Origin of the sequence: Streptomyces sp. ISL-98, from assembly GCF_018614055.1 — a bacterium.
In the GTDB taxonomy this organism is placed as follows: Bacteria; Actinomycetota; Actinomycetes; order Streptomycetales; family Streptomycetaceae; genus Streptomyces; species Streptomyces spiramyceticus.
On sequence record NZ_JAGGPB010000021.1, the window covers coordinates 1 to 57,145 of the forward strand.

The following is a 57,145-nucleotide window of genomic DNA, read 5'->3' on the forward strand; positions in this document are numbered from 1 at the left end:
GGTCGGTGTATCAACATATCTGGCGTTGACTTTTTGCAAGCGGTTGAGTTCTCAAGGAACGGACGCTTCCTTTGTACTCACCCTCGCGGGCTTTCCTCCGGGCTTTCGTTCGGTATTTCGTGTTTCCGACTCTATCAGACTCTTTCGTGTCCGACTTCCTCGGTGCTTTCCAGTTCTTCGCTTTCGCGTTTCCCTTTCCGGCGGTTCCGACTCTATCAGATCCTTTCGGGCCTGACTCCCAGTCAGCGGGTTTTGTCTTTCCGGCTGTTGGGCCGTTCCGACGTCCAGAACTCTAGCGGATTTCCCGGGCGGCTCATAATCGAGCCGATGGAATGAATTCCGGCATGCCGAAAATCGTCCCGGTCGGGAGTTCGTGCTGAGTTTGGGTTGCCGCATTCGCGGCGGGAGTGGTGTCGCAGAACCGTTCCGGCTCCGTGACAACTCGAAGAACTTTACGGAACGTCGGGGTCCGTGTCAACTCGCCCCAGTGGCCGGTTCCGTAGGGCGGTTCAGTCCAGGTCGGTGAGGCGTCCGCCGGCGTCCGGCTGTGCGTCCTCCACCCTGCGCAGCAGGCGGATCAGCATGTCGCCGAGCGAGGCGCGCTCGTCGCCCGACAGGTCCTGGAGCAGGTCTTCCTCGAAGCTCGACGCCATCCGCATCGCTTCGAGCCACTTCGCGCGGCCCTCGTCGGTCAGCTCCACGATCACCCGTACGCGGTTCTTCTCGTCGCGGTCCCGGGTGACCAGGCCGTCGGCCGCCATCCGGTCGATGCGGTGGGTCATGGCGGCCGGGGTGAGGCCGAGGCGCTTCGCGAGTTCGCCGGGGCCCAGGCGGTAGGGGGCGCCGGAGACCACGAGGGTCTTGAGGACTTCCCACTCGGTGTTGCTGATGCCGAGCGCGGCGACCTGGCGGCCGTACGCGACGTTCATCCGGCGGTTGAGGCGACCCAGGGCCGAGACGACCTTCTCGACCTGGGGGTCCAGGTCGCCGTACTCCCGCTGATAGGCGGCGATCTGTTCGTCGAGGCTCGGCTCCTGGAGGCCGGGCGGCTCTGGGGTCTCAGGCATGCCGCGCAGTATGGCACGCCAGCCGTTCGCCATTAAGTCCTTCAGTGTGTACTGTTGAGGATCTAACTTTAGCTTTGAAGTCTTCAGGCTTCAGCTCTTCTCTTCGAAACTTCGAACTTCGAAACAAGGCAGGTGAGTGTGACCAGGGCGATGGGTGCCGCGATGCACCGGATTCAGATGGGGAACGCGCTGAGTGCGTTCGGTGTGGGGTTCACCGTTCCGTATCTGTATGTGTACGTGGCTCAGGTGCGGGATCTCGGTGCGAGTACGGCAGGTGTCGTGCTCGCCGTGTTCGCGGTGGCAGCCCTGATCGTCCTGCCGTTCACCGGGCGGGTCATCGACCGGCGCGGGCCGCTGCCCGTGCTCGTGGCGGCCGCGGTCACCGCCTCCGCGGGTGCCCTGTTCATGGGGCTTTCCGACAGCGTGCCGACGGCTCTGCTGTCCGCCGCCCTGCTGGGTGCCGGTACGGCGGTCATGCAGCCGGCGCTCGCCACGATGATCGTGTGGTCCTCCACGCCCGCCACCCGTACGCGGGCCTTCGCCATGCAGTTCTTCCTCGCGAACCTCGGCCTCGGCATCGGCGGTCTCATCGGCGGTCTGCTCGTCGACGCGAGCCGGCCCGACAGCTTCATGCTGCTCTTCAGCATTGAAGCGGTGATGTTCCTGGTCCTCGCCGCGATCGGTGCGAGCGTCAAGCTGCCGCGCGCGGTGGTCATCCCCGGCGCCATGCCGCAGGACGACGCCGGGCCCAAGGGCGGGCTGCGGGCGCTGCTGAAGCACCGGGCCATGGTGCAGCTGTGCGGGCTCGGGTTCGTGCTGTTCTTCGCCTGCTACGGGCAGTTCGAGTCAGGTCTTGCCGCCTACGGCACCGAGGCGGCCGGGATCCAGCCCTCGACGCTCGGGATCGCGCTGGCGGCCAACACCGCCGTCATCGTGATCGCGCAGTTCGTGGTGCTGCGCCTGGTCGAGCGGCGGCGGCGTTCGCGCGTCATCGCGCTGGTCGGGCTCATCTGGGCCTTCGCCTGGATTGTCGCGGGATACGCGGGCCTTGGGCACGGCAGCCAGACGATGGCCACGGCCGCGTTCATCTCGACGTACGCCCTCTTCGGGCTCGGCGAGGCGATGCTGTCGCCGACCGTCGCGCCGCTGGTCGCCGACCTGGCGCCGGATTCGATGGTCGGGCAGTACAACTCGGCCTTCGCACTGGTCAAGCAGCTCGCGCTGGCCGTCGGCCCTGCGGTGGGCGGGCCGATGGGCGCGTCGCTGCACGCGCCGTACATCCTCACCTTCATCGTCTTCTCGCTGGGCATCAGCGTCCTGGCGCTGCGGCTCGGCAAGCAGCTCACGGCGGCTCAGGACCGGCCGCTGCCCGCGAAGTCGCTGGTCGTCGCTTCGAGCGCGGGCGCGGGCGTGCCCGAGAAGGATCTCGCGCCGACCGGCTGAATCAGGCCGTGGGCAGTGCGAATTCGCACCAGACCGCCTTGCCGCCTCCCGGCGTACGGCGGCTGCCCCAGGACGAGGCGATCGTCGCGACGATCGAGATGCCGCGGCCCGCTTCGTCCACCGGTTCGGCGCGGCGGCGGCGCGGCAGGTGGTCGTCTCCGTCCGTCACCTCGATGATCAGGCGGCGGTCGGTGCGGCGCAGACGCAGGCGCATCGGCGGGGTGCCGTGCTGGAGGGAGTTGGCGACGAGCTCGCTCGCCGCCAGTACGCCCAGGTCGCAGAGCTCCATCGGGAAACGCCAGGAGGCCAGGACTCCCGTCGCGAAAGCGCGGGCCCTGGGTGCCGCCTCGATGCCGCCGAGGAGCTCCAGCGCGGCGTTGTGGAAGAGCTCGGCGTCCTGGCCCGTGCGGGTGGGGTGCTGGAGGACCAGGACGGCTACGTCGTCGTCGTGGTCGGCGGTGACGCCCAGCGCGCGAATGAGGCGGTCGCAGACGACCTGGGGTGTGCCGGTGGCGCCGGACAGGGCCCTCTCCAGCGCGGCGACGCCCTCGTCGATGTCCTCGCGGCGGCGCTCGACGAGGCCGTCCGTATAGAGGACAGCGGTGGAGCCGGGCGGGAGGGCGATCGTGCCCGAGGTGTGGAGCCAGCCTCCCGTGCCGAGCGGGGGGCCCGTGTGGTCCTCGGCGCGGCGGACCGTGCCGTCCTCTTCGCGGACGAGGATCGGGAGGTGGCCGGCCGACGCGTAGACGAGGCGGCCCTCATTGGGGTCGTGGACGGCGTACGCGCAGGTGGCGATCTGGCTGGCGTCGATCTCGGCGGCCAGACCGTCGAGGAGCTGAAGGACTTCGTGGGGCGGGAGGTCCAGGCGGGCATACGCCCGGACCGCTGTGCGGAGTTGGCCCATGACGGCGGCCGCGCGGACGCCGCGGCCCATGACGTCGCCGATGACCAGGGCCGTACGGCCGGCGCCGAGGGTGATGACGTCGTACCAGTCGCCGCCGACCGCCGCATCCGTACCGCCTGGCTGGTATGTGGCTGCGATGCGGAGGTCGTCGGGCTGCTCCAGCTCCTGCGGGAGGAGCGAGCGCTGGAGGGTCACGGCGGTCTCGCGCAGGCGGCGCTCGCTGGCGCGAAGCCGCTCGGCGGCCTCGGCGTGGTCGGTGACGTCGGTGGCGAAGATGAGGACACCGCCCTCGGGCCCGTGGCTCTCGGTTCCGCTGCCTTCGGTTTCGTTGCCTTCGGTTTCGTCTGTTCCGTCGTCTTCGGCGGTGCCCTGCGTTTCGCTGCCCGGGATCTCGATGGGCGTGCACGTGATCGTGTACGAGCCGCCCTTGGGCACCTTGCGGGACTTGACGGTGCGGGGCGTGCCGCTGCGCAGGACCTGGTCCAGGAGCGGGAGCAGGCCCAGTTCTTCGAGCTCGGGGAGGGCGCTCGCGGCGGGGTCGCCCGGCTCGCGGTGGCCGAAGGCTGCGGCGTAGGCGTCGTTGACGTACGCGACACGGTGCTCGGGTCCGTACACGAGAGCGACCAGGGCGGGGACGCTGCCGAGGATCTCGCGGACGGAGAGGCCCGCCAGGGCGGGCAGGGAGCCTTCTCCTGGCGCGTCGGACCCGTGCTCGGGCTGCCTGCCGTACTCACCTCGGGCTGCCGGCACGGAGCCGCGGTCGGTCCGCGCTGCCGCGCGGCGCTGCGTTCCGGGGAGCCGGGCGCTCCAGCGCGTGAAGTTCACTGACTTTCAAGCCTCATGGTGTCGCGTTGCTGTCGCTGTTGGGGCTGTGCTGTCTCTGCTGTCTCGGCTGTCTCGCTTGTGGTGCTTGCAGCGGGTCACTCTGTGCAGGTCTGGGCCCACCTATGGTCACACGTCCAGTGTGACCGACCGCACTGACAGTCGTCAGTTCGTCTTGGGGGGTTCCGCACCCGCCGCCAGTTCGAATTCGGCGCGCGGATGTTCCAGCGAGCCGAGTGAAACGATCTCGCGTTTGAAGAGTCCCGCGAGTGTCCATTCGGCGAGGACCCGGGCCTTCCGGTTGAAGGTCGGCACCCGGCTGAGGTGGTACGTACGGTGCATCAGCCAGGCCGGATAGCCCTTGAGCTTACGGCCGTAGACGTGCGCGACGCCTCTGTGGAGACCGAGCGAGGCGACCGAACCGGCGTATTTGTGCTCGTAGTTCTTGAGCGGCTCGCCGCGCAGTGAGGCCAGGAGGTTGTCGGCGAGGACCTTGGCCTGGCGTACGGCGTGCTGGGCATTGGGCGCGCACTCCTTGCCCGGCTCGTCCGCGGTGAGGTCGGGGACGGCGGCGGCGTCTCCGGCCGCCCAGGCGTGTTCCGTTCCTTCGATCGTGAGCCTGGCGGTGGCCGAGAGGCGGCCGCGGCCGTTCAGGGGGAGGTCGCTCGCGGCGAGGACGGGGTGCGGCTTGACGCCCGCGGTCCACACGACGGTGCGGGTGCGGAAGCGGGAACCGTCGCTGAGGACGGCGATACGGTCGGCGCAGGAGTCGAGGCGGGTTTCCAGGCGTACGTCGATATTGCGGCTGCGCAGCTCACGGATCGCGTACTTGCCCATCTCCTCGCCGACCTCGGGGAGGATGCGGCCGGAGGCCTCGACGAGGATCCACTTCATGTCCTCGGCCTTGATGTTGTGGTAGTAGCGCGAGGCGTAACGGGCCATGTCCTCCAGCTCGCCGAGCGCTTCGACTCCCGCGTATCCGCCGCCGACGAAGACAAAGGTGAGCGCGGCGTCGCGGACGGCCGGGTCGCGGGTGGCGGAGGCGATGTCCATCTGCTCGATGACGTGGTTGCGCAGGCCGATGGCCTCTTCGACGGTCTTGAAACCGATGGCGTAGTCGGCCAGACCGGGGATGGGGAGAGTGCGGGAGATCGAGCCGGGCGCGAGGACGAGTTCGTCGTACGTGATCTCGATGGCGCCGGTGCCCTCTTCCTCGGTGGCGAGGGTGGTCACGGTCGCGGTGCGCTTGGCGTGGTCGATGGACTTGGCCTCGCCGATGACGATCTTGCACTTGTTCAGTACGCGGCGGAGCGGGACGACGACATGGCGGGGCGAGATGGAACCGGCCGCGGCTTCGGGCAGGAACGGCTGGTAGGTCATATAGGGGTCCGGCGACACCACGATGACCTCGGCCTCGCCGCTCCTCAGCTTCCGCTGGAGGTGCAGCGCGGTGTACATCCCGACGTAGCCGCCGCCGACAACGAGAATGCGCGCAGGTTCATTCACTGTCCCATGACGCAACGCCCTCAGGAGTTTGTCCACAGGCCCGGCAAATTGTGTGACCGGAGGTCTTGCGTGGCGCGGGGTGTGGAAATTCCTCGCCACATCGGAAGGTTTGCAGGTCAGGGGGTGAGGACGAGGGGTGGGAAGGGGCCGAATCAGGAAGGTTCTGGCCCATACTCCGTTCGGGCGGACGCTCCGTGCGGAACAACCCCCTTCTGAATCCACCCCCGCTCAACTATGTTCGTATCTCGTCGGGGCGGCCGGGTATGCGGTCCCGGCCGACTGTCAGGGCGGGGAGTCTCCGGGGGGAGACATCATTACCGGGGGAACGCTGATGCACATTCAGGACTCTCATTGGCAAACTGCCGTCGCTTCGGACGGCAACGTGCGCGCGGGGACGGGAGGATCCCGCTCCGCGCCGCTGCGCGTGGATGCACAGCGCAATCTTGAGCATGTACTGCGGGCCGCTCGCGAGGTGTTCGGCGAGCTGGGCTACGGGGCGCCGATGGAAGATGTGGCGCGACGGGCCAGGGTCGGGGTCGGGACGGTCTACCGCCGGTTCCCGAGCAAGGACGTACTGGTGCGCCGTATAGCCGAGGAGGAGACCTCCCGGCTGACCGACCAGGCGCGTACGGCCCTGGGGCAGGAGGACGAGCCGTGGTCGGCGCTGTCCCGTTTCCTGCGTACTTCGGTGGCGTCCGGCGCGGGCCGGCTGCTGCCGCCGCAGGTGCTGCGGGTGGGCGTCGATGTCGACGCTGACGCAGGTGTCGGTGGCGGTGCCAGTGCCGGTATCGGTGCAGACAGGTCGGCTGTCGCGCTGGAAGAGGCCAGGGTGCCGCAGCAGCGGCAGCCGGGCGTTGCGACGGGGCCGGATCTGCGGCTGGTCGAGCAGCGGCCCATGGGCCTCGTGGCGGACAGCGACGAGAGCGACGACGCGGGCGCCGCGGCGCTGCTCGAAGTCGTGGGCCGGCTGGTGGACCGGGCGCGTGCGTCCGGTGAGCTGCGTGGCGATGTGACGGTGGCCGATGTGCTGCTGGTGATAGCCACGGCGGCTCCTTCGCTGCCGGATGCGGCGCAGCAGGCGGCGGCTTCGACGCGGCTGCTGGACATCCTGCTGGAGGGGCTGCGGTCCAGGCCTGCGTAGGGAGTTCGGCTGTTGTCCGTCGGCTCGCTCGTCCGCCTGGTGGTGGGCGGGCGAGCCGTTCGGCTGTGCGGGACTTGCTGAACGGGGGGTGTTGAACTTGTTGAACGTTCCCCGATCGGGTGAGCGCTAGTGCTCTCTTCCGGGAAAACGCCTCGGACGAGTGGTTGCCGGGTCTGACCGGCTGACCCTGTTGGGCTCTGTGGGATTCTTGGCCGTGTTCCGGTCCGAGGGTGCTTACGGGGGCTTCCGCTATGGGTGTTGAAGGGCGGGACGAGCCGTTCGACCGTGCCGGTGCGGAGCCGGAGGCGCTGCCTTCACCGCAGGTGCCGAGCCAGGGTGGGACCGGCCGGACAGATGGTGACGCCGGGGGCGGGACCGTACTGCCGGGGCCGTGGCCGCCTGCCGGTGATGGCGGTGCCGACGGTGATGGCGTGAGCGTCGTGCCCATGCAGCGCACGCCGTCCTCCGACGCCGCTCTGATCCAGCGGATGCGCGGCGGCGACGACAGTGCGTACGAGGAGCTCTACCGGAGGCACTCGGGAGCAGTGCGGCGGTACGCCCGAACCTGCTGCCGGGACGCGCACACCGCCGACGACCTGACGGCCGAAGTCTTCGCGCGCACGCTGCAGGCGGTACGCAGGGGCACGGGCCCGGAGCAGGCCGTACGGGCGTACCTGCTGACGACGGTGCGGCGTGTGGCCGCTGCGTGGACGAAGACGGCCAAGCGTGAGCACTTGGTCGAGGACTTCGCGCTGTTCGCGGCGCAGTCCGCGCGCTCGACGGAGGTCTCGGACGACGACACGCTGGAGCTGGGCGCCGATGTACGGGCCATGCATGAGGCCGAGCAGACGCTGGCCATGCAGGCCTTCCGCAGTCTGCCGGAGCGCTGGCAGGCCGTGCTCTGGCACACCACGGTCGAGGAGGAGTCGCCGAGCGCAGTGGCTCCGCTGTTCGGGCTGACCGCCAATGCCACGGCGGTGCTGGCCAGCAGGGCGCGCGAGGGCCTCAAGCAGGCGTACCTCCAGGCACATGTGAGCACCGCGCTCACGGCGGGCGGGGACTGCGCGCGGTATGCCGACCGGCTGGGCGCGTATGCCCGGGGCGGTTTGCGGATGCGGGCCGAGCGGGGGCTGCGCAAGCATCTGGAGGAGTGCGCGAACTGCCGGGTGGCCGCCGGTGAGCTGAGCGACGTCAACGCCGGGATTCCCGCGCTGCTTCCGGTCGCGGTCATCGGCTGGTTCGCCGGCGGGTACGCGATCAAGGCCGCCGGGCTGGTGGCAGGTGGCGCTGCGGGGGCTGCCGGGGCTGCGGGTGCGGGTGCTGCGGCGGCCGCGAGCGGGGGGAGTTCGGCGGGAGGTGCGGCAGGCGCCGTCGGCGGGGAGGCGCTCGGTGCGCCGGCGAAGGCGGCGATCGCGGCGGCGGTGGCGGTCACGGTGGCCGCCGGGGTGGTGTTCGCCCTCGCGGGCGAGGATGGGAAGCCCAAGCCGAAGCCGCCGGTGGCGAAGCCGTCGGTCGCGCAGCCCGTCGTGCCGCAGAAGCCGAGCCCGGAGCCGCCCGAGCCGCCTGTGCCTCCGGCGCCCGAGCCTGCGCCGCCCGCGCCGCCGGAGCCGTCGCCGCCCCCTACTCCGAAGCCGACGCCGTCCACGGCGGAGCCGAAGCCGCCTGCGCCGAAGCCTCCGCCGCCCAAGCCGAGCCCCACGCCGACGCCGAAGCCCACTCCCAAGCCGCCGCCCCCGCCGCCTCCTGCGCCGGTCGTCTACCAGGTGAACAAGTTGGAGTACGGGACCTTCGGCGACCACACCAAGCCCGAGGTGCGGCTCGGTGGGAGCAGCTGGCTGTGGCAGCGCTGGGGCATGTCGATCGGCGGTGTGCAGTACGGGCACGGGGTGACGGTGCATGCGGAGTCGTCCGTCACCATCGACCTCAACCGGAAGTGCGCGACGTATGACGCGCTGGTCGGTGTCGACGACATGACCATGGGATTTGGGGCGGTGCGCTTCTCTTTGTACGGGGATGGGGCGCTGCTCTGGCAGTCACGGGTGGTGCGGGCGGGGGAGGCGGCTGTGCCGGCTCATGCGGACGTCTCGGGGCGCGAGGCGATTCGGCTTGTCGCCGAGCCGGAGCTTGCGCATGAGTCGATGGCGTTGGCCGACTGGGCGCAGTCGCGGATCAGTTGCGGTGGTGAGTAGCCGCGGGGGCGCGGGTGCGTGTCCGGTGCGGTGCGGGTGCGGGTGCGGTGCGGGCTGCCTGCGGCACTTTCCCCTCCCCGCCCCTTCCCGAAACTGGGGGCAAGCCCCCAGACCCCGGACGCCCTTCGGGCGTGGTCCTCAAACGCCGGACGGGCTGAATTCAGCCCGCTTCGTCAGAGTGCACGCCTCGGCGGCACTCCGCCCGCCACCGCTCGCTGACGTGGGGCCGCCGTGCCCGTCCAGCATGTGCCCCGGCGCGACACCAGGCGGCGCAGCCACAGCTCCGTGGACACCAGGTCCGCCAGGCCGTCCAGCGGGACCGGCTCGCCGTCGGCTGCGGCGCGCAGTGCCTTACGTACGACGCGGGCCTCGACCAGGCCCGCGTCGGCCAGCAGCGGTGCGTCGAACAGTGCGATCAAGTCGCCGACGGCGGCGCGCAGTCCGGCGCGGGCCGCCGCTGCCGAGGAGGCGTGCGACGTGGCTCCCCAGCCGGGCGGCAGGTCCTGGATGCCTGCGCCGGACAGGACCGCGCGCAGGATTGCGGCCCGGGCGCCCGGCTGGACGCGCAGGGATTCGGGGAGGGTGCGGGCCGCCCGTACGACCTGGTTGTCGAGGAACGGGGCGTGCAGTCGCTGGCTGCGCACCTCCGCCGCCTGCTCGAAGACGCGGTGGTCGGCGGCTGCGCGGGCCAGGGCGGCTCGCGCCCGGGCCTCGCCGGGGCGTTGTACGGACGCGGGCCTGAGGGCCGACTCCCGGAGGCGAACCGATACTTCTGCGAGTGCCTCGCCCGTGAGCCAGCGCGCGGCCGGGCCCGGCCGGGTCCACGCGAGGGCGGCCAGCGAGGCGTCCAGTGCGCCGCCTGTGCCGTTGCCTGCGCCCCTTGCGCCGGGCTCGTCGAAGCGGCGTTCCTTCAGGCGGACCGCAGCCTCCTCGATACCCGCGCGGTACGGCGTACGGGCAAGACGGCGCGCGGCGCGGTAGACGGTCAGCGGGATGAAGAGAGAGTGGGCCGAGGGGCCTTCGACCTTCGCCAGGGCGGCCACGGGGCGCAGGAGATCACGCCGTCTGCGGTCCATGAGGAGGTCGGCCAGGCGGGCGGGGTGGGCGTCGAGGACCTGGCGGGCGCCGTTGCCGGTGAAGTGGTCGGCGCTGCCCGCCACGAGGCGGCGGCGGTGGCGCTCGGCCGTGACCAGGGACGGCCCCGGCTCGTCGGTGAGCGGGCCGCTGTCCAGGTCGGCGTACGGGAGGGCCTCTTCGCCGGCTGCGACGACGACGTGGTGCAGGCGCGGGTTGGCGGCGATGGCCCCGGCTCGCTCCAGTTCGGCTTCGCGGCCCGGCCCTTCGGCGGCCAGGTCGTTGAAGGTGACGGCCAGCAGGCGCTCTCCGGCGCCTGTGCCGTGGCCCAGGACGGTCCCCGGCAGGCCGGGCAGGCCCGCCGCGAGGAGGGCGAGTGTGGCGGAGGCGCTGCCGCCGGAGAGGTCGGCGCCGATGCCCGGTACGGGCCCGCCCCGGGCGGCGCGGCGCTCGGCGGGCCCCATGCCGGGCACGGGCCCGGGGTCGGGCGGCACAGTCTCGGGGGCGTGGCGCGGTGCGGTGAGTCTGGCCCGTACGGCTTCGACGAGAGCCTCGCGGACGCCGTCCACGGCGCGCTGCGGGTCGAGTTGGGGGGCGGCGACGGCCAGGGATGCCACTTGCTCGTAACCGGTGATCTCGCGCGAACCCTCGCGCAGTACGAGCGCGTGCCCGGGAGGGATGCGCCGTACTCCGGCGTACGGAGTGCCGTCGCGCAGCGCCTCGGGTACGTCGGGACATGCGAGCAGCGCCGCGAGGTGGCCGATGTCGAGCTGTGCCTCGATGAGGTCGGCGAGCGGGAGCGCGGCGGTGGCGTACGCGGTGCCATTGGCCCAGGGCGTGTAGAAGACGGGGCGGGCTCCTGCCAGGTCACCGACCACGGTGACGCGGCGGCCAGCCTGGACGACGACCGTATAGCTGCCGGCCCAGGCGGTCAGATGCCGCAGTGCGCCGCCGCGCGCCGCGAAGAGGCCGACGCGCAGTTCTTCGTCGGAGGCTCCGCAACAGCCGAGGACGGCGAGGCGGGTGAAGGGGTCGACGCCGATGGTGCGGACCTCGTCGGGGCGCCAGTCGCCGACGGCCCACAGGGGGTCGGGGTCGCCCCACAGGAGCTGGGAGCCGACAGGGTGCACAGTGCGGGACTCTTCGTCCGAACTGCCGGGCGCATACGAACTGCCGGGCGCATGCGTGCCGTTGGCGGCGCCGGCCGAACCGGGCGTGCCGACCGCTCCCACTGTCCCAAAGCTGGCGGCGACACTGCTCCACCCCACCAACCACCGCATCGCCGCCTCCACAGCCTGTGGACAACCAAACGCACGTACCGAAGCAGCTTGAATCAGCTTCGAACCGGCTTCGGGACCATGCTGCCACGACAACGGGCTGCAGGAGGGTCTACGGAGAGCGTGCGGGCAAGTCAATGCGCCCGCTGCGCAAAGGACTTCGGCGTCTCTGGGCGACAGGCACCATTCAGCCATTCTGAGAGTGCACCGAAGCCACGGGTGAACGCACAGTCCGGGAGGCGCTGTTCACCTCCCGGACCGGTCCGCCGCCCGCGGGGATGTAGGCGGCGGTGTCCCCCAGCCCACTGGATCCAGTGCAGCGGGCCGACCCACGCAACTCCCATGGAAGCGCTCCCGTCCCGGCCGGGCGAGAGCGCAGGCCGGGCGCACGGCCACACAGCGGGAGCACGGGAGGTGCCCTGAGCATTTCTGTAACTACAACAATCTCGCCATACGGAACATCCCCTCTTAACGGTCGGGAGGCGGAGAACTACGCTGGGTTTCCTGATGTCCTGCGCGGGGCGCATATACCGGCTGGGCTGGCCGCGTGGTTGTGCGGGCGGGAAAGCCGGGTATGTCCCGCCGGACGGCCGTCTGTGTCGAGGGGTGGCGCATGTCCAGGGAGCAACGCGGGCCGAACGAAAAGCTCGGCACGGTTCTCGCCCTCGCGGGAATCAGCAACGCCGGCCTGGCGAGGCGGGTCAATGATCTCGGGTCGCAGCGCGGCCTGACACTTCGTTACGACAAGACGTCGGTGGCCCGGTGGGTGTCGAAGGGCATGGTGCCGCAGGGCGCCGCGCCCCACCTCATCGCCGCCGCCATCGGCGCCAAGCTCGGCCGTCCCGTGCCGCTGCACGAGATCGGCCTGGCCGACGCCGACCCGGCGCCCGAGGTGGGCCTCGCCTTCCCGCGCGACGTATCGGCGGCGGTGCGGTCGGCGACCGAGCTGTACCGGCTGGATCTGGCGGGCAGGCGGGCCGGCGGCGGGGGCATCTGGCAGTCGCTGGCCGGGTCCTTCGCGGTCAGTGCGTACGCCACGCCCGCGTCCCGCTGGCTCATAACCCCGGCCGACTCGTCCGTCGCGCGCGACTCCACGGCCGACGAGAGCGCGTCGGACGCGACGCCGCTGCGGGTGGGGCACAGCGATGTGGCGAAGCTGCGGGAGGCGGCGGAGGACGCGCGGCGCTGGGACTCCAAGTACGGGGGCGGGGACTGGCGTTCGTCGATGGTCCCCGAGTGCTTACGGGTTGACGCGGCCCCGCTGCTCCTCGGCTCGTACACCGACGACGTCGGCCGCTCCCTCTTCGGCGCCACCTCCGAGCTGACCCGGCTGGCCGGGTGGATGGCCTTCGACACCGGGCAGCAGGAGGCCGCCCAGCGGTACTACATCCAGGCGCTGCGGCTCGCGCGGGCAGCGGCCGATGTGCCGCTGGGCGGGTACATCCTGGCGTCGATGTCGCTCCAGGCGACCTACCGCGGTTTCGCCGACGAGGGCGTCGACCTGGCCCAGGCCGCCCTGGAGCGGAACCGGGGCCTTGCCACCGCCCGCACCATGAGCTTCTTCCGTCTGGTGGAGGCGCGCGCGCACGCGAAGGCGAGCGACGCACAGGCGGCGGGGGCCGCGCTGAAGGCGGCGGAGGGGTGGCTGGAGCGGGCGCGGGAAGGCGACGCGGACCCGTCCTGGCTGGGCTTCTACTCGTACGACCGGTTCGCGGCCGATGCGGCGGAGTGCTACCGCGACCTCAAGGCGCCGCGGCAGGTACGGCGCTTCACGGAGCAGGCGCTGTCGCGGCCGACGGAGGAGTTCGTACGCTCGCACGGGCTGCGCCTGGTGGTGTCGGCCGTGGCCGAACTGGAGTCCGGGAACCTGGACGCGGCGTGCGCGGCGGGTACGCGGGCGGTGGAGGTCGCGGGGCGGATCTCGTCGGCGCGTACGACGGAGTACGTACGGGACCTGCTGCACCGGCTGGAGCCGTACGGGGACGAGCCGCGGGTGGCGGAGCTGCGGGAGCGGGCGCGGCCGCTGCTGGTGGCGCCGGCGTAGCACTCCGGGCTTGGTTCGGTTCTGGGCTCTTGGTCCGGTTCTGCGCCCTTGGTTCGGTTCTGCGCTTGGTTTGAAGGCGTTGTCAGTGGGTCAGTGCATCATCGGGAGTCAGGGGGCGCTCCCTGGAAGACACGGGCCGGCCTGGGTGGGAGGTGAAGCGGCGATGACGAACGCGACGGCGTACGACTGCGATGTCCTGGTGATCGGCGCCGGGATCGTCGGGCTCTCTGCTGCCTATGCGATCACGCGGGCCGCACCCGGGACGCACGTGGTGGTGCTGGAGAAGGAGCGGGGCCCCGCCCTGCACCAGACCGGGCGCAACAGCGGCGTCATCCACAGCGGCATCTACTACCGGCCGGGCTCGCTCAAGGCGCGTTACGCGGTGCGGGGCGCGGCCGAGATGGTGAAGTTCTGCGCGGAGCACGGCATCGCGCACGAGATCACCGGCAAGCTGATCGTCGCGACGGACCGGGCGGAGCTGCCGAGACTGCACGCGCTGGTGCAGCGGGGGCGGGAGAACGGCATTCCGGTGCGCGAGCTCGGCCCTGCGCAGATAGCGGAGTACGAGCCGAATGTGCGGGGCCTGGCCGCGATCCAGGTGGCCACGACCGGCGTCTGCGACTTCGGGACGGTCGCCGCGCAGCTCGCGGAGAACCTGGTCTCGTCGGGCGCGGAGATCCGGTACGGCGCGGAGGTCGAGGTCGTCGACCGGCGGCCCTGGGGCGTCGCGGTGCGGACGGCGGACGGGGCGGTGGTGCGGGCGCGGGTCCTGGTGAACTGCGCGGGGCTGCACTGCGACCGGGTCGCGCGGCTGGCGGGCGACGACCCCGGGATGCGGATCGTTCCGTTCCGGGGTGAGTACTACGAGCTGGGCCGCCCGGAGCTGGTGCGCGGCCTGGTCTATCCGGTGCCGGATCCGGCGTTCCCCTTCCTGGGGGTGCACCTCACCCGGGGCATCGACGGTGGCGTGCACGTCGGGCCGAACGCGGTGCCGGCGCTGGCCAGGGAGGGGTACGCCTGGTCGGCGATCCGGCCGGGGGAGCTGGCGGGGACGCTCGGCTGGCCGGGGTCCTGGCGCATCGCGCGACAGCATTGGCGGTACGGCGCCGGCGAGCTGCACCGCTCGCTGTCGAAGCGGGCCTTCGCGCGGGCGGTACGGCGGCTGCTGCCGGAGGTGACGGAGGCAGACCTGCGGCCCACCCCGGCCGGGGTGCGGGCGCAGGCGGTGCTGCGGGACGGGACGCTGGTCGACGACTTCCTGATCCGGGAGGTGCCGCGCACGATCCACGTCCTGAACGCGCCTTCCCCGGCGGCGACGGCGTCACTCCCGATCGGGAGACAGGTGGCTCGGCGGGCGCTGGGGGTGTTGGGGGCGGTGTAGGTGCAGGTGGGGCGGTGGCGCGGGGCGCAGGTGTGCGGGGCGCAGGGGGTGCGGACACCCGTGCGGGCGTCGCCGGTCCGGTTGCGGAGGCCGTTGCGGGACGCCGGTCCCGGTGCGGAGGTGCCGTGCGGGCTGCCTGCGCCGCTTCCCCCTCCCCGCCCCTTCCCGGCTGTGACATTTTGCAGCTGCCGCCGCAGAGGGCTCCGGCCCGGACCCCGCTCCTCAAACTCCCCCAAGGACTGCGTCCAGGGGGACCCCAGGGGCTGAAAAGTTGCCGCAGGCACCCGCACAGCACCGCACCCCACCGCACCCCCGCCGCGCCGTAGAATCGGGGCATTGTGTCTGAGTCCTCCAGCGTCCGCCCCGCCGCCGCCACCGCCATCGCCGTCTCCCCCTTCCACCGTGCGAAGGGCGAGCCCCGCTTCCCCGGCGGGCCCGCGCCCGACCCCGCCGGGTCTCACCACGAGCGGCGGATCCGCAGTTTCCAGCCGCGGCGCAGCCGGGTGACCACGGGGCAGGCCGACGCCCTGGAGCGGCTGTGGCCCCAGTGGGGTCTCGACATCGACGGGCAGCGCGTCCTCGACCTCGACCAGCTCTTCGGTGGCCGCGGCCTCCCCGTCGTCCTGGAGATCGGGTTCGGGATGGGCGAAGCCACCGCGCAGATGGCCGCCGAAGACCCCCGCACCGGCATCCTCGCCGTCGACGTCCACACCCCCGGCCAGGGCAACCTCCTCGGGCTCGCGGAGCGCAACGGGCTCACCAATATCCGGGTGGCGAACGGCGACGCGATCATCCTGATCCGCGAGATGCTCCCGCCCGCCTCCCTCGCCGGGCTGCGCGTCTACTTCCCCGACCCCTGGCCGAAGAAGCGCCACCACAAGCGGCGCCTCATCCAGCCCGACTTCCTGACCCTCGCCGCACCCCACCTCGCGCCCGGCGCGATCGTGCACTGCGCGACCGACTGGGAGCCGTACGCCGAGCAGATGCTGGAAGTGCTCACCGCGCACCCGGACTTCGAGAACACCGTGCCGGACGGCGGCTACGCGCCCCGGCCGGAGTTCCGGCCGCTGACCCGCTTCGAGGGCCAGGGCCTCGACAAGGGCCATGCGGTGCATGACCTGTTGTTCCGCCGTAAGTAGCCGTAAGAGGCTGAGTGAGCACTTCACTGACAAGTCACTGAGTAGGTAACCCCTTCGCCAGTGTCAGTGGCCCTCGTTAGGGTCATTGGGTGTACGAGTCGCCTCCGCACCTCGGGCAGGACCCGGCGGTCCCGGACTGTGAGCAGCAGCCGCAGTTCCCCGCCGTACCTCCGCGTGCGCACTGGCGCTACAAGCCGCGCCGCGCATGGTGGCGCAGCAAGGCGGTGCGCGCGGGGGCGGTGATCACGCTCCTCGCGCTCTGCGCGCTGGTGATCCTCGCGATCGTCCGGGACGAGACCGGCACCCACGGCTTCCTGGTCGGCCTCGGTCTGGCGGTGCTGCCGGTGCCGCTGCTGACGGCGGCGTTCCGCTGGCTGGACCGGGTGGAGCCGGGCCCCTGGCGGAATCTGATATTCGCCTTCGCCTGGGGCGCGTTCGCCGCCGCCCTAGTCGCGATCATCGCGAACAGTTTCGCGACCCGCTGGATAGCCACGGCCACCGCCGACCCGACGAGCGCCGACACTCTCGGCGCGACAGTGATAGCGCCGGTCGTCGAGGAGAGCGCGAAGGCGGCGGCCGTGCTGCTGATCTTCCTCTTCCGCAGACGGGACTTCACCGGGATCGTCGACGGCGTGGTCGTCGCCGGTTTCACCGCGACCGGCTTCGCGTTCACCGAGAACATCCTCTATCTCGGCAACGCCTTCGGTGAGGACCAGGTCGCGGGCGCCTCCGGCCTCGCGTCCGTGACCGCGGCGACCTTCTTCGTACGCGTAGTGATGTCGCCGTTCGCGCACCCGCTGTTCACGGTGTGCACGGGCATCGGCTTCGGCATCGCCGCGCTCGCGCCGCCACGCTGGGGGCGGGTGCGCCGTGTCGCGCTGCCGCTGCTCGGCCTGGCGTTCGCGATGGGTGTGCACGCCCTGTGGAACGGCTCGGCGGCCTTCGGTCCGTACAGCTTCTACGCGGTGTACGCCCTCTTCATGGTCCCCGCCTTCGCGCTGCTGACCTGGCTGGTGGTGTGGACGCGCCAGCGAGAGCTCCGCACCATATCCGCCGAGCTGCCCGCATACGCGGCCGCCGGCTGGCTGGCCGCCACCGAGCCGCTCGCGCTCTCCTCCATGCGGGCCCGCTCGCTGGCGCGCGACGCGGCCGGCCGTACGCCCGGCGGCCGGGCGGCGGCCCGTGCGGTGGCCGAGTACGAGGCGTTCGCGACGTCCCTTGCCTTCTTGCGCCACCGGGCCCACCGGGGCACCGTGGGCCCGGACTTCGCGGCCCGCGAGCAGGAGCTGCTGCACCATCTGTGGCAGCGCAGGGATGTGGCCAGGCCGGCGCTGGAGTACGCGGCGCGGGCGACGGGCCGAGTGCGCGTGCTGCCGCCGTGGCCGCCGCACCCCGCGCCCTACCGGGACTACACGGCGTACAACCCGTACCGCCAGCAGTAGACGCACAGGACGTACAGCCACAGACGCGCAGCAGTAGGCGCACAGCACAGACCGGCAGCCTTGGCGTCGGGGGGTGTGCGCCGAGGCTGCCGGGGACTGTGGAAACGGCTGTGTGGAAACGGCTAGACGCTGAGGCCCTTGCCGCGCAGCCAGGCTGCCGGGTCGATGCCGTCGCCGCCGGGCGTGTGCACTTCGAGGTGCAGGTGCGCGCCGGTGACATTGCCCGTGGCGCCCACGCGGCCGATGACCTCGCCGGTGGAGACCTTCTGGCCGACGCTGACGCCGATCGAGGACTGGTGGCTGTACGAGACCTCCGTGCCGTCCTCCAGCTCGATCACCGTGTGGTAGCCGTACGAGCCGGACCAGCCGGCCGACTTGACCGTGCCGCCGTGCACGGCCTTGAGCGGCGTGCCCGTCGGGGCGGCGAAGTCGAGGCCCGTGTGGTAGCCGGAGGACCACATCGAACCGGCCTGGCCGAAGGTCGAGCTGATCGTGTACGAGGAGAGCGGCATGGCGTAGCTCGCGGCGAGCTTGGCGAGGCGCTCCGCCTCGGCCTTGGCCGCCGCGGCCTCCTCGGCCTTCCGCTTCTCCTCCGCGGCCTTCGCCTCCGCCTCGCGCTTCTCCTCGGCGGCCTTGTCCTCCGCGGCGCTCTGCTGCTTGGCGGCCTCGGCGGCGGCCTTCTCGGCGGCCTCCCTCTCGGCGGCCTCCTTCGCCTCGGCGTCGGCCGCGTCCTGCTGCTGCTCGGCCTGCTGGAGGATGCGGGCGCGCAGTGCCTCGCCCGCGTCGGTGGTGCCCTGCTGCGCGTCTGCGGTGGTGACGCCGGCGCTGGTGAGCGGGGCTGCGGCCACGACCGCTTCGCCCGCGGTGGCCAGGTCCGCGGTGCCCGAGTCGTCGGACATGAGAGAGCCGACGCCGGGAAGGGACTTGGCGTCGGGCAGTGAGTCGGCTATCGCGTCGGGAAGGGAGATCGAGACCGGCGGCTTGTCCTGCGCGGTGGCGATGCCACCCGCGCCGACAGCGGCGATGACGCCGACGCCGAGAACGGTCGAGCTACGGCCGATTCCGCCGCGCTGCTTGGCGACGCGGTGACGGCCGCGGACGGGCCGGACGGACTCGGCGGTGGGGTTCCACTCTTCCCAGGTCCCCTCCCCGGCGCCGAAAGTATCGGTGTCGTTCGGCACCCCGTAAGGGGGCAGGGTGGCTTCGGGGGCAGGCCTGTTTGACGCCACGGAGGCGTGCTCCTTTCCTTCCTTCTCGCCTACCGGGTTAGCTGACGGGTTCGGAGCAGGAAGGTCTCCTACGAGCCTCTCCGTACGTACGAGACGTACGAAGGCCGGCCCGATTCACCCCAAGGAATGGTTCCCCGGTTCCCTTGCGGAATTCGGCGCGTGCGCACGGTGCCGTCTCTTGCGACGACTGGGACGACCGCGCTGCGTTATCGAACGTTAATAGACAGGGGGGTCCGTTTCCAAGCTGTTCCGGATGATCGTTAACGGCATCGGCCCGCACTAATCGGGACACAACTGGCCACAATCGGGCGAGTTGACCGCCCCTCAGAAAACATCCTTCCCATGACGGTTCGTCAATTGTTATGCGGAGGGGTGTCCTGCGATTACCCAGCGTCGCGAAGCTAGGTTTCGGGACATGGTTGTCAACAGCACGCAATCCGTGGCCGACCGCTACCGCGAGTTCTCCGTGGAGCAGGCGCAAGGGGTATCTCCCGTTTACGCCGAACTCACCGCCCGCATCAGCGAGGACCAGGACCTCTGCGCCCGCATCGCCACCCTGCCACCCGGCAACAAGCAGCAGCCCAACCTCCTCCTCGGCGCCGTCCGCTTCCTCGGCGGCCCCTACGAGCAGTGGGCCCCGTTCCGTGCCTGGACCCTGGACCACTGGGACGACGTACGCGCCGTGATGCTGGAGCGCTTCACCCAGACCAATGAGCCCGCGCGCTGCGCCACCCTGCTCCCCGCCCTCGCCGCGCTCCCCCAGCCCCTCGCCCTGATCGAGGTCGGCGCGTCGGCCGGCCTGTGCCTGCACCCGGACCGCTACGCCTACCGCTACAACGGCGGCGAGCCACTGGGCAGTTCGCCCGTCACCTTCGACTGCCGCACAGAAGGCCCCGTGCCCCTGCCCACCGCACTCCCCAAGGTCGCCTGGCGCGCTGGCATCGACCTCAACCCCCTCGACACCACCGACGAGGAGGACGTCCGCTGGCTCCAGTCACTGATCTGGCCGGGCCGCACGGAGCGCCCCCGCCGGCAGCTCGCCGCCATCGAGGCGGTACGTACGGCGCCCCGCCCCCGTATCGTCCGCGGCGACCTGGTCGACGAGCTCCCCGCGCTGGCCGCCGAGGCCCCGGCGGATGCCACGCTGGTGGTCTTCCACACCGCCGTACTGACGTACCTTCCGCTCGCCCGCCGCGAGGAGTTCGCCGCACTCGTCCGCGGCCTGCCGGGCCACTGGATCTCCAACGAGCACCACACCGTGCTCCCCTGGCTGGACGCCCCGGCCCCGGACGACGAGCACCTGCTCACCCTCGCCGTCGACGAGCGCGCTGTCGCCTTTACGGCACCGCACGGACAGAGCCTGCACTGGCTCGGTGGACCCGCTTGATGATGTCCACCGTCCTGCGGCGGTCCTGCTGCCCCTCCGCGGGCCGCCCGACCGCCAGCAGGGCCATGTCGTCCGTGGCCCCGCCCCCCGTGTGCAGCCGTACGTCGTCGATGATCGCGTCGAGCAGGTCGCCGGGGCCCGGGAAGAGGCGCCCGCGCAGCCGGGCGGCCGGATCGTAGAAGACGCCCGCCGCGTTCCTGGCCTCCGACAGGCCGTCCGTATAGAGCAGCAGCGTGGCCCCGGCGGGGAACGCGTACTCCTGCGCCTGGTCCGGCCAGTCCCCCAGGCCCATGCCCAGCGGCAGGGCGGTCTCGGTGGGCTCGACCGGCTGGAGGCCCCCGTCGGCGTACAGCAGGAGCGGCTCCGGATGGCCTCGGTTGACCAGCCGTACGACGCCCTCGCCGTGCGGGATCTCGGCGAGGACGGCGGTGGTGAACCCCTCGAAGGCGTCCAGCCCGTCCCGCCGCGCGCCCTCCCGCTCCAGCGCCCGCTCCAGCCGCCGCGCGACCCCTTCGAGCGAGCCTTCCTGCTCGGCGGCCTCCCGGAACGCCCCGATCACGATCGCCACCGCCTCCACCGCGCCGAGCCCCTTGCCGCGTACGTCGCCCACCACGAGGCGCACCCCGCCGGGGGTGTCCTGTACGGCGAAGAGGTCGCCGCCGATGAAGGCGTCCGCCCGCGCGGCCTCGTACCGCGCCGCGATCATGAGCCCGGCGATGCGGTCGGCGGGGATGGGGATCACAGCGCGCTGGGCGGCCTCCGCGATCTCGCGCGCGGAGGCGAGCTGTCGGCCGCTGCGGCGTACGACGCGGTTGATGACGACCGCGAAGGCGGCCACGGTGACGACGGTGACGAACTCGGTGACGGCCACGACCTGCGTCACGGTGCCGTTGTGGATGCGCAGCCCCGCGACGGCAGCGGCCACGACGACGCCGGTCAGCACCGTGCCGTGGAGGGTGAAGAAGGGCGCCGCGATCAGCGGGGCGGCGGCGAAGAGCGGCGACGCGGTGAAGTTGGGCGGAGTCGCGAGGTCGAAGACGCACCCGCCGACGATCAGCAGCGCGGGCAGTGCCCGGACGAACATCCGTGTCGTGCGCACGACACGGCTGCCGCCTCCGCCTTGGTTCCCCACCTGTGGTCTCCTGCCCAGTCCGCACCCGGGTGCGGACGGTACCGCGCCCCACTCAGGCTGGCCGGAGCCGCGCCGCACGGCCAACCGGTGTCGGCCGATCGGGGGACGCGGGGACGCGGAAGGCCTGTTGCGGGCGGTCCGCTTCGGGGCGTCAGTCGGTGAGGTGCCGCTCGGCGTACACCTTCATCGCATCCCGGACGAAGACGGCCGTGCCCTCGCCGTTCCGGTCGTACGTCGCGGTGAAGCGGGGGTCGGCGACGTACATCTCGCCGAGCCCGATGACGTACGAGCTGGACGGCGTGACCGTCACCGACAGCCACTCGACCTGCCGCCGCACGATGTCCTGCACCTCGTCACCGGCGACGTCCTTGCCCTCCTTCAGCGCCCGGGCGAAGTCCTCGCCGATCCGGATCTGCTTGTCCTGGAACGCCTTCTTCTCCCCGGCGCTGAGCGACCGCCACCAGCGGTCACCCTTCTCGTACGCGTCACGCCCCCAGCGCTCGGTCACCTCCTGCTCGTACTGCGTGTGATCGAACCCGTCGAATACTTCCTCGGCCATGAGCTCTTCCCCTTCCTCGGTTTTCCGCAGAGTGGTCCGCACCGAGGCGATCTGTCGCCCGATGCGCTCCCGTTCCTGCTCCAGCAGCGCCAGATGCGTGCGCAGGGCGCCGGACGTGTCCCGCTGGCCGTCGAGCACTTCCGCGATGGCGGGCAGCCCGAGCCCCAGCTCACGCAGCAGGAGAATGCGCTGCAGCCGTACGAGCGCCTCCTGGTCGTAATAGCGGTATCCATTGCTCCCGACCCGGCTGGGCGCCAGCAGCCCCAGGTCGCCGTAGTGGCGCAGGGTGCGGCTGGTGGTTCCGGCTTTGCGTGCGATGTCCTGGATCGACCACTCCATGACTCACACGCTAAATCTTGACGTTGCGTAAAGGTCAAGGGCGAAAGCGCGGAAACGAAAAAGGCCCGGACTCAAAGAGTCCGGGCCTTGATCACTACTTCTTCAGTAGCGGGGACAGGATTTGAACCTGCGACCTCTGGGTTATGAGCCCAGCGAGCTACCGAGCTGCTCCACCCCGCGTCGGTAAACCCAACTCTACGCCATTGGTGGAGCACCGCCGACCACCTGCGGTCCGGCCCCGGCACACGGGCGCGTTCAGCCCCCGTTCAGGTGCCGCGGGTCACAATCGCCGCATGCGGGTTCTGGTCGTCGAGTGCCCTGGGCGGGGCGCGCTTCGAGGTGTCGCTGCCTGGGCCGGCCGGCAGCTGAAGGCCCGTTCAGCTTCGTTCAGGCTCCTTTCAGTGCCCGGCTGCCACGCTCGCCGTACCGAGTCGGATCGGACGAGGAGGCAGCCATGAGAAACCGAAAGCTGAACCTGGCGGCCGCGGTGGGCGTGGCCCTGAGTGCGACGCTCGCGACCGGTGCGTGCGGCGCCGACGCCTCGGAGCCGAAGGCGCGTACGGACTGTGTACGGGTCGTGGACGAGGGCACGGGCGAGCCGACCGACGAATGCCTGCCACTCGCACCCGAGAAGGACCGGGTCGACACGGCCAAGCCGGTCTTCACGCACCCGACCTCCATCACCAACCCGCTCCACCCGAGCTCGGAGGTCAAGCAGGTGATCTACGGCGGCCAGGTCGACGACAAGCCGTTCCGGACCGAGTTCACCCTGCTGCCCGACACCAAGACCATCGCGGTGAACGGTGAACAGGTGAAGGTGCGCACGCTCCAGTACATGGCGCTGTCCGACGGACGCATCGTGGAGCTCGCGCACGACTGGTTCGCACAGGCCGACGACGGCTCTGTCTGGTACCTCGGCGAGGACGTCTTCAACTACGAGGACGGCGTTGTTGCCGACACCGACGGCACCTGGCTGGCCGGAACGACCGGGCCCCCCGCCATGATCATGCCGGCCGACCCGAAGGTCGGCGACGTGTACCGGCCGGAGAACGTCCCGGAGGTCGTTTTCGAGGAGGTCACCGTCAAGGCCGTGAACCAGCCGGTCAAGGGTCCGTACGGGCCGGTCAAGGGCGCGATCACGGTGGCCGAGCTGCACATGGACGGCTCCCGTGAGGAGAAGGTCTTCGCGCCGGGGTACGGGGAGTTCTCCACCGGTACGGAGGGCGAGCTGGAGGCCGTCTCACTTGCCGTCCCGACCGACGCGAAGCCCGGCCCTGTGCCGGAGAAACTGACCGCCCTGTCGACCGCCGTCCGTGACGCGCACAGTGACGGGGCGCCGGACCCGGCAGCGGCTGAGAACATGCGTGCCGCCTGGGACGCGTACCGGACCTCGGACCGTGTCCCGGACCTGCTCACCCGGCAGATGAACCGCGACCTCGACGCGCTCGCCGGGGCCGTGAAGGCGCGCGACGCGGAGCTCGTACACGGAGCGGTCCTGCGGGTCGCCCAGAACGACCTCGACCTGCACCTGCGCTACGAACCCCTCGCCAAGGTCGAGTCGGACCGCATGGACCTGTGGACCCGTCAGCTGAAGCTGGACGCCGAGGCCGACGACGCGGGCGCGGTCGCAGGAACCGTCACCAGCCTCGAACTCACCTGGGACCGTGTCCGGCACAACACCGCGCCCGACAAGGCGAAGCAGATCGAAGACCAGCTGCGCGAACTGCGCGGCGCGGCCGACCGCAAGGACACTGCCGCGGCGGCGGAGTCGGCACCCCGGCTCATGACCGCACTGGCGCAGGCAAAGACCTGAGTCACTCGGCGATCTCGGTCCGTTCCCACCACTCATAGACGGTCAGCCGGCCCTCCGCACTGTCCTGATGGCGCGGAGGGGAGGTGATCTTGAAATGCTCGTACCCGCCGCGGTGCGGAATCTTCAGCTCTTGTCCGGGGGGTGTGATCGGGACGATCCGCTCGTGCAGGTCGTCCGGGCCGCCCTCCAGAAGTGCCTTTTCTGTCATGCCCCCCAGTGTTCCTACCCCTCCGCATCTCCGCATGTCGTGACGACCTCCACATCCCGGGCCAGCATCTCCCACAGGACCGCCCATTCCTTGCTCAGCCCGGCGAAGGCGGCGTCGTCGACCCCGTACGCCGACACGGTGACGGCGACCGGACCGGTGCCGACGGGCTCAGCGGTGTCGAGCGGCTGCTCGGCGCTGATGGCGACCAGGTGGCCGTCGGTGTCGACGAGGATGTGCTGGAAGCGGCTGGTGTGCCAGATCTGGGTGCCGGTGGTCTGCAGGCTGTCCCGCACCATGGCCGCATTGGCCGACCCGGTCAGATACACCGTCCGCCGCGACCGCACGCCCTCCCGCTCCAGCCAGAACCGCAACTGCTCCAGGAAGGTGCGCCAGCCCTCTTCCACCCCGTCGTAACGCTCGTCGGCCGCCGCACCACCACAGACAACGCGCACGACCGTGCGTTCCGGACCGTCAGCCGAAAGCTGGATCTCCTGATCCTCCTCCAGCACGATCCGGTGCTCGTCCGGCACATGCTGGGCGTGATCGACGAAGATGTACCGGATCTCGGCCTCGATCCCGTCGTAATCCCAGCCGAACCATTTCCGGATCCGGTCCGGTTCGGTGAGCGCCTGCCAGACGGTCTCCAACGGCGCGTGGATCAGGGTCTCGACCCGGAAGGCCTTCTGCTCGGTCATGGCTGTCGCTCCTGGTTCGTGTGCGTTCGAGCACCCGCACAGCCACCCTGCTGCCGACGCTCGCCCGTCCGCAACCGGCATCGGCCCGGCGCAGTTCGGAGAGACGACACGCTCACCCAGGAGCCGAAAAACAAGATCAGCCCCAGGCCAGAGGATCTCTGACCTGGGGCTGAGCGGTAGGCCGTGTGGGACTCGAACCCACAACCAACGGATTAAAAGTCCGCTGCTCTGCCAATTGAGCTAACGGCCCTCGGCGAATCACCCCCGAGCATAGCCGCAGCGAGCCCGGCAGCCGATCGGGTATCGGTTGCCGGGCCCGTCGAAGCGTGTACGGAGCCTAGAACAGGCCCTTGTAACCCTGCCAGCCGGTGGCGATCTCGGTACGACCGCCGAAGGAGCCGCGGCCGTTGCCGTCGTTGCGGAAGAGCTTCCCGGCGGTGTCGCGCGCGACGATGTCCGGCTTGCCGTCGCCGCTCAGGTCACCGATGCCGACGAGGGCGTTGTACGAGCGCCCCCAGTCCTTGAAGACCTGCACCCGCGCCTTGAACGTGCCGTTGCCCACGCCCTCGTAGCGCCACAGGCCACCCGACCTGTCGTGCGCAACCAGATCCGCCTTGCCGTCCCCGGTGATGTCACCGACACCGGCGATCCGCCCGTACGTCTTCCAGTTGGTGCCGATCTTCACCCTGGCGTTGAACTTGCCATCGGCCGTACCGGCATGGAAGTACATGTCCCCGGTGGACGCCTGACGGGTGATCAGGTCTGCTCGGCCGTCACCATTGGCATCGCCCGGAGACGTCAGTACGTCGTACTGCCCCCAGCCCGTCCCGATCTTCGTGTACGTGCTCGTCGGCGTGTACGCGGCGCCGCACTTGCCCTTGTACCGCCGCAGGTCCCCGCCCGGCGTCCGGACCAGCAGCTCGTTGCAGCGGTCGCCGTTCGTGTCCCCGAAGGGCACGGCGACGGTGCCTGCGGGCCAGCCCGTACCGGAGTACTTCGTGCCGAAGTTGCCCTTCTCGTGGCCGAGATGGACGGTCAGGGTGCCGGACGAGTTGAGCGTGACCAGGTCGCCGAGGCTGTAGCCGCCCTGGTCGTGGAGGCCCGGGCGGCCGCTGCCCACGCTGATGGAGCCGCTGGTGCTGTACGTACCCGTGCCCTCGACGGCGGTGGCCTTCAGGGTCCAGGTGTGGCGTCCGCTGAAGGTGTAGGCGCCCGTGTCGGTCTTGCCGTCCCACTCGACTTCGACTTCGGCGCCGGGGCCGCCCGTCATGGTGCGTACGGTCCGCCCGGTCGCGTCCTTCACCGTGAAGGTCCAGTTCGCCGGCCTGCTGAGCTGCCAGGTGCTCTTCCAGGCGTGGCTCGCGGATGTGCTGGAGAGGTCGAGGATGGCGTCGTCCAGCTGCGACTCGATCTTCGCGAGGGGCTGGCCGGGGACGCCGCTGGGCACGATGTGGATGAAGCCGGTGGGGCCGACGTACGCGATGTCACCACCGAACTTGTCGACGGACCAAGTCAGCCGCCGCTGGTCGGCGGTGTTCCCGGCCGGCAGGTCCGCGATCGGGCGCGGTGCGACGGCCGTCCCCATGTGGAAGTCGGTGAGCAGCAGCTTCGCGGCCGCCCTGTCATGCCGTACGAGATAGCCGTCGCTGACGAGTGCGGGGCCGGACGGTACGGCGATGGACTTCTTCACCGTACGGTCGTAGACGCCCGCGGCACCGGTCGGACCGCAGTTCCAGTAGAGCCAGCGGCCCACCGCCTGGAGTTCCTTGACCGTGCAGGGAGCGCCGACGGCGAGCGTCTCGACGACCTTCTTCGCTTCGAGGTCGTACGCCGATACGGAGCCGGCGGTGGCGTTCGCGGTCCACAGCCGGCTGCCCCACACCGAGGCGGCGGTGATCGAGCGGGTCAGCCGCACGTCCGTCCCGCGGTACTCGGTGACATCGTCGACGTACTGCTTGGCAGTCGACGCCGCGTTGTAGACGAAGTAGCGGCCGGTGGTGTCGACGATCCGCGCGCCCGTGACCCCTGGTTCGCTGCCGTGATAGCTGTCCGGGCCGAGCCAGATCTGGGCGTATTCCTTGCCTTCGTTGACGAAGACGACTCCGTAGTTGCCGTTTCCGGCGCTGTGGAGCGGCACACAGGAACCGGCGTCACAGGGCACCCGCTTCAGGTGCGCATCACCGCCCGCGTACATGCCGGCGAATCCCATGGTCCGGCGGTCGCCCACCGTCGTGCCGTCAGCGGCTACCTGCCGCGACATGACGTACTGCTCGCCATTCGCGGCGCGTTCCACCGTGTTCAGCGTGCCACCGGCGAAGTCGATGCCCCAGACGCCGTCCGTCTGTACGGGCGTCGGCGACTGCGCGGCGCTCGCGGACGGTGTCGAAATCATGCCTGCGGCGAGTGCCGCCACGGCCAGCGCAGTGGTGCGGCCGCGTGCGTACCGAGCCAAAGAGGGTCCCTCCCCGGGATTCTGAAGAAGACATGGGGGAGGCAGCGGCGTCGCGCGCCGTCGGCGATGTGCATCGAACCGGGCCCCCCGGCCCTGCGCCCCCATACAAGTGCGCGGAGCGTAACAGCAGTTGCTCATGTGGGGGAAGTGAAAAGAAAAGCGGGCCCGCTCGTGGTGAGCGGGCCCGCTTTTGCAGGTCAGCGGCCTAGGCCGCCGGGTTGATCAACTCAGCCGTTGCGCTTCCAGCGCGGCTTGTCGTCGCGGCGGCCGAACGAGCCGGTGCCGGTACCGGTGCTGCCGCTGCTGCGGTGGTCGTCGCGACGGCCCTGCGGGCGGTCGTGGCCACCGGCGCGGAAGCCGCCACCGGCCGGACGGTCGTCACGACGGTCGCGGTTGAACGGACGGTCGGCGTGGCCACCGGCGCGGAAGCCGCCACCGGTCGCCGGGCGGTCGTCACGGCGCTGGAAGCCACCACGGTCGCCACCGCGGTCACCGCCGCGGTTGAAGCCGCCACGGTCACCACCGCGGTCGCCGCCGCGGAAGCCACCACGGTCACCGCCACGGTCGTCACGGCGCTGGAAGTTGCCGCGATCGTCGCGACGCTCCACCGGCTGGGCCGCCACAGCGGCCGCAGCGGCAGCGGCGGCGAGCTCGGCCTCGGTGGCCGCGGCCACCTCGGCGACAGCCGCCTCCGGGTCCTCGCCGCGCTCACGCGCCGCGCGGGCGACCAGGCGGTCGGCCTCCTCGCGGAGCTCGGTCGCACGGCGCTGGATGCGCTCCAGCTCGATGGTGAGCTCCTTGGCCTCGCGCTCCGCCTGCTTGGCGGCGTTGTTCGCGGAGTCGGCCTGGACCTCGGTCAGCGAACGGGCACCGGTGATCTCGGCGACCTCCGGCTCGAACGCGCCCGCCCCACCGACGATGTGGCGCGAGGCGTCGACGCCCGCGTCCTCCATCAGGCGGAAGATCTGGCGGCGCTGGTGCGGCAGCGACAGGGAGACGACGACGCCGGACTTGCCTGCGCGAGCCGTACGGCCCGAGCGGTGCAGGTAGTCCTTGTGGTCACCGGCCGGGTCCACGTTCAGCACCAGGTCGATGCCGTCGACGTGGATACCGCGAGCGGCAACGTCGGTGGCGACGAGGGCGTTGACGTAGCCCTTCTTGAAGTCTTCGAGGACGCGCGTACGGGCGCCCTGCGTCATGCCGCCGTGCAGTGCGTCGGCCTTGACGCCCGAGTCCTGCAGCTGCTCGGCGATACGGTCCGCGCCCAGCTGGGTGCGGACGAAGATGATCGTGCGGCCCTTGCGGGCGGCGATCGCGGCCGTGACCGGCGCCTTGTCCTTCGGCTTCACGACGAGGACGTGGTGGGTCATGGTCGAGACGTTGCCCTGGGCGCTGTCGACCTCGTGGGTGACCGGGTTGGTCAGGTAGCGCTTGACCAGCGTGCTGATCTCGTTCTCCATAGTGGCGGAGAAGAGCATCCGCTGGCCGCCGCCGGGGATCTGGTCGAGCAGCTCGGTGACCTCGGGCAGGAAGCCCAGGTCGGACATCTGGTCGGCCTCGTCGAGGACAGCGACCTGGACGTTCGCGAGCGAGCAGGCGCCGCGGTTGATGATGTCGCGCAGACGGCCCGGGGTGGCGACGAGGACGTCGACGCCGCGCTCCAGGGCGTAGATCTGGTTGCTCATGGACGTACCGCCGCAGACGACCTTCATCTTCAGGCCGAGTACGTCGCCGTACGGCTGAAGCGCGTCCGCGACCTGCATCGCGAGCTCACGGGTCGGGGTGAGGATGATCGCGCGGGGCTTCTTCTTCTCGGTGTGCCCGCCGGCCAGCGTGGCCAGGGTCGGCAGACCGAAGGAGAGGGTCTTGCCGGAGCCGGTACGGCCACGGCCGAGGATGTCCTTGCCGGCCAGGGCGTCCGGGATGGTCGCGGCCTGGATCGGGAAGGGGGCGGTGACGCCGTTCTGCGCGAGCTTGCGGACGACGCCCTCGGGCAGGCCGAGGGAGGCGAACGTCACAGTGGGCTCGGAGTCGGAGTCGGAGTCCGCGTCGACGTCGGAGTCGGCGATCCCGGTCTCGACGATCTCGACGGCCTCTACGGCGTCGGCGATCTCGGCGATTTCGGTGATCTCTACGGCCTCGATGACCGTCTCGTTCTCGGGCATGGCGGTGCGGTCAGTGCTGGAAATGGACATACGAAATGCGAAACCTCTCGGAGTCTCGGCACGCGCCCAAACTCCGTGAAATCGCAAATCAATCGCAAATCGACCGCCTCAGTGCGGTCAGTCACGGTAAGGGAGAGTACGCGCCACGGGGCGCTCCAGGTCCTCGTTCTTTACGAGAACTCAACGGCGCCGGGCAATGGGATCAAACGATCTATAACCATACGCACTCTCCCCCGCATTAGGCAAACCGGATCCCCTACACCGGCCCCACCTGCGGTGATGCCTCCGGCTCGCGCCGCATCTCCCCCCGTTCACCCATCGCCGCAGTCTGCGTGTCCGCCGCCGGCGAGGCCGAAGGAGGCGGCGGGGTCGGCTCCGGCTCGGACGGCGTCGTGGGCGGCGGCTCGGGCGTCACCGGCGGCTCGGGCTCCTCGGGCGGGCGGGTCGCCGACGGCGTGTCCTGGGGCGCCGACGGCACACCGGGACGCGGCTTGGGCCGCGCGCCGCCCTTCCCGGGCGGCTTGCCGCTCTTCGAGGGGGCGGCCGATGCCCCGGGCGACGAGCCGGGGCTCGCGGACGCGTCTCCGGCGTCCTTGCGGTCCTTGCCGCCGTCCTTGCCCTTCTTGCCGTCCTTGCCGCCGCGGCCCCCCGCCGCGCGTTCGCCCGTACGGCCGTGTCCCGTCCCGTTCGCCGCCGTACCGCCTTCCGCCGCCTCGGCCACCGCCCCCTGCCGGGCCGTCGAACGGGACGGCGCCGGCTTGCCCCCCTCGTCGCTCACGCTCATGCAGCCCGCCGACGCCGCCACCGCGAGTGCGGCAGCGGCCAGTCGGACAGGGGCCAATCGGACAGGCTGGGGCAACTGGCGCACGGACGGCACCTCCGGGGCACGGCGAGCGGGATTTCACTGCCCAACTCCCTTTTCGCCGCAAGGGACACGCGTTGCCCCCAAGGCGACGCACGCCACGCGGCCCGGCTACTGCACCAGCCCCTCCGCAAGATCCATCCCCAGAAAGACCGCACCGAGCCCCACCAGCAACGACGCCAGCGCATTCGCCACCGCGAGGAACGTCCAGCCGCGCTCGGCCAGTCGCAGCGTCTCGTAGGAGAACGTCGAGTACGTCGAAAGGGCCCCGCACAGCCCGGTCCCGAGCAGCGCGTACGTCCCCGAGGACACCAGAGCCCCCGTCAGCACCCCCAGCACCAGGCTTGCGACGGCATTGACCACAAATGTCCCCCACGGGAACACCGAATCATGCCGCACCTGCACCGCACGGTCCGTCAGATACCGCAGCGGCGCCCCGACCGCGGCTCCCACCGCCACCAGCAACCAGGTCACCGTGCCGTCGCCCCCACGGCCACCAGCACCCACGTCACCGCGCCGCCGCCCCCGCCCGCGCCACGACCGCCCGCGTCACCACCGCCGCCGCCCACACCGCGCCCATCGCCCCCGCGAACGTCCCCGCCGCGTAAGCCATCGCGGTGACCGCCTCCCGCTCCTCCAGCAGCCGCGCCACATCGGCGGCGTACGTCGAGAAGGTCGTGAAGCCGCCCAGCACGCCGACCCCGAGGAACGGCCGGACCAGCGGATGCCCCCGGCCGTGCTCGCTCAGCAGCACCATGAGTACGCCGATCAGCGCACAGCCCACGACATTGACGCCGAACGTGGTCCACACGCTCCCCGGCCACAGCACCGAAGCCCCGTACCTGGCCAGGCCTCCCAGCGCGCCGCCCGCCGAGACCACCCCGAGCACGTGCCACTTGGCGTGCCCGGCGGTCTCGGCCCGGTCGGCCGGTACATGCAGGTCGACGTCGGGATCAATCGGCTCGGGCACCCTCGCGCTCATCCGTAACCCAGCGCGTGCAGCCGCTCGTCGTCGATGCCGAAGTGGTGCGCGACCTCGTGGACGACGGTGATCTCGGTCTCCACGACGACGTCCTCCCTGGACTCGCAGATCCGCAGCGTCGGCCACCGGTAGATGGTGATCCGGTCCGGCAGCACGCCCGCGTACCACTCACCGCGGTCGGTCAGCGGTGTCCCCTCGTAGAGCCCGAGCAGCTCGGGATCGTCCGCCGGAGGCTCGTCCTCCACAAAGACCGCGACGTTGTCCATCAGTCGCGTCAGTTCCGGCGGGATCCTGTCCAGCGCTTCCGAGACAAGTTCCTCGAACTCCTCACGCGTCATCTCCAGCACCCGGCCATTGTCACCGAATTCCGGCCGCGCGGCGGGCCGCCTGTCCCGGCAGGCAGGCATGGGCACCCGCCCTCATGGGCATACGGGCCCAATGGCCCGCGACCGCATCCGTGCCACTGTCACCCGGCTCCAGCGTCACTACCGCTCCCAACGCACCGCCCCCACCAGCACCCTCGTCCACACCCCGCACCCGTACACCCGGGCACTCGGCCTCACCGCCGTGGTCCTCCTCGGCGCCTGGCTCGGCCTGCTGATCGTCGGCAGCGTCCGTACGCCGGTCGGCCCGATGGACACGAGCATGACGCTGCGCCCGTCCCTGTCCGGCGGCACAAAGATCAACGTCTCCCCGCTCGGCGCGCTCGAACTCGACACCCACGTCGCCCCCATCCGCCTCGACGTGGACGTCGACCAGCTCGACCCGGCCCGCTCCCAGGCCCTCGTCGAGCACCCCGAGCGCCTCTCCGGCCTCCAGAGCGAGGTCACGAGTGACGTCACCGACGGCACGACCGGCCTGGCCCTGCGCTCCTGCGTCGCCGTCGTCTCCGGCGCGACCGCCCTCGGCCTCGCGGTCTACCGCCGCCCGCGCCGCGCCCTGGCGGCGGGCGGCCTGGCGCTGGCCCTGCTGGCCGCGTCGGGCATCAGCGCGTACGCCACCTGGAACCCCAAGTCGGTCCTGGAGCCGAAGTTCTCCGGCCTGCTCTCCTCGGCGCCCTCGGTGGTCGGCAACGCACGCTCGATCGTCACCGAATTCGACGTCTACCAAAAGGAGTTGGCGCGGCTGGTCACCAACGTCACGAAGCTGTACGACGCCACGTCGACGCTCCCCACCTACCGCCCGGACCCGGCCACGATGCGCGTCCTGCACGTCTCCGACATCCACCTCAACCCGGCGTCGTGGCACATCATCGGCTCGCTCGTTGAGCAGTACGACATCGACGTGATCATCGATTCCGGCGACACGATGGACCACGGCGGCGCCGCCGAGAACGGCTTCCTCGACCCGATCCCCGACCTCGGCAGCCCGTACATCTGGGTCCGCGGCAACCACGACTCGGCCGCCACGCAGCGCTACCTCGAAGAACTCGACGGCGTACACGTCCTCGACGACGGCAGGGCGGTGACGGTCGCGGGCCTGCGGGTGGCCGGCATGGGCGATCCGCAGTTCACCCCGGACCGCTCGGTCGCCGCCCAGGGCGACCCGGCCGAACGCATGGCGGGCATCCGCCTCGCCTCCGCCCTGCGCGACCAGAAGCGCGCCGGCACGCCGGTCGACATCGCGGTCGCGCACAACCCGGTGGCGGCCCACGAGACGGACGGCGAGGTGCCGCTCGTACTGGCGGGGCACATCCACAACCGCAGGAACGAGATCCTCCCCCGGGGCACCCGCCTCAAGATCGAGGGTTCGACGGGCGGCGGAGGCCTGCGCGCGCTGGAGAGCGACGAGCCGGAGAAGGTACGTACGTCCGTGCTCTATCTGGACCGCAGGACCAAGCGGCTCCAGGCCTGGGACGAGATCACACTCGGCGGCCTGGGCCTGACGACTGCGGAGGTCAGCCGCCACCTGCCGGAGGAGAACCAACCCGGAGCGACCCCTTCGCCTATTCGGTTTGGCTGACACCGAAACGCCGTAGTACAGTCTCCGACGTGCCCAAGGGCGCCGGTCAGGGCTTGACCGTCCTGAGACCCCAGAGGTTGAAGGAGAAGCGGAACCTCTTTGGGGAAGCGGAGTCACATGCTTCTCACGTCCCCTGGGGCGACAGATGCAGAAGCAGCAACACTAGCTGTTTTGCCCTCATCGTCTAGTGGCCCAGGACGCCGCCCTTTCAAGGCGGTAGCACGGGTTCGAATCCCGTTGGGGGCACGCACAACTGTGTGCGAGACTTGTTCTCGCACCACGCTGGGTCCTGTGGAGCAGTTTGGAGTGCTCGCCACCCTGTCAAGGTGGAGGCCGCGGGTTCAAATCCCGTCAGGACCGCTGCACCTCGCAAGAGGCGCGTGGCTGGGTAGCTCAGTTGGTACGAGCGATCGCCTGAAAAGCGATAGGTCGCCGGTTCGACCCCGGCCCCAGCCACCACACCGAAGACCCCGTCCCACCGGACGGGGTCTTTCGCGTTACCCGTACCCCCAAACCCCACCAACCAGCTCGCCACCCTGTCAAGGTGGAGGCCGCGCCCGCGGCACAGCCGCAATCGGGTACAGCAAATCCCGTCAGGACCGCTGCACCTCGCAAGAGGCGCGTGGCTGGGTAGCTCAGTTGGTACGAGCGATCGCCTGGCTGCGTCCGATTGCGGCTGCGCCGCGGGCGATAGGTCGCCGGTTCGACCCCGGCCCCAGCCACCACACCGAAGACCCCGTCCCACCGGACGGGGTCTTTCGCGTTACCCCTCCCGCTTCTCCGTCGCCTCCCGGCGTGTCCGGCGCCAGGCGCGCAGGGACAGGGTCAGGGCCACCAGGGCCACCACGCCGGTCAGCAGTGCCGCGTCCGGGACGGCCTGGCCGAGGCCGCTCACCCACTGCTCCACCGCGAACGAGTCGTCCACGTCCAGCAGTCCGGGCAGGGCCGTCGTTCCGTCGAATACGAGGAAGAGCGTGCCCAGCGCGATGAAGAAGAGCCCGGACAGCAGCGAGGTGGTGTGCAGTTCGAAGCGGCCGAGCCGGAACGCCCGTCCTCGTAGCCACTGCCGCTTGCCCAGTTCGAAGCGCTCCCACAGCAGCGCCAGCAGGAACAGCGGTACCGCCATGCCCAACGCGTAGACGGCCAGCAGCAGTCCGCCGTACACCGGGGTGCCGCTGACGGCGGCGACCGTGAGGACGCTGCCGAGGATCGGGCCCGCGCAGAAGCCCGCCAGGCCGTAGACCGCGCCCAGTGCGTACACCGAAAGCGCCGTCGTGGGCCGGATCCGGCCGGAGAGGGCGGCGATACGGCGCGACGCGAAGCCCATGCCGAAGATCTGCGCGAGGCCCAGCGCGATGATCAGCCAGCCGCCGGCAAGGACCAGCTGGTCGCGGTGCCCGTAGAAGAGCCGCCCGGCGTACGAGCCGGCCGCGCCCAGCGGCACGAGGGTGGTCGCGAGTCCGGCGTAGAAGATCCCGGTCCTGGCCATGAGGCGTGACGTCGAGTCGATCGAGTACGCGAAAAAGGCCGGGAGGAGGAGGGCGCTGCACGGGCTGAGGAGGGCGAGGAGGCCGCCGAGAAAGGCGGCGAGGTAGCCGATGTCGGAGCTCACTTCGCGGCCTTCTCCGTCTTCGCCGGCCTTTCTGCCTTCTCCGCCTTCGCTGCCTTCGCCGCCGTCTCGATCGCCTCGGTGAAGGTCGCTGCGGGCTGGGCGCCCGCGATCGGCCTGCCGTTGACGAGGAAGGACGGCGTGGAGGTCGCACCCAGCTCGTACGCCTCCTCCTGGTCCTTGCGCACGGCCTGCGCGGCGGCTTCGCTGTCGGCGTCACGCGTGAAACGGGTGATGTCCTTCACCCCGGCCTGCTCGGCGAGCGCCTTGAGCCGGTCGTCCCCGAAGCCCTTCTCCTTCGCGCCGTCGGCATACGCCGCCGCGTGGAACTGCCAGAAGCGGCCCTGCTGCCCGGCCGCCCAGGAGCCTCGGGCGGCCGCCTCGGAGTCCTTGCCGAAGATCGGGAAATTGCGCCACTCGATGCGGAGGGTGCCTGCGTCGACGTACTTCTTCACGAGGGCGGGCTCGGTGTCGCGGGCGAACTTCCCGCAATAGCCGCACTTGAAGTCGGCGTACTCGATGAGCACGACGGGCGCGTCGGGCCGGCCCTGGGCGAGGGGGTCCTTGGCCTCGCGCCGGGCGAGCTTCGCGAGCTCGGCGTAGACGTCGGCCTGCGGGTCGGCGGAGACGTCGGCGGAGGTGGGGGTTGCCGGGGCCTGCGCCGGCATGGTGGCGGTGTACGAGACGACACCGAGGACTATCGCGGCGGCGGCGACGCCCGCGGCGATGGCGACGGACTTGGAGCGGGTACGGGCGGAGGAGGTCATGGGTTCGGTACTCCTGGAGGAGATGCAGGGCGGCGTGGAAAGGGGCGGGGCGTCGGCGGTGGGCGCGGGGCGCGACGAATCGGGGCGCGGTCGCTTGCCGGGGCCGGCGGCGGGGCCTCATTTCCCCACCCCGCCCCTTCCCGGCTGTGACATTTGCGGCTCCGCCGCGTGAGGGGGCAAGCCCCCAGACCCCGGGACCCCCAACGGGCTGACGATGCCCGCAGGAGCGGAGTCTGGGGCGGAGCCCCCACGCGGCGGCAGCCGCGAAATGTCACAGCCGGGAAGGGGCGGGGTGGGGAGAAGCCCCGCAGGGCACGCGCCTCTAAACGCGTAGGACCGACAGCCCTATCGGCGTCGGCGGATCGCGCGGCGGCGGGCGGCGGTCGACCGCGGGCTGCGGGACCAGGGCATCGGCGCCCCAGGAGCCGTTCCCGGCCCTGGCGTCGTACAGGGCGGGCAGCAGCTCGTACGCCGCCCCACTCCGCGGCGGCGCAGCCGGCACGCTCCCCACGCCGTCCCCGTGCTTCTCACGGCAGCCGGGCTCCCGGTCCTCGCCGGAGACGGGGACGGGGACAGAGACGGAGACAGCGACGGGGACGGAAGCGACCACCGCCGTCGCACCCGGCGCTTCACCCACAGGCGCAGGCGTAACCCCGGCCACCGCACACAGCAGCACCCCGAGCAGCACACCCAGCACCCCACCACGCCACCCGAACCCGCGGCTGACCTGCTGCATAGCTCAAGGTCTCCCGTCCGGGCGCATCGCCGCATCGTGTCCCCAGAAGCGTAAAGGGAAATGGGTTCGCCACTCGCAACCGCCGGGTGAGATCCTGAACCAGGTATGTCTACTTCCTTCGCCGACCTCCAGACCGCACTCGGAGGGCTGCCGCTCCGCGACGCCCACCGGCTCGGCCGCCGTCTCGACGGCGCCCGTCGCATCCGCAAGCCCGAGGCCCGGCAGGCCGTGCTGGACGATATCGCCGCCGAGGCGGAGAAGTCCGCCGCCCGCCTGGCACAGCGGGCTGCCCGAATGCCCGAGATCACGTATCCCGAGGCGCTGCCCGTCAGCCAGCGCAAGGACGACATCGCCGAGGCGATACGCGACCACCAGGTCGTGATCGTCGCGGGCGAGACCGGCTCCGGCAAGACCACCCAGATCCCCAAGATCTGCATGGAGCTGGGCCGTGGTGTGAAGGGCATGATCGGCCACACCCAGCCCCGCCGCATCGCCGCCCGCACCGTCGCCGAACGCATCGCGGACGAGCTGAAGACCCCGCTCGGCGAGGCGGTCGGCTGGAAGGTCCGGTTCACCGACCAGGTCAACCCGGACGCGACCTTCGTGAAGCTGATGACGGACGGCATTCTGCTGGCCGAGATCCAGACGGACCGCGACCTCCGCGCGTACGACACGATCATCATCGACGAGGCCCACGAGCGGTCCCTCAACATCGACTTCCTGCTGGGCTACCTCGCCCAGCTCCTCCCGAAGCGCCCGGACCTCAAGGTCGTGATCACCTCCGCGACCATCGATCCCGAGCGCTTCTCCCGCCACTTCGGCGACGCCCCGATCGTCGAGGTCAGCGGCCGTACGTACCCGGTCGAGGTCCGCTACCGCCCGCTGCTCGAAGAGGACCGCGACGACGTCGACCGCGACCAGATCACCGCGATCGCCGACGCCGTCGACGAGCTCCAGTCCGAGGGCCCGGGCGACATCCTGGTCTTCCTCTCCGGTGAGCGCGAGATCCGCGACACGGCGGACGCGCTGAACAAGAAGAACCTCAGACACACCGAGGTCCTCCCCCTCTACGCACGCCTCTCGCACGCCGAGCAGCACCGCGTCTTCCAGCGGCACACGGGCCGTCGTATCGTCCTCGCCACGAACGTCGCCGAGACGTCCCTCACCGTCCCCGGCATCAAGTACGTGATCGACCCGGGCACCGCTCGTATCTCCCGCTACAGCCACCGCACCAAGGTCCAGCGCCTGCCGATCGAGCGGATCAGCCAGGCCAGCGCCAACCAGCGCAAGGGCCGTTGCGGCCGTACGTCCGACGGCATCTGCATCCGGCTGTACGACGAGGACGACTTCATCACGCGCCCCGAGTTCACGGACGCCGAGATCCTGCGTACGAATCTCGCGTCCGTCATCCTCCAGATGACGGCGGCCGGTCTCGGCGACATCGAGAAGTTCCCCTTCATCGACCCGCCGGACCACCGCAACATCCGCGACGGCGTCCAGCTCCTCCAGGAGCTCGGCGCGCTGGACCCCGGGGAGAAGGACCCGAAAAAGCGCCTCACCGAACAGGGCCGCAAGCTCGCCCAGCTGCCCGTCGACCCGCGCCTGGCCCGCATGGTGCTCGAGGCCGACAAGAACGGGTGCGTACGCGAAGTCATGGTGATCGCCTCCGCGCTCTCCATCCAGGACCCGCGCGAGCGCCCGTCCGAGAAGCAGCAGCAGGCGGACCAGCAGCACGCCCGCTTCAAGGACGAGACGTCCGACTTCCTGGCCTTCCTCAACCTGTGGCGCTACGTCCGCGAGCAGCAGAAGGAGCGCGGCTCCTCCAGCTTCCGCCGGATGTGCAAGTCGGAGTACCTCAACTTCCTGCGCATTCGCGAATGGCAGGACATCTACACGCAGCTGCGCTCCGTCGCGAAGCAGATGGGCATCCACGTCAACGAAGAGGACGCGCCGGAGCAGTCCGTGCACACGTCCCTCCTCGCCGGCCTGCTGTCCCACATCGGTCTCAAGGACACGGACAAGAACGAGTACCTCGGCGCCCGCAGCGCCAAGTTCGCGATCTTCCCCGGCTCGGCGCTCTTCAAGAAGCAGCCCCGCTTCATCATGTCCGCCGAGCTCGTCGAGACGTCCCGCCTGTGGGCGAGGGTCAACGCGAAGATCGAGCCGGAGTGGATCGAGCCGCTCGCCCAGCACCTCCTCAAGCGCACGTACAGCGAGCCGCACTGGGAGAAGGACCAGGCCGCCGTCATGGCGTACGAGAGGGTGACGCTGTACGGCGTCCCGATCGTCGCCCAGCACAAGGTCAACTACGGCCGGATCGACCCCGAGACGAGCCGCGACCTCTTCATCCGCAACGCCCTGGTCGAGGGTGACTGGCGTACGCACCACAAGTTCTACGCGGACAACCGCAAGCTGCTCACCGAGGTCGAGGAGCTGGAGCACCGCGCCCGCCGCCGCGACATCCTCGTGGACGACGAGACGCTCTTCGATTTCTACGACCGGCGTATCCCCGAACACGTCGTGTCCGGCGCGCACTTCGACTCGTGGTGGAAGCACAAGAAGCGCGAGGAGCCCGAACTCCTCGACTTCGAGCGCGAGATGCTCATCAACGAGAAGGCCGGGGCGGTCACCAAGGACGACTACCCCGACTCCTGGCGCCAGGGGAAGCTCAAGTTCCGTGTGACGTACCAGTTCGAGCCGGGCGCGGACGCGGACGGCGTGACCGTCCACATCCCGCTCCAGGTGCTCAACCAAGTCACGTCCGAGGGCTTCGACTGGCAGATCCCCGGCCTGCGCGAGGAAGTGGTCACCGAGCTGATCCGCTCCCTCCCGAAGCCGATCCGCCGCCATTACGTGCCTGCGCCGAACTACGCGGCGAAGTTCCTCGATCGCGCCGTACCGCTGCAGGAGCCGCTGCCGCTCACACTCGCCCGTGAGCTGAAGCGGATGGTCGGCGTACCGGTCGAGGCGGACGACTTCGACCTGTCCCGCGTCCCGGACCACCTGAAGATCACGTTCCGGATCGTCGACGAGCGCCGCAAGAAGCTCGCCGAGGACAAGGACCTGGAAGCGCTCCGGCTGAAGCTGCGCCCCAAGGCCCGTCAGGCCCTCTCCAAGGCAGCCGCGGCGACGGCGGGCCCCACGGGCGAGTCCATCGAACGTACGGGCCTCACGGACTGGACCATCGGCTCCCTCAGCCGCGTCTTCGAGGCGCGCAGGGCGGGGCAGCCGGTCAAGGCGTACCCGGCTCTCGTGGACCAGGGCGCGAGCGTCGCCGTACGGCTCTTCGACACTGAGGCCGAGCAACAGCAGGCGATGTGGCAGGGCACCCGCAGGCTGATCCTGCTCAACATCCCGGTGAACCCGGCCAAGTTCGCCTCGGACAAGCTCAGCAACCAGCACAAGCTGGCCCTGTCCCGCAATCCGCACGGTTCGATCCAGGCCCTCTTCGACGACTGCGCGACGGCGGCGGCGGACAAGCTGATCGCGGACCACGGCGGTCCGGCCTGGGACGAGGAATCGTTCCGGAAGCTGTACGACAAGGTCCGCGCCGACCTCGTGGACGCGACCGTACGGACGGTGAACCAGGTCCAGCAGATCCTCGCCGCCTGGCAGGCCTGCGAGCGCCGCCTGAAGGCCGCCTCCAGCCCTGCGCTGCTGGCCAACCTCACCGACGTACGCAACCAGCTGGCAGCCCTTGTGCCGGCCGGCTTCGTCACGAAGACCGGGCTGCGCAGGCTGTCCGACCTGATGCGCTATCTCGTGGCCGTGGACCGCAGGCTCCAGCAGATGCCGACGGCCGTCCAGCGCGACACGACGCGCATGGAGAAGGTCCACGAGATGCAGGACGAGTACGCCTGGCTGCTGGAGCAGCTGCCGCAGGGCAGGCCCGTGCCGCAGGAGGTCCTGGACATCCGCTGGATGATCGAGGAGCTGCGGGTGAGCTACTTCGCGCACGCGCTCGGGACGGCCCAGCCGGTCTCCGACAAGCGGATCGTGAAGGCGATCGACGCGGCGGCGCCGTAACTCCTCCGTCGCCTTGAGTGAGTTCGACCGGACCCTCTGACCTGCTGTACAGTCTGTCTTCGCAACGCCACGCAAAACGGCAGAGCGAATCAAGGTCCTGTGGAGCAGTTTGGAGTGCTCGCCACCCTGTCAAGGTGGAGGCCGCGGGTTCAAATCCCGTCAGGACCGCATAGAATCGATGGCCCGCATCCTCACCGGATGCGGGCCATCGTCTTTGCGTCCCGGAGCTGCCCCCGAGGCCGCGCCCGCGGCCGGAGGCCGCAATCGGACGCAGCAAATCCCGTCAGGACCGCAGTGAATGAAGTACGGAAGGCCGGATCCGCAAGGATCCGGGCCTTCTTGCGTCTTGACGGCGTCACCTGCCGCCGGTAACCAGTCATCAGGGCACCGGGGGTGGGGCCCGCACCTGGAGGTGACGCATGGCGGCATCAACGGCCAGGCACGAGACGCGAGCACTGCTGCGCGCCCATCTGGCGGCCGCGTCCGGCTATCGCCACGTCACACGTCACTGTCCGATCTGCCACCGGCTCCTGAGGCTCGCCATGGAGCCCGAGAGGCCGGAGCCGCCGAAGACCCTCAGGGCGGCCGAGACACCCGCGCCAGCCGACGGCGAAGAGAATTAGCAAGCAGCGCGCCGTGTGACGGGAGTCACCTCACGAGTTTTCGGAACCGGTGGACTTACACCCTCCCTACAACCGCTCAATTTAATATGTGCAATTGCACCCCCTCGCAGGGGGCATTCCGAGGCCGGGAGGGGGTCGCGGGCAAGGCACCCAAAAGGCGGCGGACAGCAGGTCAGAGCGGTCGCCGGGTCGCGTCGGGACGCGCCCGGCCGCCCGGGCGCAGGCACAAAAAAGATCGCGCTGGACCCGGCGGAGTCCAGCGCGATCAACGACGCATCCGTCTAGCTTGAATGTGGCGCCTGTTGGGGCAGGCGCCTGTCGTGTGGTGCTCAGGTGGGCGATCCGAGTTGGGGGACCCGGAGAATGCCCGGCAATGCAGGGTTATGCGGTTGTTCAGGCCTCGCTGCGCTGCTGCGGGATCCCCGCAAGCAGTGCGCGGACCTCTGCCTCGCGGTAACGCCGGTGTCCACCAAGAGTGCGGATGGACGTGAGCTTGCCAGCCTTGGCCCAGCGCGTAACCGTCTTCGGGTCCACGCGGAACATCGTGGCAACCTCAGCCGGGGTCAGCAGCGGCTCGGCGTCGGGGGTGCGAGCGGTCATGAGCGGCCTCCTCGGGAGAACCGAACCATCACGGTTCTTTCCTCTAAATTCTGCACCTTGACCCGCGTTGCCCGAAATGGCGGACGCGGGCCGAGTCGGTTATAGGACGAACGGCTTGTCCTCGGCACTACAACTACACCATCCGTCCAGCCACGTCGGCCAAACCGATGGAATTGCCCTCCCAGGTGTTCATCAGCGACGAAGCCGATGGACCATGCCATAGCGGACAGTCACGTCACAGTGACGATCAGTCACAGAGCGATCAGGAGCCACCAGACCCCCCATAGCGTGCAATGCTGAGCATTCCGCCCATAGTTGGACGGAAGGAGCCCTCGCCGGACTCCTTGTCCTATTTTGGCATGAGGGTAGGGGATGGGCGCAAGAGCCCGCTAAGTGCTGTCCGTCACGCTTGAGGGCAAAGGCCCGGATCAGGACCTACGTCCCGACCATTCGGCCCAGCCAGGCCCAGCCGTTCGGCTCAGTTCGCGAACTGGAGCTCGCGCACCGCACGCCACCGCTCGGTCAGCCGCCCGTACGCCTCACCGGCCGCCGCCGCGTCGTCGTCCCGCAGCGCCGCGATCCCCTCGGCCACATCCGCCGCAGAGACGTCCTGGGAAAGATGTGAATCGGAAAGTACGTGGACAAGGCCCCCGTAGTCGAGCTCGACCAGTGAACGGGGGTGGAATTCCTCCAGCCAGCGCCCCACATCCACCAGGCCCGCGCTGAGCGGCTCCCTGGCCGTCGCGTCGAGATGCTCCCGCAGCGCCTTCAGTGCCCGCGCCACCCGCCGCCGCGCCTGCACCATGGGCGTCCGGTAGCGCAGTACGGGCCCGGCATCCCCCTCGCCGGCCTTCACGTACTCCCGCTCGTCCCCCTCGAAGAGGGCGAACCAGCGCACCGGCACGTGCCACACCGAGCTCCTGATCCACGGCCGCGCGTCCGGGTTGCGCTCCAGCCACCGCTCGAAGTCCGCGGAAGCCTGCCGGCGCACCAGGGGCGGCAGCGCCGCGTCCACCATCGGCTCCGGGTAGAGCTCCGGCAGCTCCTCCAGCGCCAGCCAGCCGCGCAGCCGGGTCCGCCAGGGGCAGACGCACACCACCTCGTCCACCTCGGCCACGAACGCGTCGCCGCTCTCGTGCACCGGTACGGGGACGGGCGGGACGGGCAGCAAGTCGGCCAGGGACCGCCTCAGTTCGTCCTGCGCGGTCGGCAGATCCTTGCGCCGGGCATAACTGGCCCAGTGGCTCCGCTCAGGTTCGGGGAAGGCCGCCAGCGGTTCGTACACCCGCAGATACGAGACGTACGGGACGATCACCGATGACGCCTGGGCCACGCCTGCTCCTCGACTCGGACACTCGGACACTCTGACTCGGACGCCCGGACACTCCGAACGGAGACGAATCGTCCCACGCCTACTCCGCCAGGGGGTGATCCTGAACACTGCGGCCACCCGGGGCCCCGCCAGGTCTTACTCTCTTGCCCATCGGCCCTCCCCACCCGTAGGAGGGCATCGCCGCCTCGTACTTGGGAGTCACCACCGTGACCGACGCAACCGACGGCGTCCTGCACACCCTGTTCCGATCGGAACAGGGCGGCCACGAGCAAGTCGTGCTGTGCCAGGACCGTGCCACCGGCCTCAAAGCCGTCATCGCCATCCACTCCACCGCTCTGGGCCCGGCCCTCGGCGGCACGCGCTTCTACCCGTACGCGACCGAGGAAGAGGCCGTCGCCGACGCGCTGAACCTCTCGCGCGGCATGTCGTACAAGAACGCCATGGCCGGTCTCGACCACGGCGGCGGCAAGGCCGTGATCATCGGCGACCCGGAGAAGATCAAGACGGAGGAACTACTGCTGGCCTATGGCCGGTTCGTGGCCTCCCTGGGCGGCCGTTATGTCACGGCTTGCGACGTCGGCACGTACGTCGCGGACATGGACATCGTGGCGCGCGAGTGCCAGTGGACGACGGGCCGCTCCCCCGAGAACGGCGGCGCCGGCGACTCGTCCGTCCTGACCGCCTTCGGCGTCTTCCAGGGCATGCGGGCCTCGGCCCAGCACCTGTGGGGCGACCCGACGCTGCGCGGCCGCAAGGTCGGCGTCGCAGGTGTGGGCAAGGTCGGGCACCACCTCGTCGAGCACCTCCTGCAGGACGGTGCGGAGGTCGTGATCACGGACGTACGGGAAGAGTCGGTACGCCGCGTCACAGAGCGGCACCCGCAGGTGACCGTGGTCGCCGACACCGAGGCGCTGATCCGCGTCGAGGGCCTGGACATCTACGCTCCGTGCGCGCTCGGCGGTGCGCTGAACGACGCGAGCGTGCCCGTGCTCACGGCGAAGGTGGTGTGCGGCGCGGCCAACAACCAGCTCGCCCACCCGGGCGTCGAGAAGGATCTCGCTGACCGCGGCATCCTGTACGCGCCCGACTACGTGGTGAATGCGGGCGGCGTGATCCAGGTCGCCGACGAGCTGCACGGCTTCGACTTCGACCGGTGCAAGACGAAGGCCGCGAAGATCTTCGACACCACGCTGGCGATATTCGCACGTGCGAAGACGGACGGCATTCCGCCGGCCGCGGCGGCGGACAGAATCGCCGAGCAGCGGATGGCGGAGGCACGCCGCCGCTGACCCTGCCGGGGTCCCGCCGGGGCCCTTGAGGGGTTCGGCCCGCCGTCGGCGAGACATGACTCACCCCCGTCGGCGGGTCGGCCCTCAGGAAGAGGTTAAAATCGCAGTTGACCAGCGAGGACGGGGCTTCTCGCGGGTTCTGTAACGAGGCGTTGCATGCGGGCGGCGTACCGTATGGCCGCGGAAGCAGGTACCGTTGATGCCCTACGGACCGGTCTCTCCAAGGGGAGCCCGTTCCGAATCATGAACGCGTGTCAAGACTCTGGGGCCGTCGAGCCCCGTCACCGAGGGGGTCGAGCCATGGGGCGCGGCCGGGCAAAGGCCAAGCAGACTAAGGTCGCCCGCCAGCTGAAGTACAGCAGCGGCGGGACTGACCTGTCGCGTCTGGCCAACGAGCTGGGCGCTTCGACTTCGCAACAGCCGCCTAATGGCGAGCCGTTCGAGGACGACGACGAGGAAGACGACCCGTACGCACAGTACGCGGCTCAGTACAACGATGACGGGGACGAGGACGAAGAGTCCGGTCCTTCGGCACATCGTCGCGGCGCTTGACGCCCGTACGCCTCGAAAGCATGACCACACCGACCCGGTCCTGGGGCCTAGGCCCCGGACCGGGTTCTGTGCTCCCCCGGGTGACTACTTTGCGTAGTCGCCCGTAAGCGTCGCGCCCGTGGCGTTGTCGCCGCGCTCGGTGATTTCTCCCGCGACCCAGGCGTCGACGCCCCGGTCGGCGAGTGTCGCGAGCGCCACATCCACGGACTCCTCCGGGACGACGGCGATCATGCCGACGCCCATGTTGAGGGTCTTCTCCAGTTCGAGCCGCTCGACCTGACCGGCCTTGCCGACGAGGTCGAAGACCGCGCCGGGCGTCCAGGTGGAGCGGTCGACCGTGGCGTGCAGGTGGTCCGGGATCACACGGGCCAGGTTGTTCGCAAGGCCGCCGCCCGTGATGTGGCTGAAAGCGTGCACCTTGGCGGTGCGGGTGAGGGCCAGGCAGTCCAGCGAGTAGATCTTGGTGGGCTCCAGCAGCTCCTCGCCGAGCGTGCGGCCGAACTCCTCGACCTCACGGTCCAGCGACCAGCCGGCGCGGTCGAAGACCACGTGCCGGACGAGCGAGTACCCGTTCGAGTGAAGACCGGAGGACGCCATGGCGATCACCGTGTCACCCGTACGGATACGGTCCGCGCCCAGCAGCTGGTCGTACTCCACCACGCCCGTACCGGCGCCTGCGACGTCGAAGTCGTCCTCGCCGAGCAGGCCGGGGTGCTCGGCGGTCTCGCCGCCGACGAGGGCGCAGCCCGCGAGGACACAGCCCTCGGCGATGCCCTTGACGATGGCCGCGACACGCTCGGGATGCACCTTGCCGACACAGATGTAGTCGGTCATGAAGAGCGGCTCGGCGCCGCAGACGACCAGGTCGTCGACGACCATGCCGACGAGGTCGTGGCCGATCGTGTCGTACACGCCCATCTTGCGGGCGAGGTCGACCTTCGTACCGACGCCGTCGGTGGCGGAGGCGAGCAGCGGGCGCTCGTAGCGCTTGAGGGCGGAGGCGTCGAAGAGTCCGGCGAAGCCGCCAAGGCCGCCAAGGCCCGCGACTTCAGCGCGCTTCGTCTTCTTCACCCACTCCTTCATCAGCTCTACGGCACGGTCGCCGGCTTCGATGTCGACGCCCGCGGCCGCGTAGCTGGCACCGGTGCCCGCGTGCGGAGCACGCCCAGAAGATTCAGCAGACATTGCTGGGAACTTTCGTGTCGTTCAACAGGGAGCGTTACGGGCGACGGAGCGCTTCGGCGGCCGCGGTGTTCGCCGGACCGGCCGCGAGCTCGGACTCCAGGAGCTGCTTGCCGAGCAGCTCGGGGTCGGGGAGCTCCATCGGGTACTCACCGTCGAAGCAGGCGCGGCAGAGGTTCGCCTTGGGGATGGTGGTCGACTCGATCATCCCGTCGATGGAGATGTACGAGAGCGAGTCGGCGCCCAGCGACTTGCCGATCTCTTCGATCGTCATGCCGTTCGCGATGAGCTCGGCGCGGGTCGCGAAGTCGATACCGAAGAAGCAGGGCCACTTCACCGGCGGGGACGAGATCCGGATGTGGATCTCGGCGGCGCCGGCCTCGCGGAGCATCTTGACCAGGGCGCGCTGGGTGTTGCCGCGGACGATCGAGTCGTCGACGACCACCAGGCGCTTGCCGCGGATGACTTCCTTGAGCGGGTTGAGCTTCAGACGGATGCCGAGCTGGCGGATCGTCTGGGACGGCTGGATGAAGGTCCGGCCGACGTAGGCGTTCTTGACGAGGCCGGAACCGTACGGAATTCCGCTGGCTTCCGCGTAGCCGATGGCCGCGGGGGTGCCTGATTCCGGCGTTGCTATGACCAGGTCGGCTTCGACCGGGGCTTCCTTGGCCAGTTTCCGGCCCATCTCCACACGCGAGAGATAGACGTTGCGGCCGGCGATGTCGGTGTCCGGGCGGGCCAGGTAGACGTACTCGAAGACACAGCCCTTGGGCTTCGCTTCCGCGAATCGGGACGTACGGAGCCCGTTCTCGTCGATGGCGATCATCTCGCCCGGCTCGACCTCGCGGGCGTACGCGGCGCCGCAGATGTCGAGGGCGGCGGACTCGGAGGCCACCACCCAGCCGCGCTCCAGCCGGCCGAGGACCAGCGGGCGGATGCCCTGCGGGTCGCGGGCGGCGTAGAGCGTGCCCTCGTCCATGAAGACGAGGGAGAAGGCGCCCATCACGTCCGGGAGAACCTTTGCGGCGGCTTCCTCAATGGTGAGGGGCTTGCCGTCGTCGTCCGTCTGGCCGGCCAGCAGAGCTGTGACCAGGTCGGTGTCGTTGGTCGCGGCGACCTGCGTCGCGCGGCCGTTCTCCTTGGGCAGCTTGGCGACCATCTCGGCGAGCTGCGCCGTGTTGACCAGGTTGCCGTTGTGACCCAGGGCGATCGATCCGTGCGCGGTGGCACGGAAGGTCGGCTGTGCGTTCTCCCACACCGAGGCTCCGGTGGTGGAGTAGCGGGCATGGCCCACCGCGATATGGCCCTGGAGGGAGCCGAGAGAGGTTTCGTCGAAGACTTGCGAGACCAGTCCCATGTCCTTGAAGACGAGGATCTGGGACCCGTTGCTCACTGCGATGCCCGCGGACTCTTGTCCACGGTGCTGCAGGGCATACAGTCCGAAATAGGTGAGCTTGGCGACCTCTTCGCCGGGAGCCCAGACACCGAAGACGCCGCAAGCGTCCTGGGGGCCTTTCTCACCGGGGAGCAGGTCGTGGTTGAGTCGTCCATCACCACGAGGCACGCCACCGAGTGTAGGCGAGATCGACCACTGGTCCGAATTGGGGATGGCGTCGGGGGCCGGGCGGAGTGCGTCGGCGGGTGACGAGCGGTGTCCGCGTTGACGTCCGGACGCGATTCGGGTGTCCAGGGCGGTGTCCACGGACCGGGACGGTCGCGGCGGACGTCGTGCTTTTCGGCCGGGTCCGCCGCCGCTTCCGCTTCGCTTGTGCCTCCGCTTCCGCCTTGCCGCTACTTGGCGCGAGCGTCCAGGCCGTTGCCGTCCTCTGCGGTGAGGGTCAGGGTGCGGTCGCGCAGCTCATACTTCACCTCGCCGTCGAGGATCTTGAGCAGCGCCCGCTCGGTCTCCATGATCTTGGGCGGGCACATCTTCCTGGTCGTGGCGATCTTGGAGAAGGTGAGCGTGGAGCCGGAGACCTTCGCCTGGCCCGTGACGTTGTTGCAGCCGAGGTTGCCGCCCACGGAGCCGTCCTTGCCGAAGACGAGGTTCGCCTTGCCCGCCACGTCCTTGGGCAGCGACGTGGCGGTGTCGCCGTCGAGCAGCGACTCCACACGCCACTTGGTGCCGACCAGCGGGGCGGCGGCGTCCGGCTTCTCGGCGGTGAGGGCGATCGTGTCGCCCTTGGTCGTGGTCAGCGTCAGTTTGTCGTCCGTGACCTTGGCCTTCAGGGCGCCGCGGAAGGTGCGCTGGAGGTTCTCCTCGAACTTCTGGATGTCCTTCGCGCAGGCCATCTCGGTGGTCTGGCCGGGGCCCACGGTGATCGTGTCGCCCGTGACGTCCACGTCGGCGCCGAACTGGTTGCAGCCGGAGTTGCCGGACGCGCGGGCCTTGCCGTTGCCCTTGCCGTTGTCCCCGTCCTCGTCGATACGGACCGTGGTGCCCTTCGGGGCTGCCAGCTTCTTGCCGTCCACGGTCACGCTGTCGACGGTCCAGTCGACCCCGGCGACCTGGAGGTCCGGCTTTACGGTGCCGTCGCCTCCGGCGTCCGAACCGGACTCCGTGCCGCAGGCGGCCAGGGCGAAGAGGGCCAGGGCGGTGAGGGTGGCGGTGCGGTGCGGGTGGGGGTGGGTTCGCGACGTATCCATGGCGATGTGACGGGGCGAGTGGGGTTTCTGGTTCCAGCGGAACTTTTTCCCTACCCAAGGACCGGCAGCAGCTCCGACAGGTCAGACCGCTCGCCGCTCGCGCTGACCTGCGCATTTTCCAGGGCCGCGCTCCACTCCATCCGCCCCGTGGCCAGGCGGATCCACGTAAGCGGGTCGGTTTCGACCACGTTGGGCGGGGTGCCGCGCGTGTGCCGGGGGCCTTCCACGCACTGCACGACCGCGTACGGCGGAACGCGGACCTCGACCGAGCCGCCGGGTGCTTTCACGGCGAGGGCGTCGGCGAGGAGGCGGGTACAGGCGGCGAGCGCGTGCTTGTCGTACGGGATGCCGAGACCGGTCGCATCGTTCAAGTCGTCGGTGTGGACGATGAGTTCGACGGTACGGGTGACGAGGAAGTCGCCGAGCCGCATGCCGCCGAAGCGTGACGGCACCAGGCGCTCGTCCGAAGTGCCGGGCAGGGCCTCCTGGATGGCTGCGTCGGTCCGCGCGAACAGTTCGCCGGGCTCGGCGCTCGCCGCGATCGCCCTGGTGTCCTCGTCGACCTGCCCGGCGGCGATGACTGTTGCGAACGGCCAGTCCAGCAGGGCGACTTCGCGCCTGACGGGCTCGGGCATGGCGAGGTAACGGGAGACGGTTCCCATGACCATGGCGATGTGGGCGGCGAGATCCCGCACGGTCCAGTCGCCGAGACGGGTGGGCTCTTCCAGCTGCTCGGGCGTGAGGGTGAGCACGGCGGCGCGTACGTGCTCGAACTGCGCGAGTACGGCGGCCCGGGTCTTGGCGGAGTCGTAGCTGCGGGTGCGCTTCTTGGCCGGTGGCATGGGGGCGAGGGTAGTCGGAGACTGGAGAGGCAGGGTTTCCAGCACACCTACGGGTACGAGAGGGGTCGATCAGTCATGGCCGAGCACCCTGACAGCGCCTTGGTTCGCCGGGGTTACGAAGCGTTCACCACGGGAGACATGGACACCGTCGCCTCCCTGCTGACTGCGGACTGTACTCACCACGTGCCCGGCGAGAACCAGATGTCCGGGCACTTCAAGGGCCGGGACAACGTCATGGCCATGTACGGGAAGCTGTTCGAGCTCACCAACGGCACCTTCCGCGTTGAGCTGGACGGCATCTACGCGGACGGCCGGGGACATGTCATGTCCACCCACAAGTGGTACGCCGACCACGGTGATCGGGGCATCGAGATGAGAGGCGGGCTCTTCTTCACCATCGTCGGGGGCAAGATCACCGACATCGACGAATGCATGGAGGACATCGACGAGTCGGACGCCTTCTGGGGCACGGCCACCTAGGGGGTGCCACGGAGCCCCCACCCGGACCAGGTCCGGACGGGGGCTGCCGCAGAGCTGTGCGTCAGGCGAACAGGCCGGGGATCGTCTCCTCGTGCGCCGTACGGACCTCGCCCAGCGCGATGCTGAACTGGCCCTGCACCTCGATCTCATCGCCGTCCACGACACCGATACGGGCCACGGGCAGGCCGCGCGCCCCGCACATGTCGTTGAAGCGGAGCTCCTCGCTGCGCGGCACGGACACGACAGCCCGGCCCGCCGACTCGGAGAAGAGGAAGACGAACGGGTCCAGCCCGTCCGGCACGATCAGCCGTGCGCCCTTCCCGCCCCGCAGGCAGGACTCGGCGACCGCCTGGATCAGGCCGCCGTCGCTCAGGTCGTGCGCCGCGTCGATCATGCCGTCGCGCGAGGCCGAGATCAGGATCTCGCCGAGCAGCTTCTCGCGGTCCAGGTCGACCTTGGGCGGCATGCCGCCCAGGTGATCGTGGATGACCTGGGACCAGGCGGAGCCGCCCAGTTCCTCGTGCGTGTCACCGAGCAGGTAGAGGAGCTGGCCCTCTTCCGCGAAGGCGACGGGCGTACGCCGGGTCACGTCGTCGATCACACCGAGCACCGCGACGACGGGCGTCGGGTGGATGGCGGTCTCGCCGGTCTGGTTGTAGAGCGACACATTGCCGCCCGTCACCGGGGTGCCGAGCTGCAGGCAGCCGTCCGCCAGACCGCGCGTGGCCTCCGCGAACTGCCACATGACGTCCGGGTCCTCGGGGGAGCCGAAGTTGAGGCAGTCGGAGATGGCGAGCGGCTTGGCGCCGGACGCGGCGACATTGCGGTACGACTCGGCGAGCGCGAGCTGGGCCCCGGTGTACGGGTCGAGCTTCGCGTACCGGCCGTTGCCGTCCGTCGCCATGGCCACGCCCAGGTTCGATTTCTCGTCGATACGGACCATGCCCGCGTCCTCGGGCATCGCGAGCACCGTGTTGCCCTGTACGAAGCGGTCGTACTGGTCGGTGATCCATGCCTTCGAGGCCTGGTTCGGGGAGGCGATCAGCTTGAGCACCTGCTCGCGGAGCTCGGCGGAAGTCGCCGGGCGCGGGAGCTTGTTGGCGTCGTCGGCCTGGAGGGCGTCCTGCCACTCGGGGCGGGCGTACGGCCGGTGGTAGACGGGACCCTCGTGGGCCACGGTCCGCGGCGGTACGTCGACGATCTGCTCGCCGTGCCAGAAGATCTCCAGCTGCGAGCCGTCGGTCACCTCACCGATGACGGTGGCGATGACGTCCCACTTCTCGCAGATCTCCATGAACCGGTCGACCTTGCCCGGCTCGACGATCGCGCACATGCGCTCCTGCGACTCGCTCATGAGGATTTCCTCGGGCGAGAGGGAGGAGTCGCGCAGCGGAACGGTGTCCAGCTCCACGCGCATGCCGCCGGAACCGGCCGAGGCCAGCTCGGACGTCGCGCAGGACAGACCGGCGCCGCCCAGGTCCTGGATGCCCGCGACGAGTTCCTCGCGGAAGATCTCCAGGGTGCACTCGATGAGGAGCTTCTCCTGGAAGGGGTCGCCGACCTGGACGGCGGGACGCTTCGCGGGTCCCGTCGACTCGAAGGTCTCCGAGGCCAGCACCGATACGCCGCCGATGCCGTCGCCGCCCGTGCGGGCGCCGTACAAGATGACCTTGTTGCCGGCACCGCTCGCCTTCGCGAGGTGGATGTCCTCGTGCTTCATCACGCCGATGCAGCCGGCGTTGACCAGCGGGTTGCCCTGGTAGCACTCGTCGAAGACGACCTCGCCGCCGATGTTCGGCAGGCCGAGGCAGTTGCCGTAGCCGCCGATGCCGGCGACGACGCCGGGCAGCACGCGCTTGGTGTCGGGGTGGTCGGCCGCGCCGAAGCGCAGTGGGTCGACGACCGCGACGGGCCGTGCACCCATGGCGAGGATGTCGCGGACGATGCCGCCGACGCCGGTGGCCGCGCCCTGGTAGGGCTCGATGTAGCTCGGGTGGTTGTGCGACTCGACCTTGAAGGTCACGGCGTAACCCTGACCGACGTCGACGACGCCCGCGTTCTCGCCGATGCCGACGAGCATCGCGTCGTTCTGCGGGACCTTCTCGCCGAACTGCTTCAGGTGGACCTTGCTGCTCTTGTACGAGCAGTGCTCGGACCACATGACGCTGTACATGGCGAGCTCGGCGCCGGTCGGGCGGCGGCCGAGGATCTCCCGGATGCGCGCGTACTCGTCCTCCTTGAGGCCGAGTTCCTTCCAGGGCTGCCCGACCTCGGGGGTCTCCGCAGCGTGCTTGACGGTGTCCAGAGTCATGCGTTGACCAGCTTCTTCAGGATCGAGGTGAAGAATCCGAGGCCGTCGGTACGTCCCGTGCCGACCAGCGGCTCCACGGCGTGCTCCGGGTGCGGCATCAGGCCGACGACATTGCCCGCGGCGTTGGTGATGCCGGCGATGTCGCGGAGCGAGCCGTTCGGGTTTCCGTATCCGTCAGCGGCTGCGCCGCGGGCCAGATAGCGGAAGGCGACGCGGCCCTCCGCCTCCAGCTCGTCGAGCACGCGCTCGTCGGCGACGTAACGGCCGTCCATGTTCTTGAGCGGGATCCGGATCTCCTGCCCGGCGGTGTAGTCCGCCGTCCAGGCCGTCTCGCTCGTCTCGACGCGCAGCCTCTGCTCGCGGCAGATGAAGTGCAGGTGGTTGTTCTGCAGCATCGCGCCGGGGAGCAGGTGGGCCTCGGTGAGGATCTGGAAGCCGTTGCAGATACCGAGGACGGGCAGGCCCGCCTTCGCCTGCTCGATGATGGTCTCCATCACCGGCGAGAAGCGGGAGATGGCGCCCGCCCGCAGGTAGTCGCCGTAGGAGAAGCCGCCCGCGAGGACGACCGCGTCGACCTGCTTGAGGTCCTTGTCGCGGTGCCACAGCGAGACCGGCTCGGCGCCCGCGATCCGGACGGCCCGCAGGCTGTCCTGGTCGTCGAGCGTTCCAGGAAAGGTGACGACTCCGATACGAGCGGTCACTTCGACTCCTCCACCTTCACGGTGAAGTCCTCGATGACGGTGTTGGCGAGGAACGTTTCAGCCATCTCATTGATGCGGGCGAGGGCGGCGTCATCGACCGGCCCATCGACCTCGAGCTCGAAACGCTTTCCCTGACGTACGTCCGCGATTCCCTCGAAGCCGAGACGGGGCAGTGCACGCTGCACCGCCTGTCCCTGCGGGTCGAGGATCTCGGGCTTGAGCATGACGTCGACTACGACGCGTGCCACTGGCACTCCCGGTGGTGGTGTGGTGCGAAGGCGGTTCCATCAGCGTACCCGCCCAGAAATTCTACGCGGGTAGATATAGGTTGACCCGGATCACGTTCCGGTATCGGCAGCGACAACCGCCGGGAAAATCCGGGGAAAAACGGCCGCCTCCGATTGCGGAAGGACACGCTGACGGAATTAACTGGGCTTCACAATGCAATGCCTCTCGCTGTACAAAGGAATAGCGAAGAAATCAGCATTGCTCCAAAACAGCCGGAAGGCCGGTATCACCGCACGTCAGGCGCGGTGGTGCCGCAGGAAAGGACCGATATCCGTGGCTCAGCGCGTAGTGGTCACGCTCTCCGACGACATCGACGGAGGGGACGCAGCGGAAACGGTCACGTTCGGCCTGGACGGGAAGTCGTACGAGATCGACCTGAATCCCGCCAATGCAAAGAAACTACGCACGGCTCTTGAGCCGTTCGTAGAGGCCGGCCGAAAGCAGTCGAAGTCGGGCAAGGCCTACCGGCACACCGCCGTCGCCCCCGATCCGGCGGCCGTACGCGCGTGGGCGCGCTCGAACCAGATGGACGTGCCGGCTCGCGGGCGCATCCCCAAGAAGGTCTACGAGGCCTTTGCGGAGGCCTCCTGACAGCCCCTGGGGGCAACCGACTTGCATTGCACCCCCGCTCGTCGGCTAGAGTCTGGAACACGCCGAGGGGCGAGGCCGCAAGGCCGGACCTCACGCAGCGTGCGGGTGTAGTTCAGTAGCAGAACATCCCCCTTCCAGGGGGAAGGCGCAGTGTGCAATTCCTGTCACCCGCTCTGCATCGCTTACCAACACACTGATGTGTGTCAGGTATAGTGGTGGCACAAATGCGGACGTGGCTCAGTTGGTAGAGCATCACCTTGCCAAGGTGAGGGTCGCGAGTTCGAATCTCGTCGTCCGCTCAGAGTACGAAGGCCCCGGTCATTGCGACCGGGGCCTTCGTCGTATCTGCCGCCCACCTCTTGGCGTACTGACATTTGTCATGTGCGGTGATGACAGCTCGCACTGCTCCCGGCCGTGATCCGCCGGAAGTCTTGAGGCATGACCATCAACGACCACGTGATCGACGCCGAGGGGCTCCGGCGCACCTACAGCGGCGGCTTCGAAGCCGTCCGCTCGCTCTCCTTCTCCGTGGCGCGCGGCGAGCTCTTCGCGCTGCTGGGCACGAACGGCGCGGGCAAGACCTCGACCCTGGAACTGCTGGAGGGCCTGGCCCGGCCCGACGGGGGCAGCGTCCGGGTGCTCGGCCATGATCCGTACACCGAGCGCGCGAAGGTACGCCCACGGGTCGGCGTAATGCTCCAGGAGGGTGGATTTCCCTCCGAGCTGACCGTGCGCGAGACGGCCCGCATGTGGGCGGGGTGCACCAGTGGGGCGCGGCCGGTGGGTGAGGTGCTTGAGCTGGTGGGGCTCGACAGGCGGGAGAACGTACGGGTCAAGCAGCTGTCCGGCGGGGAGCGGCGGCGGCTGGACCTGGCCATGGCGCTGCTCGGCCGGCCGGAGATCCTCTTCCTCGACGAGCCGACGACGGGGCTTGACGCCGAAGGGCGGCGCGAAACGTGGGAGTTGGTGCGGGACCTGCGGGACGGGGGGACGACCGTACTGCTGACCACGCACTACCTGGAGGAGGCGGAGGAGCTCGCCGACCGGCTGGCGATCATGCACGAGGGGCGGATCGCCGCCGAGGGGCGGGTGGCGGACGTGGTGGGGGCGTATCCGTCGCAGATCTCCTTCCAGCTGCCGGACGGCTACCACCTGGGGGATCTGCCGCCGCTGGGGCAGCTGGGTGTCACCCGGCACGAACTGAGCGGCCGGACGGTGCGGTTGCACACCGACCGGCTCCAGCAGGCCGCGACCGGGGTGCTCGCGTGGGCCGGGGAGCAGGGGCTGGAGCTGCGGGGGCTCGATGTGCGGTCGGCGTCGCTGGAGGAGGCGTTCCTGAACATCGCGCGGGAGGCGAAGGAACCCGGGGCGCAGGAAAGCGGGGCGCAGGAAACGGTGGGCGCCGGCACGGCCGAGAAGGAGGTGGCTGCGCGATGAGCACGGCTGTTGCGGGACGTATGGCGGCGCTGACGCGGGCGGAACTGACCCTGCTCCTACGGCACAAGGCGGTGCTTTTCACGGCGCTGGTGCTGCCCGTCACGATGACGTACGCGATGCGGCCGGTCTTCGACGACATGGACCTGGACGAGGCCGGGATTTCGCTCGGTGCGGCGATGATGCCGATGTCTGTGGCGTTCGTGCTGCTCTTCGGGGTGTACTCGGCGCTCGTCACGGTCTACGTGGTGCGGCGTGAAGAGCTCGTACTCAAGCGGCTGCGGGCCGGGGAGCCGGGCGACGCCGAGATTCTCACCGGAACGGCGGCCGCCACGCTCGTGGCCGGGTTCGCGCAGTGTGTGGTGCTGATGATCGCGGGCGCGGCGGTCCTCGGTATGGAGATGCCCGCCGATCCCCTGTTGGTGGTGACCGGTCTTCTGCTGGGTCTCGTGGTCGCGGGGACGCTGGCAGCCGCCACCACCGCCTTCACCAGGTCCGCCGAGGGCGCGCAGATCTCGATCATGCCGGTGATGCTGGTCTCGATGGTCGGCTCCGGGGTCGTCGTGCCACTGGAGCTGCTGCCGGACAAGATCGCCTCGGTCTGCGAGCTGCTGCCGCTCTCGCCGGTCGTGGAGCTCGTGCGGGGCGGCTGGACTGGGCAGTTGGGGGCGTACGAGGCGCTGGGTGCCGTCGCCACCGCGGTGGCCTGGACCGTACTGTCGGTGTTCGCTGTGCAGCGGTGGTTCCGCTGGGAGCCGCGGCGCTAGGCACTGCGGCACGACGCGACGCTGAGCACGAAGAAAATGCGGGGATGGGGACGGGGACGGGATGAAGTGCTTCTGGGGGAAGCGGAGTCAGGCCGCGAAGCTTGACTTGTACATGCGGGTGACGCTGTATCTGCTGCCGTGGCTCATGTCGGTCGGAGTTCTCACGCCCCTCTCCCAGGGACTGAGCCGCGATCCCGGCGCCGTCGCGCTCGGGCGCGGGCTGCTGGCCCTTTCCGTGGCGCAGTGCGTGGTGGCGATGCACTGCCTCCGCCGAGGGCTGGCGCATTACGTCGGCGGGGCCCCGGCGCCGTGGCGTTCGGCGTCCGTCGCGCTGGTGCTGGGCGGGCTTTCGGCAGGCCTGATCGTCACCCTTCAGGCCACCGGCGGGATCAAGGACGGCTCTGTGATGGGGCAGATGCTGTGGTACGCCCTGCTGACCGCCGCCATGTCGACGTTCATGCTGTCGACGCTCCGGCGTCTGCTGCTCGGGACCGTTGTGGCCGCGGCGCTGGTGGGCGGGGCGCTGGCCGCCACAGGAGCAGGTACCGAACTGACCGCGGGCGGGGTGGCGGGCGTGCTGTTCGTGGCGTTCTTCGCGCTGCTGACCACGCGGTCGTCGGCCTGGTTCATGGCGGTGATCTGGGAGCTGGACCAGGCCCGCGACGTGGCCGCCAGGCTCGCGGTCGCCGAGGAACGGCTGCGCTTCGGGCGCGACATGCACGACGTCATGGGCCGCAATCTCGCCGTGATCGCGCTCAAGAGCGAGCTGGCGGTGCAACTGGCGCGGCGCGGCAGGCCGGAGGCCGCGGAGCAGATGGCCGAGGTGCAGCGCATCGCGCAGGAGTCGCAGCGCGAAGTGCGGGAGGTCGTACGTGGCTACCGCGAGGCGGATCTGCCGGCGGAACTGGAAGGGGCGCGGGGGGTGTTGAGTGCGGCGGGCATCGACTGCCTGATCGACAGGGGCCCGGACGAGGAACTCCCGGCCGGTGTGCAGTCGGCGCTCGGCTGGGTCGTACGGGAAGCGACGACCAATGTGCTGCGGCACGGGGATGCGCGACGGTGCACGGTGCGCCTGACGTCGGGCGGTGGGCTGGCGGTGCTGGTGGTGGAGAACGACGGCGCGGCCGAGGTCTCCGCCGCCTCCGACTCCGGCT

General features: G+C 70.0%; 46 protein-coding genes, 9 tRNA genes and 1 riboswitch (1 of these 56 cut by a window edge). Of the genes, 26 read left to right on the top strand and 29 right to left on the bottom strand.

What is annotated here, in order from left to right; all coding sequences use genetic code 11:
* Window positions 1-509: 509 nt before the first annotated feature.
* Window positions 510-1,067: a MarR family winged helix-turn-helix transcriptional regulator gene (locus tag J7I98_RS15695; RefSeq protein ID WP_214921326.1), complete on the bottom strand. Its 558-nt coding sequence runs from the start codon at window positions 1,065-1,067 to the stop codon at window positions 510-512.
* 150 nt (window positions 1,068-1,217) lie between these two features.
* On the opposite strand from J7I98_RS15695, the gene J7I98_RS15700 reads away from it, so the two are divergent.
* The gene (locus J7I98_RS15700) at window positions 1,218-2,510 is read left to right on the top strand and encodes an MFS transporter (RefSeq protein WP_214921402.1); all 1,293 of its coding nucleotides are present in this window, start codon (window positions 1,218-1,220) and stop codon (window positions 2,508-2,510) included.
* A 1-nt stretch (window position 2,511) separates the two neighbouring features.
* On the opposite strand, the gene J7I98_RS15705 is transcribed toward J7I98_RS15700, so the two are convergent.
* Window positions 2,512-4,239, bottom strand: a complete 1,728-nt coding sequence (locus J7I98_RS15705) for an ATP-binding SpoIIE family protein phosphatase (RefSeq protein ID WP_214921327.1) — start codon at window positions 4,237-4,239, stop codon at window positions 2,512-2,514.
* Between the two features lie 162 nt (window positions 4,240-4,401).
* Complete coding sequence (locus J7I98_RS15710; RefSeq protein WP_214921328.1) at window positions 4,402-5,742, bottom strand: NAD(P)/FAD-dependent oxidoreductase; 1,341 nt, start codon at window positions 5,740-5,742, stop codon at window positions 4,402-4,404.
* Window positions 5,743-6,073: 331 nt separating this feature from the next.
* Here J7I98_RS15710 and J7I98_RS15715 point away from each other — a divergent pair, with 331 nt between their 5' ends.
* Both J7I98_RS15715 and J7I98_RS15720 read left to right on the top strand, forming a co-directional pair.
* Window positions 6,074-6,883 (top strand): TetR/AcrR family transcriptional regulator, encoded by an 810-nt coding sequence (locus tag J7I98_RS15715; RefSeq protein WP_214921329.1) that lies wholly within the window; start codon window positions 6,074-6,076, stop codon window positions 6,881-6,883.
* Between the two features lie 251 nt (window positions 6,884-7,134).
* Window positions 7,135-9,072 (top strand): sigma-70 family RNA polymerase sigma factor, encoded by a 1,938-nt coding sequence (locus tag J7I98_RS15720; protein ID WP_214921330.1) that lies wholly within the window; start codon window positions 7,135-7,137, stop codon window positions 9,070-9,072.
* 173 nt (window positions 9,073-9,245) lie between these two features.
* Here J7I98_RS15720 and J7I98_RS15725 read toward each other — a convergent pair whose 3' ends face one another.
* Window positions 9,246-11,426: an asparagine synthase-related protein gene (locus J7I98_RS15725; protein ID WP_214921331.1), complete on the bottom strand. Its 2,181-nt coding sequence runs from the start codon at window positions 11,424-11,426 to the stop codon at window positions 9,246-9,248.
* 610 nt (window positions 11,427-12,036) lie between these two features.
* On the opposite strand from J7I98_RS15725, the gene J7I98_RS15730 reads away from it, so the two are divergent.
* The 4 genes from J7I98_RS15730 (at window position 12,037) to J7I98_RS15745 (ending at window position 17,429) form a co-directional block, all read left to right on the top strand.
* A complete protein-coding gene (locus tag J7I98_RS15730; RefSeq protein WP_214921332.1) occupies window positions 12,037-13,467 on the top strand; it encodes an MFS transporter in 1,431 nt (476 codons plus the stop codon).
* Between the two features lie 163 nt (window positions 13,468-13,630).
* Window positions 13,631-14,848: an L-2-hydroxyglutarate oxidase gene (gene lhgO / locus J7I98_RS15735; RefSeq protein ID WP_214921333.1), complete on the top strand. Its 1,218-nt coding sequence runs from the start codon at window positions 13,631-13,633 to the stop codon at window positions 14,846-14,848.
* Between the two features lie 380 nt (window positions 14,849-15,228).
* On the top strand, window positions 15,229-15,987 hold the full coding sequence (trmB, locus tag J7I98_RS15740; RefSeq protein WP_308377822.1) for a tRNA (guanosine(46)-N7)-methyltransferase TrmB: 759 nt from the start codon (window positions 15,229-15,231) through the stop codon (window positions 15,985-15,987).
* An 89-nt stretch (window positions 15,988-16,076) separates the two neighbouring features.
* Entirely contained in the window at window positions 16,077-17,429 is a 1,353-nt protein-coding gene (locus J7I98_RS15745; protein WP_214921334.1) for a PrsW family intramembrane metalloprotease, read from the top strand.
* 122 nt (window positions 17,430-17,551) lie between these two features.
* On the opposite strand, the gene J7I98_RS15750 is transcribed toward J7I98_RS15745, so the two are convergent.
* A complete protein-coding gene (locus J7I98_RS15750; protein ID WP_214921335.1) occupies window positions 17,552-18,658 on the bottom strand; it encodes a M23 family metallopeptidase in 1,107 nt (368 codons plus the stop codon).
* Between the two features lie 11 nt (window positions 18,659-18,669).
* A riboswitch (cyclic di-AMP (ydaO/yuaA leader) is annotated at window positions 18,670-18,826 on the bottom strand.
* 247 nt (window positions 18,827-19,073) lie between these two features.
* Here J7I98_RS15750 and J7I98_RS15755 point away from each other — a divergent pair.
* Complete coding sequence (locus tag J7I98_RS15755) at window positions 19,074-20,045, top strand: DUF2332 domain-containing protein (RefSeq protein WP_214921336.1); 972 nt, start codon at window positions 19,074-19,076, stop codon at window positions 20,043-20,045.
* Here the strand turns inward: J7I98_RS15755 and J7I98_RS15760 are convergent.
* The 3 genes from J7I98_RS15760 to J7I98_RS15770 form a co-directional block, all read right to left on the bottom strand.
* Window positions 19,996-21,276, bottom strand: a complete 1,281-nt coding sequence (locus J7I98_RS15760) for a PP2C family protein-serine/threonine phosphatase (protein ID WP_374225132.1) — start codon at window positions 21,274-21,276, stop codon at window positions 19,996-19,998. The two genes, J7I98_RS15755 and J7I98_RS15760, sit on opposite strands and share 50 nt — an antisense overlap.
* Before the next feature lie 52 nt (window positions 21,277-21,328).
* Entirely contained in the window at window positions 21,329-22,075 is a 747-nt protein-coding gene (locus J7I98_RS15765; protein WP_214921337.1) for a MerR family transcriptional regulator, read from the bottom strand.
* Window positions 22,076-22,181: 106 nt separating this feature from the next.
* Window positions 22,182-22,255 (bottom strand) — tRNA-Met (locus tag J7I98_RS15770).
* A 274-nt stretch (window positions 22,256-22,529) separates the two neighbouring features.
* Between J7I98_RS15770 and J7I98_RS15775 the strand changes: the two genes are divergently transcribed.
* On the top strand, window positions 22,530-23,888 hold the full coding sequence (locus J7I98_RS15775) for a hypothetical protein (protein ID WP_214921338.1): 1,359 nt from the start codon (window positions 22,530-22,532) through the stop codon (window positions 23,886-23,888).
* 1 nt (window position 23,889) lies between these two features.
* On the opposite strand, the gene J7I98_RS15780 is transcribed toward J7I98_RS15775, so the two are convergent.
* The 9 genes from J7I98_RS15780 to J7I98_RS15820 all read right to left on the bottom strand — a co-directional run bounded on the left by J7I98_RS15780 (window position 23,890) and on the right by J7I98_RS15820 (window position 31,599).
* Window positions 23,890-24,096: a DUF5988 family protein gene (locus J7I98_RS15780; protein WP_214921339.1), complete on the bottom strand. Its 207-nt coding sequence runs from the start codon at window positions 24,094-24,096 to the stop codon at window positions 23,890-23,892.
* Between the two features lie 14 nt (window positions 24,097-24,110).
* On the bottom strand, window positions 24,111-24,791 hold the full coding sequence (locus tag J7I98_RS15785) for an SRPBCC domain-containing protein (protein ID WP_214921340.1): 681 nt from the start codon (window positions 24,789-24,791) through the stop codon (window positions 24,111-24,113).
* Window positions 24,792-24,968: 177 nt separating this feature from the next.
* Window positions 24,969-25,041: transfer RNA gene (locus J7I98_RS15790), tRNA-Lys, on the bottom strand.
* 87 nt (window positions 25,042-25,128) lie between these two features.
* Window positions 25,129-27,243: an FG-GAP-like repeat-containing protein gene (locus tag J7I98_RS15795; RefSeq protein WP_251020699.1), complete on the bottom strand. Its 2,115-nt coding sequence runs from the start codon at window positions 27,241-27,243 to the stop codon at window positions 25,129-25,131.
* Window positions 27,244-27,470: 227 nt separating this feature from the next.
* Entirely contained in the window at window positions 27,471-29,438 is a 1,968-nt protein-coding gene (locus J7I98_RS15800) for a DEAD/DEAH box helicase (RefSeq protein WP_214921342.1), read from the bottom strand.
* 226 nt (window positions 29,439-29,664) lie between these two features.
* Complete coding sequence (locus tag J7I98_RS15805) at window positions 29,665-30,249, bottom strand: hypothetical protein (protein WP_251020700.1); 585 nt, start codon at window positions 30,247-30,249, stop codon at window positions 29,665-29,667.
* 132 nt (window positions 30,250-30,381) lie between these two features.
* On the bottom strand, window positions 30,382-30,744 hold the full coding sequence (locus J7I98_RS15810) for a CrcB family protein (RefSeq protein WP_214921344.1): 363 nt from the start codon (window positions 30,742-30,744) through the stop codon (window positions 30,382-30,384).
* 34 nt (window positions 30,745-30,778) lie between these two features.
* On the bottom strand, window positions 30,779-31,252 hold the full coding sequence (locus J7I98_RS15815) for a CrcB family protein (RefSeq protein ID WP_214921345.1): 474 nt from the start codon (window positions 31,250-31,252) through the stop codon (window positions 30,779-30,781).
* Complete coding sequence (locus J7I98_RS15820) at window positions 31,249-31,599, bottom strand: metallopeptidase family protein (RefSeq protein WP_214921346.1); 351 nt, start codon at window positions 31,597-31,599, stop codon at window positions 31,249-31,251. Before J7I98_RS15820 ends, J7I98_RS15815 begins: the two co-directional genes overlap by 4 nt.
* A gap of 91 nt (window positions 31,600-31,690) precedes the next feature.
* On the opposite strand from J7I98_RS15820, the gene J7I98_RS15825 reads away from it, so the two are divergent.
* From J7I98_RS15825 to J7I98_RS15845, 5 genes are all read left to right on the top strand, one after another.
* Entirely contained in the window at window positions 31,691-33,214 is a 1,524-nt protein-coding gene (locus J7I98_RS15825; protein WP_214921347.1) for a metallophosphoesterase, read from the top strand.
* A 173-nt stretch (window positions 33,215-33,387) separates the two neighbouring features.
* Window positions 33,388-33,460 (top strand) — tRNA-Glu (locus J7I98_RS15830).
* Window positions 33,461-33,499: 39 nt separating this feature from the next.
* Window positions 33,500-33,574, top strand: a tRNA-Asp gene (locus tag J7I98_RS15835).
* A 22-nt stretch (window positions 33,575-33,596) separates the two neighbouring features.
* Window positions 33,597-33,673, top strand: a tRNA-Phe gene (locus tag J7I98_RS15840).
* Between the two features lie 165 nt (window positions 33,674-33,838).
* Window positions 33,839-33,939 (top strand) — tRNA-OTHER (locus J7I98_RS15845).
* A gap of 38 nt (window positions 33,940-33,977) precedes the next feature.
* On the opposite strand, the gene J7I98_RS15850 is transcribed toward J7I98_RS15845, so the two are convergent.
* From J7I98_RS15850 to J7I98_RS15860, 3 genes are all read right to left on the bottom strand, one after another.
* A complete protein-coding gene (locus tag J7I98_RS15850) occupies window positions 33,978-34,826 on the bottom strand; it encodes a cytochrome c biogenesis CcdA family protein (RefSeq protein ID WP_214921348.1) in 849 nt (282 codons plus the stop codon).
* Complete coding sequence (locus J7I98_RS15855; RefSeq protein WP_214921349.1) at window positions 34,823-35,590, bottom strand: thioredoxin domain-containing protein; 768 nt, start codon at window positions 35,588-35,590, stop codon at window positions 34,823-34,825. Before J7I98_RS15855 ends, J7I98_RS15850 begins: the two co-directional genes overlap by 4 nt.
* Before the next feature lie 322 nt (window positions 35,591-35,912).
* A complete protein-coding gene (locus J7I98_RS15860) occupies window positions 35,913-36,326 on the bottom strand; it encodes a hypothetical protein (RefSeq protein ID WP_214921350.1) in 414 nt (137 codons plus the stop codon).
* 105 nt (window positions 36,327-36,431) lie between these two features.
* Between J7I98_RS15860 and hrpA the strand changes: the two genes are divergently transcribed.
* The 3 genes from hrpA (at window position 36,432) to J7I98_RS42220 (ending at window position 40,975) form a co-directional block, all read left to right on the top strand.
* Window positions 36,432-40,352, top strand: a complete 3,921-nt coding sequence (gene hrpA, locus J7I98_RS15865) for an ATP-dependent RNA helicase HrpA (protein WP_214921351.1) — start codon at window positions 36,432-36,434, stop codon at window positions 40,350-40,352.
* Between the two features lie 93 nt (window positions 40,353-40,445).
* Window positions 40,446-40,520 (top strand) — tRNA-Asp (locus J7I98_RS15870).
* A gap of 251 nt (window positions 40,521-40,771) precedes the next feature.
* On the top strand, window positions 40,772-40,975 hold the full coding sequence (locus J7I98_RS42220; protein WP_214921352.1) for a DUF6274 family protein: 204 nt from the start codon (window positions 40,772-40,774) through the stop codon (window positions 40,973-40,975).
* 393 nt (window positions 40,976-41,368) lie between these two features.
* Here J7I98_RS42220 and bldC read toward each other — a convergent pair whose 3' ends face one another.
* Together bldC and J7I98_RS15885 are read right to left on the bottom strand one after the other, a co-directional pair.
* The gene (gene bldC / locus J7I98_RS15880) at window positions 41,369-41,575 is read right to left on the bottom strand and encodes a developmental transcriptional regulator BldC (protein WP_003949541.1); all 207 of its coding nucleotides are present in this window, start codon (window positions 41,573-41,575) and stop codon (window positions 41,369-41,371) included.
* 478 nt (window positions 41,576-42,053) lie between these two features.
* Window positions 42,054-42,908 (bottom strand): hypothetical protein, encoded by an 855-nt coding sequence (locus J7I98_RS15885; protein WP_214921353.1) that lies wholly within the window; start codon window positions 42,906-42,908, stop codon window positions 42,054-42,056.
* A gap of 206 nt (window positions 42,909-43,114) precedes the next feature.
* Here J7I98_RS15885 and J7I98_RS15890 point away from each other — a divergent pair, with 206 nt between their 5' ends.
* Window positions 43,115-44,197, top strand: coding sequence for a Glu/Leu/Phe/Val dehydrogenase dimerization domain-containing protein (locus J7I98_RS15890; protein ID WP_214921354.1), 1,083 nt, complete (start codon window positions 43,115-43,117; stop codon window positions 44,195-44,197).
* 300 nt (window positions 44,198-44,497) lie between these two features.
* Entirely contained in the window at window positions 44,498-44,749 is a 252-nt protein-coding gene (locus J7I98_RS15895) for a DUF3073 domain-containing protein (protein WP_214921355.1), read from the top strand.
* 84 nt (window positions 44,750-44,833) lie between these two features.
* Here J7I98_RS15895 and purM read toward each other — a convergent pair whose 3' ends face one another.
* The 4 genes from purM to J7I98_RS15915 all read right to left on the bottom strand — a co-directional run bounded on the left by purM (window position 44,834) and on the right by J7I98_RS15915 (window position 49,419).
* Window positions 44,834-45,934, bottom strand: a complete 1,101-nt coding sequence (gene purM, locus J7I98_RS15900) for a phosphoribosylformylglycinamidine cyclo-ligase (RefSeq protein ID WP_214921356.1) — start codon at window positions 45,932-45,934, stop codon at window positions 44,834-44,836.
* Between the two features lie 34 nt (window positions 45,935-45,968).
* Window positions 45,969-47,495, bottom strand: coding sequence for an amidophosphoribosyltransferase (gene purF, locus J7I98_RS15905; protein ID WP_214921357.1), 1,527 nt, complete (start codon window positions 47,493-47,495; stop codon window positions 45,969-45,971).
* 227 nt (window positions 47,496-47,722) lie between these two features.
* Window positions 47,723-48,577, bottom strand: a complete 855-nt coding sequence (locus J7I98_RS15910; RefSeq protein ID WP_214921358.1) for an META domain-containing protein — start codon at window positions 48,575-48,577, stop codon at window positions 47,723-47,725.
* Window positions 48,578-48,627: 50 nt separating this feature from the next.
* Window positions 48,628-49,419: a maleylpyruvate isomerase family mycothiol-dependent enzyme gene (locus J7I98_RS15915; protein WP_214921359.1), complete on the bottom strand. Its 792-nt coding sequence runs from the start codon at window positions 49,417-49,419 to the stop codon at window positions 48,628-48,630.
* A gap of 75 nt (window positions 49,420-49,494) precedes the next feature.
* Between J7I98_RS15915 and J7I98_RS15920 the strand changes: the two genes are divergently transcribed.
* Window positions 49,495-49,899 (top strand): nuclear transport factor 2 family protein, encoded by a 405-nt coding sequence (locus tag J7I98_RS15920; RefSeq protein ID WP_214921360.1) that lies wholly within the window; start codon window positions 49,495-49,497, stop codon window positions 49,897-49,899.
* Window positions 49,900-49,960: 61 nt separating this feature from the next.
* On the opposite strand, the gene purL is transcribed toward J7I98_RS15920, so the two are convergent.
* Genes purL through purS form a run of 3 tightly spaced genes read right to left on the bottom strand, consistent with a single transcriptional unit; the run spans window position 49,961 to window position 53,159 of the window.
* Window positions 49,961-52,210, bottom strand: coding sequence for a phosphoribosylformylglycinamidine synthase subunit PurL (purL, locus tag J7I98_RS15925; RefSeq protein WP_214921361.1), 2,250 nt, complete (start codon window positions 52,208-52,210; stop codon window positions 49,961-49,963).
* Window positions 52,207-52,911: a phosphoribosylformylglycinamidine synthase subunit PurQ gene (gene purQ / locus J7I98_RS15930; RefSeq protein WP_214921362.1), complete on the bottom strand. Its 705-nt coding sequence runs from the start codon at window positions 52,909-52,911 to the stop codon at window positions 52,207-52,209. The genes purL and purQ overlap by 4 nt, the downstream gene beginning before the upstream one ends.
* On the bottom strand, window positions 52,908-53,159 hold the full coding sequence (gene purS, locus J7I98_RS15935; protein WP_138898077.1) for a phosphoribosylformylglycinamidine synthase subunit PurS: 252 nt from the start codon (window positions 53,157-53,159) through the stop codon (window positions 52,908-52,910). Before purS ends, purQ begins: the two co-directional genes overlap by 4 nt.
* A gap of 313 nt (window positions 53,160-53,472) precedes the next feature.
* Between purS and J7I98_RS15940 the strand changes: the two genes are divergently transcribed.
* From J7I98_RS15940 to J7I98_RS15965, 6 genes are all read left to right on the top strand, one after another.
* Complete coding sequence (locus tag J7I98_RS15940; protein WP_214921363.1) at window positions 53,473-53,790, top strand: Lsr2 family protein; 318 nt, start codon at window positions 53,473-53,475, stop codon at window positions 53,788-53,790.
* Between the two features lie 101 nt (window positions 53,791-53,891).
* Window positions 53,892-53,963 (top strand) — tRNA-Gly (locus tag J7I98_RS15945).
* Between the two features lie 53 nt (window positions 53,964-54,016).
* Window positions 54,017-54,089, top strand: a tRNA-Gly gene (locus J7I98_RS15950).
* Window positions 54,090-54,228: 139 nt separating this feature from the next.
* On the top strand, window positions 54,229-55,227 hold the full coding sequence (locus J7I98_RS15955; RefSeq protein WP_214921364.1) for an ABC transporter ATP-binding protein: 999 nt from the start codon (window positions 54,229-54,231) through the stop codon (window positions 55,225-55,227).
* Window positions 55,224-55,991: an ABC transporter permease gene (locus tag J7I98_RS15960; RefSeq protein WP_214921365.1), complete on the top strand. Its 768-nt coding sequence runs from the start codon at window positions 55,224-55,226 to the stop codon at window positions 55,989-55,991. The genes J7I98_RS15955 and J7I98_RS15960 overlap by 4 nt, the downstream gene beginning before the upstream one ends.
* Window positions 55,992-56,103: 112 nt before the next feature.
* A protein-coding gene (locus J7I98_RS15965; RefSeq protein WP_251020703.1) for a sensor histidine kinase crosses the window boundary here: on the top strand, window positions 56,104-57,145 show its 5' portion. Its footprint extends 137 nt past the window's final position; 1,042 of the gene's 1,179 nt are visible here — the first part of the coding sequence; it begins with the start codon at window positions 56,104-56,106; the stop codon falls past the right edge of the window.

Coding starts and splice junctions, on each gene's coding strand:
- J7I98_RS15695 (WP_214921326.1), bottom strand. CDS start 1,067: ATGCCTGAGACCCCAGAGCCGCCCGGCCTCCAGGAGCCGAGCCTCGAC.
- J7I98_RS15700 (WP_214921402.1), top strand. CDS start 1,218: ATGGGTGCCGCGATGCACCGGATTCAGATGGGGAACGCGCTGAGTGCG.
- J7I98_RS15715 (WP_214921329.1), top strand. CDS start 6,074: ATGCACATTCAGGACTCTCATTGGCAAACTGCCGTCGCTTCGGACGGC.
- J7I98_RS15720 (WP_214921330.1), top strand. CDS start 7,135: ATGGGTGTTGAAGGGCGGGACGAGCCGTTCGACCGTGCCGGTGCGGAG.
- J7I98_RS15725 (WP_214921331.1), bottom strand. CDS start 11,426: ATGCGGTGGTTGGTGGGGTGGAGCAGTGTCGCCGCCAGCTTTGGGACA.
- J7I98_RS15730 (WP_214921332.1), top strand. CDS start 12,037: ATGTCCAGGGAGCAACGCGGGCCGAACGAAAAGCTCGGCACGGTTCTC.
- lhgO (WP_214921333.1), top strand. CDS start 13,631: ATGACGAACGCGACGGCGTACGACTGCGATGTCCTGGTGATCGGCGCC.
- J7I98_RS15755 (WP_214921336.1), top strand. CDS start 19,074: ATGGTTGTCAACAGCACGCAATCCGTGGCCGACCGCTACCGCGAGTTC.
- J7I98_RS15765 (WP_214921337.1), bottom strand. CDS start 22,075: ATGGAGTGGTCGATCCAGGACATCGCACGCAAAGCCGGAACCACCAGC.
- J7I98_RS15775 (WP_214921338.1), top strand. CDS start 22,530: ATGAGAAACCGAAAGCTGAACCTGGCGGCCGCGGTGGGCGTGGCCCTG.
- J7I98_RS15780 (WP_214921339.1), bottom strand. CDS start 24,096: ATGACAGAAAAGGCACTTCTGGAGGGCGGCCCGGACGACCTGCACGAG.
- J7I98_RS15785 (WP_214921340.1), bottom strand. CDS start 24,791: ATGACCGAGCAGAAGGCCTTCCGGGTCGAGACCCTGATCCACGCGCCG.
- J7I98_RS15800 (WP_214921342.1), bottom strand. CDS start 29,438: ATGTCCATTTCCAGCACTGACCGCACCGCCATGCCCGAGAACGAGACG.
- J7I98_RS15815 (WP_214921345.1), bottom strand. CDS start 31,252: ATGAGCGCGAGGGTGCCCGAGCCGATTGATCCCGACGTCGACCTGCAT.
- J7I98_RS15825 (WP_214921347.1), top strand. CDS start 31,691: ATGGCCCGCGACCGCATCCGTGCCACTGTCACCCGGCTCCAGCGTCAC.
- J7I98_RS15855 (WP_214921349.1), bottom strand. CDS start 35,590: ATGACCTCCTCCGCCCGTACCCGCTCCAAGTCCGTCGCCATCGCCGCG.
- J7I98_RS15860 (WP_214921350.1), bottom strand. CDS start 36,326: ATGCAGCAGGTCAGCCGCGGGTTCGGGTGGCGTGGTGGGGTGCTGGGT.
- hrpA (WP_214921351.1), top strand. CDS start 36,432: ATGTCTACTTCCTTCGCCGACCTCCAGACCGCACTCGGAGGGCTGCCG.
- J7I98_RS42220 (WP_214921352.1), top strand. CDS start 40,772: ATGGCGGCATCAACGGCCAGGCACGAGACGCGAGCACTGCTGCGCGCC.
- bldC (WP_003949541.1), bottom strand. CDS start 41,575: ATGACCGCTCGCACCCCCGACGCCGAGCCGCTGCTGACCCCGGCTGAG.
- J7I98_RS15895 (WP_214921355.1), top strand. CDS start 44,498: ATGGGGCGCGGCCGGGCAAAGGCCAAGCAGACTAAGGTCGCCCGCCAG.
- purM (WP_214921356.1), bottom strand. CDS start 45,934: ATGTCTGCTGAATCTTCTGGGCGTGCTCCGCACGCGGGCACCGGTGCC.
- J7I98_RS15910 (WP_214921358.1), bottom strand. CDS start 48,577: ATGGATACGTCGCGAACCCACCCCCACCCGCACCGCACCGCCACCCTC.
- J7I98_RS15915 (WP_214921359.1), bottom strand. CDS start 49,419: ATGCCACCGGCCAAGAAGCGCACCCGCAGCTACGACTCCGCCAAGACC.
- J7I98_RS15920 (WP_214921360.1), top strand. CDS start 49,495: ATGGCCGAGCACCCTGACAGCGCCTTGGTTCGCCGGGGTTACGAAGCG.
- purL (WP_214921361.1), bottom strand. CDS start 52,210: ATGACTCTGGACACCGTCAAGCACGCTGCGGAGACCCCCGAGGTCGGG.
- J7I98_RS15955 (WP_214921364.1), top strand. CDS start 54,229: ATGACCATCAACGACCACGTGATCGACGCCGAGGGGCTCCGGCGCACC.
- J7I98_RS15960 (WP_214921365.1), top strand. CDS start 55,224: ATGAGCACGGCTGTTGCGGGACGTATGGCGGCGCTGACGCGGGCGGAA.